This window comes from Streptomyces sp. NPDC049541 (assembly GCF_044465725.1).
GTDB lineage: Bacteria > Actinomycetota > Actinomycetes > Streptomycetales > Streptomycetaceae > Streptomyces.
Genome location: NZ_JBITLY010000021.1, coordinates 1 through 57671, shown reverse-complemented (window position 1 = coordinate 57671; position 57671 = coordinate 1). Strand labels below are relative to the sequence as shown.

At 71.1% G+C, this 57671-nt stretch carries 45 protein-coding genes and 3 pseudogenes; 12 read left to right on the top strand and 36 right to left on the bottom strand.

Translation table 11 applies throughout. The annotated features are described in order from the left end of the window. The first annotated feature begins 211 nt into the window (after positions 1 to 211). Together ACIBW9_RS41670 and ACIBW9_RS41665 are read left to right on the top strand one after the other, a co-directional pair. On the top strand, positions 212 to 2722 hold the full coding sequence (locus ACIBW9_RS41670) for an AAA family ATPase (protein WP_398963836.1): 2511 nt from the start codon (positions 212 to 214) through the stop codon (positions 2720 to 2722). A gap of 273 nt (positions 2723 to 2995) precedes the next feature. Continuing rightward, entirely contained in the window at positions 2996 to 8299 is a 5304-nt protein-coding gene (locus ACIBW9_RS41665) for an amino acid adenylation domain-containing protein (protein WP_398963833.1), read from the top strand. A gap of 193 nt (positions 8300 to 8492) precedes the next feature. Here the strand turns inward: ACIBW9_RS41665 and ACIBW9_RS41660 are convergent, their stop codons facing one another. The 3 genes from ACIBW9_RS41660 to ACIBW9_RS41650 all read right to left on the bottom strand — a co-directional run bounded on the left by ACIBW9_RS41660 (position 8493) and on the right by ACIBW9_RS41650 (position 13202). Next, a complete protein-coding gene (locus ACIBW9_RS41660) occupies positions 8493 to 9728 on the bottom strand; it encodes a helix-turn-helix domain-containing protein (RefSeq protein WP_398963830.1) in 1236 nt (411 codons plus the stop codon). A gap of 457 nt (positions 9729 to 10185) precedes the next feature. Then, a complete protein-coding gene (locus tag ACIBW9_RS41655; RefSeq protein ID WP_398963827.1) occupies positions 10186 to 12270 on the bottom strand; it encodes a condensation domain-containing protein in 2085 nt (694 codons plus the stop codon). A gap of 584 nt (positions 12271 to 12854) precedes the next feature. Then, positions 12855 to 13202, bottom strand: a complete 348-nt coding sequence (locus ACIBW9_RS41650) for a hypothetical protein (protein ID WP_398963825.1) — start codon at positions 13200 to 13202, stop codon at positions 12855 to 12857. A 226-nt stretch (positions 13203 to 13428) separates the two neighbouring features. Between ACIBW9_RS41650 and ACIBW9_RS41645 the strand changes: the two genes are divergently transcribed. After that, entirely contained in the window at positions 13429 to 14499 is a 1071-nt protein-coding gene (locus ACIBW9_RS41645) for an AAA family ATPase (protein WP_398963822.1), read from the top strand. A 49-nt stretch (positions 14500 to 14548) separates the two neighbouring features. Beyond that, positions 14549 to 14797 (top strand): acyl carrier protein, encoded by a 249-nt coding sequence (locus ACIBW9_RS41640; protein ID WP_398963819.1) that lies wholly within the window; start codon positions 14549 to 14551, stop codon positions 14795 to 14797. A 141-nt stretch (positions 14798 to 14938) separates the two neighbouring features. Here ACIBW9_RS41640 and ACIBW9_RS41635 read toward each other — a convergent pair whose 3' ends face one another. Continuing rightward, the gene (locus tag ACIBW9_RS41635) at positions 14939 to 15760 is read right to left on the bottom strand and encodes a BTAD domain-containing putative transcriptional regulator (protein WP_398963816.1); all 822 of its coding nucleotides are present in this window, start codon (positions 15758 to 15760) and stop codon (positions 14939 to 14941) included. 291 nt (positions 15761 to 16051) lie between these two features. On the opposite strand from ACIBW9_RS41635, the pseudogene ACIBW9_RS41630 reads away from it, so the two are divergent. Then, positions 16052 to 16330 (top strand): annotated as a pseudogene (locus tag ACIBW9_RS41630) (zinc-binding dehydrogenase); the annotation flags it as partial. A gap of 121 nt (positions 16331 to 16451) precedes the next feature. On the opposite strand, the gene ACIBW9_RS41625 reads toward ACIBW9_RS41630, so the two are convergent. The 14 genes and pseudogenes from ACIBW9_RS41625 to ACIBW9_RS41560 all read right to left on the bottom strand — a co-directional run bounded on the left by ACIBW9_RS41625 (position 16452) and on the right by ACIBW9_RS41560 (position 29629). After that, positions 16452 to 17294, bottom strand: a complete 843-nt coding sequence (locus ACIBW9_RS41625) for a 4'-phosphopantetheinyl transferase family protein (protein WP_398963813.1) — start codon at positions 17292 to 17294, stop codon at positions 16452 to 16454. Positions 17295 to 17415: 121 nt separating this feature from the next. Next, positions 17416 to 18153 carry a phosphopantetheine-binding protein gene (locus tag ACIBW9_RS41620; protein ID WP_398963811.1) on the bottom strand — a complete coding sequence of 246 codons (738 nt, stop codon included), beginning with the start codon at positions 18151 to 18153 and terminating at the stop codon, positions 17416 to 17418. 39 nt (positions 18154 to 18192) lie between these two features. Beyond that, complete coding sequence (locus ACIBW9_RS41615) at positions 18193 to 19059, bottom strand: BTAD domain-containing putative transcriptional regulator (protein WP_398963808.1); 867 nt, start codon at positions 19057 to 19059, stop codon at positions 18193 to 18195. A gap of 191 nt (positions 19060 to 19250) precedes the next feature. Then, positions 19251 to 19493 carry an acyl-CoA carboxylase subunit epsilon gene (locus ACIBW9_RS41610; RefSeq protein ID WP_398963806.1) on the bottom strand — a complete coding sequence of 81 codons (243 nt, stop codon included), beginning with the start codon at positions 19491 to 19493 and terminating at the stop codon, positions 19251 to 19253. Between the two features lie 85 nt (positions 19494 to 19578). Then, positions 19579 to 21591, bottom strand: a complete 2013-nt coding sequence (locus ACIBW9_RS41605; protein ID WP_398963802.1) for a condensation domain-containing protein — start codon at positions 21589 to 21591, stop codon at positions 19579 to 19581. Between the two features lie 166 nt (positions 21592 to 21757). Further along, on the bottom strand, positions 21758 to 22648 hold the full coding sequence (locus ACIBW9_RS41600; protein ID WP_398963800.1) for a 4'-phosphopantetheinyl transferase family protein: 891 nt from the start codon (positions 22646 to 22648) through the stop codon (positions 21758 to 21760). Continuing rightward, entirely contained in the window at positions 22645 to 23991 is a 1347-nt protein-coding gene (locus ACIBW9_RS41595) for a hypothetical protein (RefSeq protein WP_398963797.1), read from the bottom strand. The genes ACIBW9_RS41600 and ACIBW9_RS41595 overlap by 4 nt, the downstream gene beginning before the upstream one ends. 52 nt (positions 23992 to 24043) lie before the next feature. Then, the gene (locus ACIBW9_RS41590) at positions 24044 to 24988 is read right to left on the bottom strand and encodes an SRPBCC family protein (protein ID WP_398963795.1); all 945 of its coding nucleotides are present in this window, start codon (positions 24986 to 24988) and stop codon (positions 24044 to 24046) included. Positions 24989 to 25081: 93 nt separating this feature from the next. Next, on the bottom strand, positions 25082 to 25915 hold the full coding sequence (locus ACIBW9_RS41585; protein WP_398963792.1) for a BTAD domain-containing putative transcriptional regulator: 834 nt from the start codon (positions 25913 to 25915) through the stop codon (positions 25082 to 25084). A 265-nt stretch (positions 25916 to 26180) separates the two neighbouring features. Next, positions 26181 to 26819 carry a ScbR family autoregulator-binding transcription factor gene (locus tag ACIBW9_RS41580; protein ID WP_398963789.1) on the bottom strand — a complete coding sequence of 213 codons (639 nt, stop codon included), beginning with the start codon at positions 26817 to 26819 and terminating at the stop codon, positions 26181 to 26183. Positions 26820 to 26842: 23 nt separating this feature from the next. Next, a pseudogene (locus ACIBW9_RS41575) lies at positions 26843 to 27121 on the bottom strand (carboxyl transferase domain-containing protein); the annotation flags it as partial. 118 nt (positions 27122 to 27239) lie between these two features. Further along, positions 27240 to 27425, bottom strand: a complete 186-nt coding sequence (locus tag ACIBW9_RS41570) for an acyl-CoA carboxylase subunit epsilon (RefSeq protein WP_398963786.1) — start codon at positions 27423 to 27425, stop codon at positions 27240 to 27242. Positions 27426 to 27616: 191 nt separating this feature from the next. After that, positions 27617 to 28840, bottom strand: coding sequence for a cytochrome P450 (locus ACIBW9_RS41565; RefSeq protein ID WP_398963784.1), 1224 nt, complete (start codon positions 28838 to 28840; stop codon positions 27617 to 27619). A 96-nt stretch (positions 28841 to 28936) separates the two neighbouring features. Then, complete coding sequence (locus tag ACIBW9_RS41560) at positions 28937 to 29629, bottom strand: ScbR family autoregulator-binding transcription factor (RefSeq protein WP_398963781.1); 693 nt, start codon at positions 29627 to 29629, stop codon at positions 28937 to 28939. Positions 29630 to 30035: 406 nt separating this feature from the next. Here ACIBW9_RS41560 and ACIBW9_RS41555 point away from each other — a divergent pair, with 406 nt between their 5' ends. Beyond that, positions 30036 to 31985, top strand: coding sequence for an acyl-CoA dehydrogenase (locus ACIBW9_RS41555; protein WP_398963779.1), 1950 nt, complete (start codon positions 30036 to 30038; stop codon positions 31983 to 31985). A gap of 133 nt (positions 31986 to 32118) precedes the next feature. On the opposite strand, the gene ACIBW9_RS41550 is transcribed toward ACIBW9_RS41555, so the two are convergent. The 3 genes from ACIBW9_RS41550 to ACIBW9_RS41540 are packed head-to-tail and all read right to left on the bottom strand — an operon-like array spanning position 32119 to position 35116. Continuing rightward, positions 32119 to 32520 (bottom strand): DUF6009 family protein, encoded by a 402-nt coding sequence (locus ACIBW9_RS41550; protein WP_398963776.1) that lies wholly within the window; start codon positions 32518 to 32520, stop codon positions 32119 to 32121. Further along, on the bottom strand, positions 32517 to 34022 hold the full coding sequence (locus ACIBW9_RS41545; protein ID WP_398963774.1) for a phage/plasmid primase, P4 family: 1506 nt from the start codon (positions 34020 to 34022) through the stop codon (positions 32517 to 32519). The genes ACIBW9_RS41550 and ACIBW9_RS41545 overlap by 4 nt, the downstream gene beginning before the upstream one ends. Continuing rightward, positions 34019 to 35116, bottom strand: a complete 1098-nt coding sequence (locus tag ACIBW9_RS41540; protein ID WP_398963771.1) for a bifunctional DNA primase/polymerase — start codon at positions 35114 to 35116, stop codon at positions 34019 to 34021. Before ACIBW9_RS41540 ends, ACIBW9_RS41545 begins: the two co-directional genes overlap by 4 nt. 787 nt (positions 35117 to 35903) lie before the next feature. On the opposite strand from ACIBW9_RS41540, the gene ACIBW9_RS41535 reads away from it, so the two are divergent. Then, positions 35904 to 36155, top strand: a complete 252-nt coding sequence (locus tag ACIBW9_RS41535; RefSeq protein ID WP_398963768.1) for a hypothetical protein — start codon at positions 35904 to 35906, stop codon at positions 36153 to 36155. A gap of 1240 nt (positions 36156 to 37395) precedes the next feature. Here the strand turns inward: ACIBW9_RS41535 and ACIBW9_RS41530 are convergent. Together ACIBW9_RS41530 and ACIBW9_RS41525 are read right to left on the bottom strand one after the other, a co-directional pair. Further along, the gene (locus tag ACIBW9_RS41530) at positions 37396 to 38502 is read right to left on the bottom strand and encodes a ParB/RepB/Spo0J family partition protein (protein WP_398963765.1); all 1107 of its coding nucleotides are present in this window, start codon (positions 38500 to 38502) and stop codon (positions 37396 to 37398) included. Beyond that, positions 38499 to 39764, bottom strand: a complete 1266-nt coding sequence (locus ACIBW9_RS41525) for a ParA family protein (RefSeq protein WP_398963762.1) — start codon at positions 39762 to 39764, stop codon at positions 38499 to 38501. Before ACIBW9_RS41525 ends, ACIBW9_RS41530 begins: the two co-directional genes overlap by 4 nt. A gap of 406 nt (positions 39765 to 40170) precedes the next feature. Here ACIBW9_RS41525 and ACIBW9_RS41520 point away from each other — a divergent pair, with 406 nt between their 5' ends. The 5 genes and pseudogenes from ACIBW9_RS41520 (at position 40171) to ACIBW9_RS41500 (ending at position 42953) form a co-directional block, all read left to right on the top strand. Next, on the top strand, positions 40171 to 40623 hold the full coding sequence (locus ACIBW9_RS41520) for a DUF3995 domain-containing protein (RefSeq protein ID WP_398963759.1): 453 nt from the start codon (positions 40171 to 40173) through the stop codon (positions 40621 to 40623). After that, positions 40613 to 41125 (top strand): RNA polymerase sigma factor, encoded by a 513-nt coding sequence (locus ACIBW9_RS41515; RefSeq protein WP_398963757.1) that lies wholly within the window; start codon positions 40613 to 40615, stop codon positions 41123 to 41125. Before ACIBW9_RS41520 ends, ACIBW9_RS41515 begins: the two co-directional genes overlap by 11 nt. Then, positions 41122 to 41574 carry a hypothetical protein gene (locus ACIBW9_RS41510; protein WP_398963754.1) on the top strand — a complete coding sequence of 151 codons (453 nt, stop codon included), beginning with the start codon at positions 41122 to 41124 and terminating at the stop codon, positions 41572 to 41574. The genes ACIBW9_RS41515 and ACIBW9_RS41510 overlap by 4 nt, the downstream gene beginning before the upstream one ends. 631 nt (positions 41575 to 42205) lie before the next feature. Continuing rightward, a pseudogene (locus ACIBW9_RS41505) lies at positions 42206 to 42334 on the top strand (IS630 family transposase); the annotation flags it as partial. A 46-nt stretch (positions 42335 to 42380) separates the two neighbouring features. Then, positions 42381 to 42953, top strand: a complete 573-nt coding sequence (locus tag ACIBW9_RS41500; protein WP_398963751.1) for a S1 RNA-binding domain-containing protein — start codon at positions 42381 to 42383, stop codon at positions 42951 to 42953. 106 nt (positions 42954 to 43059) lie between these two features. On the opposite strand, the gene ACIBW9_RS41495 is transcribed toward ACIBW9_RS41500, so the two are convergent. From ACIBW9_RS41495 to ACIBW9_RS41435, 13 genes are all read right to left on the bottom strand, one after another. Beyond that, entirely contained in the window at positions 43060 to 43437 is a 378-nt protein-coding gene (locus ACIBW9_RS41495; RefSeq protein ID WP_115914607.1) for a DUF6009 family protein, read from the bottom strand. 136 nt (positions 43438 to 43573) lie between these two features. Continuing rightward, positions 43574 to 45139 (bottom strand): phage/plasmid primase, P4 family, encoded by a 1566-nt coding sequence (locus ACIBW9_RS41490; RefSeq protein WP_398963747.1) that lies wholly within the window; start codon positions 45137 to 45139, stop codon positions 43574 to 43576. Beyond that, on the bottom strand, positions 45136 to 46218 hold the full coding sequence (locus ACIBW9_RS41485; RefSeq protein WP_398963746.1) for a bifunctional DNA primase/polymerase: 1083 nt from the start codon (positions 46216 to 46218) through the stop codon (positions 45136 to 45138). The genes ACIBW9_RS41490 and ACIBW9_RS41485 overlap by 4 nt, the downstream gene beginning before the upstream one ends. Positions 46219 to 47635: 1417 nt before the next feature. Then, complete coding sequence (locus ACIBW9_RS41480) at positions 47636 to 48073, bottom strand: MarR family winged helix-turn-helix transcriptional regulator (protein ID WP_398963744.1); 438 nt, start codon at positions 48071 to 48073, stop codon at positions 47636 to 47638. A 136-nt stretch (positions 48074 to 48209) separates the two neighbouring features. After that, a complete protein-coding gene (locus ACIBW9_RS41475) occupies positions 48210 to 49088 on the bottom strand; it encodes an NmrA/HSCARG family protein (RefSeq protein ID WP_398963740.1) in 879 nt (292 codons plus the stop codon). Between the two features lie 381 nt (positions 49089 to 49469). Continuing rightward, positions 49470 to 50030: a telomere-protecting terminal protein Tpg gene (gene tpg / locus ACIBW9_RS41470; protein ID WP_398963737.1), complete on the bottom strand. Its 561-nt coding sequence runs from the start codon at positions 50028 to 50030 to the stop codon at positions 49470 to 49472. Between the two features lie 3 nt (positions 50031 to 50033). Beyond that, positions 50034 to 52151, bottom strand: coding sequence for a telomere-associated protein Tap (tap, locus tag ACIBW9_RS41465; RefSeq protein ID WP_398963734.1), 2118 nt, complete (start codon positions 52149 to 52151; stop codon positions 50034 to 50036). Positions 52152 to 52375: 224 nt separating this feature from the next. Next, positions 52376 to 52747 carry a fic family toxin-antitoxin system, toxin component gene (locus ACIBW9_RS41460; protein ID WP_398963731.1) on the bottom strand — a complete coding sequence of 124 codons (372 nt, stop codon included), beginning with the start codon at positions 52745 to 52747 and terminating at the stop codon, positions 52376 to 52378. Next, positions 52744 to 53001: a hypothetical protein gene (locus ACIBW9_RS41455; protein WP_398963729.1), complete on the bottom strand. Its 258-nt coding sequence runs from the start codon at positions 52999 to 53001 to the stop codon at positions 52744 to 52746. The genes ACIBW9_RS41460 and ACIBW9_RS41455 overlap by 4 nt, the downstream gene beginning before the upstream one ends. A gap of 283 nt (positions 53002 to 53284) precedes the next feature. Further along, positions 53285 to 53569, bottom strand: a complete 285-nt coding sequence (locus tag ACIBW9_RS41450; protein WP_398963726.1) for a hypothetical protein — start codon at positions 53567 to 53569, stop codon at positions 53285 to 53287. Between the two features lie 417 nt (positions 53570 to 53986). Next, positions 53987 to 54679, bottom strand: a complete 693-nt coding sequence (locus tag ACIBW9_RS41445) for a response regulator (RefSeq protein WP_398963723.1) — start codon at positions 54677 to 54679, stop codon at positions 53987 to 53989. A 4-nt stretch (positions 54680 to 54683) separates the two neighbouring features. Next, complete coding sequence (locus tag ACIBW9_RS41440) at positions 54684 to 55883, bottom strand: sensor histidine kinase (RefSeq protein ID WP_398963720.1); 1200 nt, start codon at positions 55881 to 55883, stop codon at positions 54684 to 54686. A gap of 48 nt (positions 55884 to 55931) precedes the next feature. After that, complete coding sequence (locus ACIBW9_RS41435; protein WP_398963717.1) at positions 55932 to 56831, bottom strand: lysostaphin resistance A-like protein; 900 nt, start codon at positions 56829 to 56831, stop codon at positions 55932 to 55934. Positions 56832 to 57671 lie beyond the last annotated feature (840 nt).

Genomic DNA, 57671 nt, shown 5'->3' with positions numbered 1-57671 from the left:
CGCCGACATCGGCTGGCCCAAGACCGCCACCGTCTGATACGCGCCCGGGCATCCGCGCCCGCCCCGTGACGCCCCCGCAGGCCGCCGTGCCTCTGCGGGGGCTTCGGCGTTCCCCGGGGTGTTTGCATCTCCGTCCCCGCTCCACCTCGCTTAGAGGCGCTGCTTCGATGCTGAGCCCGACCAGCGCGGCTTCGGGCGAAGGGGCGGTTTCATGACGGAGGCGGACAGAACATCGGTGGCCGGAGCTCTGGAGACGGTCCTCACCGCCTGCACGGCGGGACGCTCCCGGGTGGTACTGATCGAGGGTGGCGCCGGCTGCGGCAAGACCCACCTGTTGAACGCCGTGGCCGAACGGGCGGCCGCCGCGGGAGCGCTACTGCTCACCGCTGCCGCCACCGAGTCCGAGCGCGGGGCGCCCCTCGGAGTGCTGCGCCAACTGGTCGGCGGTGCACCGGTGCTCGCACTCCCCCGCACCGGAGCCGACGACGCCGTACCCTCCGAGGAGGCGATGCGGACGTTCTGCGCGCAGTTGTGCACTCCCGCTCTGGACCGGCCGGTGGTGCTCTGCGTGGACGACGTCCAGTACGCCGACGCGCAGTCCCTGCATCATCTGCGCCATCTCGCCCGGCACGCCCGCCCGGCCCGGGTCCTGCTGGTCGCCACCGTCTCCGCGTACGCCGCACACATCCAGGAGCCGCTTTTCACCCCGGAGCCGGCCGGTCGGCACGTGCGGCGGATCCGGCTCGGTCCGCTCGCCCCGGAAGAGACGGCCCGCGCCGCCGCGGCCCCGCCCCAGGGGTGGCCGGCACCGGGCCGCCCCGGCCGCCCGCCGTCCGAACTGCATGGCATCACCGGCGGAAACCCGCTCCTGCTGCGCGCCCTGCTGCAGGAGGACGGCGCCGCCGTACAGCCCCCGGCGCCCGCGCCCGACGGCCCGTTCGCCGAGGCCGTCCTCGACTGTCTGCGCCGGAGCGGGCCAGGGGCCGAGGCGGTCGCCCGCGCGGTGGCGGCACTGGCCGCCTGGGCCACCGAACCCCTCGTCGCACGCATGCTGCACCGCCCCGGGACCGATGTCCCGTCGCCCGCAGGCCACGACGTCCCGGGCGCGCTGAACGCTCTGCGTGCCTGTGGGCTGCTCGAAGGCCTCCGGTTCCGCCACCCGTCCGTCCCGACCGCCGTCCTGGCCGGTGTTCCCCCGCGCATGCGCGGCGACCTCCGTCGAAGGGCGGCCCACGCGCTGCACGAGGCGGGGGCCCCGGCCGAAGCGGTGGCCGGCCATCTGCTCGCCCCGCCGGCGGACGGCAGGCGCTCCCCCGCCCGCCCCGAGGACTTCACGTTGCTCGTCGAGACGGCCCACGCCCTGCTGGCGCCCGGCCCCGCCGACGGCCCCGACCTGGCTCCGCGCGCGGACACCACCGCCGACGCCGAGCGTCTCCTCGAACTCGCGCACGGTGTCTGCCCCGACGAGGACGAGCGTGCCGCCGTGGCCCTGTCGCTCGTGCGGACCGGCGCCCGCCGGCATCCGGCGGTCGGCGAGGCACGGCTGACCGCATGGGTCACCGGCCCGCGTTCGGCCCGGCCTTCGGGCTGGGACCCGCGGGAGCCCGCCGCGCTGCTGCTCGCCCAGGGCCGGATCGCCGAGGCCTGCGCACTGCTGCGGACGGAGGATCCGGGCGCGGAGGACCGCTGGGTCGTCGGCACCCTGCTCGACGCTCCAGCCGGTGAGTGCGAGACGTTGCTGGGGACGGTGCCGCTGACGGACACCTCCTTCGCCCGTCTCGTCAACGCCGTGCGTGCGCTGCTGTACTCGGACCGGTCCGAGCGCGCGGTGTCCCCGAGCAGAGGGCTGCTCGCGCAGGCGGAGAGGAGCGGCGCGCCCGGCTGGCGCGCGGTCTGCGCGGCGCTGTACGCCGAGGCGCTGCTGCGGACCGGCGACGCACACGGGGCCCGCAGGCACGCGACGGCGGCGCTCGACGCGCTGCCCACCTGCGGTGGCGGAGCGTTCCCTTACGGCCCGGCCGCCACACTCGTCCAGGCCTGTGCCGCCCTCGGCCACCACGACGAGGCGACCCGGCACGCCCAGCGCCCGGTGACCCGGCAGGCGCTGACCAGTCTGTACGGCGTGCAGTACCTGCGCGCCCGCGGGCTGCACCGGTTGTCCCTGGGGCAGCCGCACACCGCGCTCGCCGACTTCCGCACGGCGGGCCGTGTGGTGCAGTCGTGGCAGGCGGACCGGCCGGCGTTCCTGCCGTGGCGCACGGACGCCGCGCAGGCGCTGCTGCGGATGGGCCGGCTCGGACGGGCCCGGGCGCTGGCGGAGGAACAGCTCGCCCTGCCGGACGCGGCGCACCCCCGGGTACGGGGTGCCTGCCTGCGCCTGCTGGCCGCGACGGGCTCGCCCGGTCGGCGCACCGCTCTGCTGGGCGAGGCCGTCGACGAACTGCGGCGCGCGGGCGACGGATTGGAGACCGTCCGGGCGCTGGCCGAGCTCGGGCATGCCCTGCACGGCGACGGCCGCGCCGCACAGGGGGCCGCCGCTCTTCGGGCCGCCTGGAATCTGGCACAGCAGCTGGGCGCGGTGGGCTTTCCGGAGGAGCTGTTGCCCGTGGCCGGCCGTCCCGCTGTCGAAGTCGCCGCCGGGGAGGTGCCCTTGAACGACGCCGAGCGGCGGGTGGCGGAGCTGCCCGGCCGGCCGGCCGGTACCGCGCCCGTGCGCACCTGACCGAGGGACGGCCCCGGCCGTCCCCGCGCCTGGAGCGGCTGTGCCGCGGAGGACCCTCACCTCCGCGGCACAGCCGCTTTCGCATGCCGGACAAGCCCGCCCCCGCAGCGCACTTGGCAACCTTCCGCTTCTCGAAGCGGCCGCAATCCACCCGCACGACCTGCGACTCCATTGCCGCTCGACCGTAGCGAGACACCTCCTCAGGCAGATGTTGCCAATATTCAGGCAACGTTTTGCCAACCCGGAACGCGCTGTCGTAAGGAGCGAGTGCTGATGTCGGTCTTGTCGGTCTCCGGCCTCATCGAGCAGCAGGTCCAGGAGCGTCCCCACGCGATCGCGGTCCACTACCCCCGGCACGCCGACGGCCGCGACGCCCGCCTCACCTACCTGGAGCTGAGCCGCGCGGCCAACCGTCTCGCCGCCCACCTGCGGGCCCGCGGGGTCGGCCGCGGCGACCGGGTGGTGACCTCGCTGCGGCCGGGCCCGGAGCTGGTGACCGCGTTCCTCGGGATCGTGCGGGCCGGCGCCGCCTACGTCCCGGTCGACCCCGCCGACCCGGCCGAACGGCGCCGGCTGATCGTGCGCGACAGCGCGGCCGCCGTGGTGCTGACCGAGAGCGCGGACGCGCCGGACTACGCGGACCCGCACACGGCGGTCGTCGCCCTGGACGCCGAGGCCTCCGAGATCGCCCGGCGCTGCGACGCCCTGCCCGAGCAGACGACCGGCCCGGACGACGCCGTCTACGTCTGCTACGCCTCCGGCACCACCGGCACCCCCAAGGGCGTCGTCGTACCGCACCGCGCGGTGCTGGACTTCGTCACCTCCACCGACTACCTGCGGCTGACCCCCGCCGACGTGGTGGCCCAGGCCGCCGGCCCCGCCTTCGACGCGGTCACCTTCGAGGTGTGGACGACGCTCACCGCGGGCGCCCGGCTGGTCGGCCTCGGCAAGGCCACCGTCACCGACCCGGACCGCTTCCAGGACGCGGTCCGCGCCCACGGCATCTCCGTGGTCTTCCTGACGACCGCCCGGTTCCACCAGATCGCCCGGGAGCGGCCGGCCGCCTTCGCGCCGCTCGGCACCGTCCTGTTCGGCGGCGAGACCTGCGACCCGCGCCGGGTCCGCGAGGTGTTCGCCGCCGGCGCGCCCGAGCGGCTGCTGCACGTGTACGGGCCGACCGAGACCACGACGTTCGCCACCTGGCACCGGGTCACCGAACCCGCCGAGGGCGACCGTACGATCCCGATCGGCCGGCCGATCGGCGCCACCACGGCCGTGGTCGTGGACACCGACGGCACCCCGGTCGCCCCGGGCGGCACCGGTGAACTCCTGCTCGGCGGAGCGGGCGTGGCCACCGGCTACCTGCACCGGCCGGAGCTGACCGCGCAGCGGTTCGTCGAGGACCGCCTCACCGGCACCGACGGCCCGCTGTACCGCACCGGCGACCTGGTGCGCACGGGCGAGGACGGCGCGCTGGAGTTCGTCGGCCGGGTGGACGGCCAGATCAAGCTGCACGGTTTCCGCATCGAACTCGGCGAGATCGAGTCGGTGCTGACCGCTCACCCGGCCGTGTCCGCCGCCGCGGTGTCACTGCACGAGACCGAGGACGGCGACAAACGCCTGGTGGCACATGTGGTCCCGGCTGCCCCGGCCTCGGCGGCCGCCGAGGAGGACACACAGGTCACCGAGTGGAAGGAGATCTACGAGGCGCTCTACGACCACGCCGACGCCGCCGGGCCGGGCGACGACTTCACCGGCTGGAACAGCAGTTACGACGCCCTGCCGATCCCGCTGGAGCAGATGCGGGAGTGGCGGGACGCCACCCTCGACCGGATCCGCGAGCTGCCGCGCCGCCGGGTCCTGGAGATCGGTGCGGGCACCGGACTGCTGATGGCCCACCTCGCCCGCGACGAGGAGGTCCACGAATACTGGGCCACCGACTTCTCCCCCGCCGCCGTCGCCGCGCTCACCGCGCAGGTGGAGGCCGACCCGGTCCTGAAGGGCAAGGTCCGGCTCGACTGCCGGGGCGCCGAGCACACCCACGGACTGCCCGCCGGGCACTTCGACACGATCGTCGTCAACTCGGTGATCCAGTACTTCCCGAGCCTCGCCTACCTGCGCACCGTCGTCGAGCGGGCCCTGCCGCTGCTCGCCCCGGGCGGTTCGCTGCTCCTCGGCGACCTGCGCAACCTGGACCTCGCCCGCTGCTTGAGGACCGGCATCGCGCTGGCCCGGCCGGGCGGCGCCCGCGGCGACCGGGAGGCGCTGCTCCGCGCCATCGACCAGCAGGTCGCCACGGAGACCGAACTGCTGCTCTCCCCCGCCCTGTTCGACGCCCTCGCCCGGGACCTGCCCGCCGTGCGCGCGGTCGACGTGCGCACCAAGCGGGGCCTGCACCACAACGAGCTGACCCGCTACCGCTACGACGTGGTGCTCTCCACGGCCGAGCCGGTCGCCGACCTCGCCGCCGCGCCCGCCCTCCGCTGGGGCCGGGACATCGCCGGCACCGCCGAGGCCGAACACCACCTGACGACGGCGCGCCCCGCCGTGCTGCGCCTGGCCGGGGTGCCCAACCGCCGGGTGCACGACGAGTACACGGCCATGCAGTCCCTCTTCGACCCCCGCGACAGCATCGACCTGGAGCCGCAGGACGCGCCCGCCCCCGCCCCGGAGGCGCTGTGCGAGGCCGCCGAGCGCCTGGGCTACCGGGCCCTGCCCACCTGGGGCGAGAGCCCGGACCTCCTCGACATCGTCCTCCTCGACCCCGAGCAGGTCCCCGCGGGCCGGCTGACCGGCGTGTACGCGGCACCCGTCGCCGACGCCGAGAGCTGCGCCAACACCCCGACCACCTTCGACCGCACCGTCGACCTGGAAGTCGTCCTGCGCACCCATCTCCAGGAGCGGCTGCCGCACCACATGATCCCGTCCGCACTGACGATCATGGAAGCCCTGCCGTTGAACGCCAACGGCGAGGTGGACCGCGAGGCCCTGCCGGCGCCCTCGTTCACCGCCGACCGCCCCGGCACCCAGCCCGGCACGCCGATCCAGGAGATCGTCCGTGACCTGTTCGCCGAGGTGCTGGGCCTGCCGCGGCACAAGGTGCACGCCGACTCCGACTTCTTCCGCACCGGTGGCCACTCGCCGGCAGCGGCCCGGCTGCTGTCCCGGGCCCGCGAGACGCTGGGCGCCGACCCGGGCAGCCGGGCGCTGTACGAGGCGCCGACCCCGGCCGCGTTCGCCGCGCTCGTCGGCGACGCCCCCGCCGCGGTGACCGGACCGGGCGCCACCGCCGGCGACAGCTCGGAGTTCTCGGTACGGCTGCGCGGCGCGCTGGACACCCGCGCCCTGGAAGCCGCCCTGGAGGACCTCGGCCGGAGCCATCCGTCGCTGCGCAACTCCCGGCTCGGCGTGGCCGGCACCCGGCTGCGCGCCCTGGCCGCCGACGACCACCTGCTGACACTGTCGCTGCCCGCCGACTCGGTCGACGCGTGGTCCCATCTGCCGCTGACCGCCGAACTCGCCCGGGCCTACGGGGCGCGGGCCACCGGGCACATCCCGCACCACTGCCCCGCCGAACCGGACGCGGCTCCCCGCGCGGTCTTCGGCGACCTGCCGCCCACCCCGCTGCCCGGCGGCGCGCCGCATGCCGGCCACGCCTCCCACGGCAGCCTGGAGAGCGAACTGGACGCGGAACTGCACGCGCGGCTCACCCGGTTGGCCGCCGATCACGGCACCACCCTGTTCATGGTGGTGCACGCCGCGCTCGCCGCCCTGCTGAACCGGCTCGGCGCGGCCGGCCCGGTCACCGTGGCCGCCCCGGTCCCGGCCCGGGACACCGCCGCACTGCGCGCGGCCGTCGGCCCGTACGGGCGGGTCCTGGCCCTGACCGTGGACACCTCCGGCGACCCGGCCTTCACCGAACTGCTGCGCCGGGTCCGCGAGCGGGACCTGGCCGCCTACCGGGACGGCGAGGCGGCACTGGCGGCGCTGCCCGGCGGGATCGGGCTGACCGTTCTCCAGGAGTGCGTGGGCCGGTTCGAGGCGGCCGGACTGTCCGTGCAGGCCGAGCACTGCACCCCTCCGGTCCCGGCCACGGATCTGGGGCTGACGCTGACGGAGCGGCAGAACCCCGCGGGTGCCCCGGCCGGCATCACCGTCACCGCCGCCTTCCGCCACGAGACGGTCGGCGAGAGGGTCGCTGCCTCCCTCACCGGTCAGCTCACCGCCGTACTGCGGTCGGCCCTCGAAGCGCCCGCGACCCCGCTCAGCCGGCTGCGGCTGCTGCCCGGCCCTGCCGCCGGGGACGGGGTGTGGGCGGGTGCGGACGTGCCGCTCATGGAGCGGGACATGGCATCGCTGTTCGCCGCGCAGGTGGCGCGGGCCCCCGAGGCGCCCGCGCTGGCCGGCCTGGACTACGCCGAACTCGACGCCCGCTCCGACCTGTTGGCGCACGCCCTCATCGAGCACCGGGCCGGTCCCGGCACCTGTGTGCTCACCGCCCTGTCCTCCCCGACCGGGTTCGCGGTGGCCGCGATCGCCGTGGCGAAGACGGGAGCCGCGCTGCTGCCGGTCGACCCCTCACTGGATCTCGCCGAGTCACTGCGTCCCGCGGTACTGCTTCTCGACGAGACCGCGGACCTGCTGCTGCCCGCCGTGCCCGGTGCGGCCCGGCTGGTCCGCGAGGACGCCGCCGACCGGCTGCCGCCGACCGGGCGCTGGCCGGTGACGGAGGCCGACCGCACCCGGCCGCTGCGCGGTGACGACCCGCTCCTGCTGCTGCCCGGCGAGGACGGCACCGTGGCGATGGGCAGCGAGGCCGTCACCGCGGCGGCGCTGGCCGCACCGGCAGACGCGGCCTGGCTGGTGCACGGCTACCCGGACGGCGACGCGGCGGTGGGGCTGCTGACCACCTTGGCCTGCGGCGGCCGCGTGCACGTCCCGGACGGCTCACTCACCCAGGACGTGCCGCACGAGGTGCTGGGCTGGCTGCGCCGACAGGGCGCCCGAGTGGTGCTGGGCGGCGCCGACGACGTGCTGTGCGCGCTGGTGTCGCTCGCCCGGACCGAGGGCGCCGAGCTGACCGTGAGCGGCGGCTGGGCCGAGGGCAGGCTCGTCGTCGAGCGGGTGCCCGGCGCCCCGGCCCGGCCCGCCCCCGGCTACCGGGCCTACCTCCTCGACTCGCTGCTGCGCCCGGTTGGCCCGGGCGAGACCGGGTCCCTGTACATCGCGGGCGTCGGCACGGCCCGGGGCTACATCGGGGCGCCAGGGGCCAGCGGCGAGCGGTTCCTGCCCGACCCGTTCGGCCGCCCGGACGGCACCACCGCCCGGATGTGGCGCACCGGGCGCGCCGCCCACCTGGACGAGTACGGCAATCTGCGGGTGCTGGACGTCCCGGCCCACGACGACCCGTTCGCCGACGAGTTCGCCACCTTCGTGGTGCTGGCCGACTCGACCGGTCACCGTGCGCTGTGGCCCGCGACGGCCGCCGTCCCCGTGGGCTGGTACGAGACCCACGCCGAGGACCTGTACGAGCTGTGCCTCGACCACATCAACGACCAGCTCGGCGACCCGTTCTAGGCCGGCGGCCGGAGGGCCGAACCGTTCTGCATGCCGCGTCGCTCCCCCTGCCGATGCTGCCCGGGCCCGCAACGGGGGCTCGCGGCCCCGGCCCACGCCCGGCCGGCGGTCCACGCCCAAGCAGCAGCCACCCCACCCGGCGGGCCGTCGGCGACCTGGCCGGGAATCTTCGTGAACCGGGCGAACCGGTCCGTCACACCCCGGACGCCGCGGAACCCCGCTCCAGCGCGGACTGGGCCAGGGACTCGGCGAGGACGCGCCAGATCTCCGCGGCCAGGTCGATGTTGGCGTCGGCCTGCGCCTGCTCGGCGAGGGCCCGCAGCCCCTGGAGGCCGCTCTCGTCGCCGGAGCGGATGCGCAGCTGGTGGCGGAGGATGTCCAGCCGTACCCGGTCCCGGTAGGTCATCCTGGGCTCCACCTCGGCGAGTTCGCCGAGCAGGACGCGGGCGTCGTCGTACCGGGCGGTGAGGAAGGCGAGGTCGGCCTTGAGCGCGGTCAGTTCCTGGCGCAGGCCGGGGGTGCCGACGAACGCGAGGGCCGGCTCGGCGGCCACGACGCACCGCTCGGCGGCCTCGGGGTCCGGCGGCACCTTCTGCAGGTGCAGCCGGCCGGCGGCGAGCCGCAGCCGCAGCCACAGTACGAGGTCCTCGCCGCTGCCGAACTTCTCCAGCGCCTCCTCCAGATGGGCCTGCGCGGCCGCATGGTCGCCCTGCCGCAGACGCACCGCCGCGGCGGTCCACATCGCCTCCGCCCACAACGCGTCCGACCTGCCCGCGACCAGTTCGACCAGCTCGTCGGTGTGGGCCCGTGCGTCCGGCGTCCGGCCCGCCTCCGCCTCCACCGAGATCAGGGCCAGCAGCACCGCGGCACGGTCCTCGACGTCCAGGTCGTCCTCGCGGGCGAGATGGTGGGCCGTCATCGCGGCGTCGAGGGCGTCCGTGATCTCACCCAGCGAGCGCAGACAGCGGGCGAGCCGGGTCAGGCCGCGCACCCGCAGCGCGACCAGTCCGACCGCGTCGCTGAGCCGTACCAGTTCCTCGAGGTCCTCCCGCTCACCCTCGTGGTCGCCCTGGACCCGCCGCTGCCGGGCCAGTTGCCACAGCGCCTGCCAGCGCAGCACCGGCGCCTCGTGGCCCTCGGCCGCCAGGGCCTCGCGGAGGGTTTCCATCGCCGCCTCGGAGCCGGTGGAGGCGACCAGCGTCAGCGCGTTGGCGAGGGAACCGCCGGCGGGCTCCTCGAAGTCCGCCGCCTCCAGGCCGAGTCGGTCGGCGAGATAGGCGACGGCCCGCTCGGTGGGCTGGCGTGCGCCGGACTCCAGACGGGAGAGGTATCCCGTCGACATGCCGTCACCGGCCAGCGCGGTCTGGGACAGCCCACGAGCCTGTCGCAGTTTGCGGAGACGACGGCCGAACGCGGGCTGCTGCGGCATGTGACCATTCCCTGGGACGGACGGGTGGGGGGCGGCCGGGGGCGGGATGGGCGAGCCATCGTCCGAAGGCCACCGAAAGCCGCAACGAGCGTAGGCCGCCGGGCAAGTGCCGGGCAATGTTTTGCCAGACGCCGTGCCCTGGTCCTCGTGCGAACCTCACGGGACTCTCGTGCGTTTCTCGAGCGATCCTTTAGCGAATACGAGGAGCATCTCAAGCGCCGGTGGCGTCACCTGCGCACCGGCCCGTTTTCGATCACGGGAACTGTTCTCGTTCGCGTCCACGGGAGTCGTTCATGAAGCCCTCGGTTCCTGACCGCCGCGCTGCCCGTGAGGGCCGCGCCGGCCGACCGGGACCGATGCGCGGTACATCGTCCGACGACGACATCGGCTGGCCCAAGAGATGATCTTGCCCACGGCTGTACCGGGCAAGGCACCTGAATGACGCAGGCACCACGCTTCAGTGCCGGCAAGCCGACGCGCTCGCCCTCTGCAGAGCGTTCGCCAGACTCCGGGGCCCGTCCGGATCGTCGCAGGCGCCGCCGACCACGACCAGGGGCGGGCGCACCCCTGGCCCCGTGACCTGCCGGGCCAGTTCACAGGCGAGGGCACCGGCGCCGGAGTACCCACCGAGCACCAGCCGGCCGGGCGAACGGGCCAGCGTGCCGAGGGGCCCGGCCTGGGCGGCCTCCTCGCCGGCGGTGAGCCGGAGCGCGGTCAGCGCCTCCGGCCCGCGGTAGTGCCGCACCAGCTCCCAGTGGCCCGTGCGCGGCGCGCCCGGGACGTCGAGCAGGCACACGGTCGCCGCCGCGGGCTCCGACGCACCGCGCAGCACGAGCGGCGCCGCGTCCCGGGCGGGGGGACCGTCCGGTACCCGGGGTGTGACGGCGTCCGGCAGCCAGGCCAGGACGTCCCCGACGGTGGTTCCCGCGGTCGCCGCGCCGGGCAGCAGGCGCAACAGCCGCTCGGTGTGCGCCAGCAGAGTGCGGGCGGCGCCGCCGCCGACGAGGTCACGGTCGTAGGCGCAGGTGAGCACGAGACCACGGCGGGCATCGTGACCGGCGCGCAGCCGCAGGGCTGACCCGGCGGGGGCCCCGGCGGCCTCCTGCTCCTCGAGGCGTATCCCTTGCGCGGCGAGTTCCTTGTTGTGGGCGGCCTCGGCACGCGGGCCGCAGTCGAAGGCGAGCAGGCCGCCTGCCCGTGACCCGGCGTCGCGGCCGACGGCCGGTCCGCCGGCCGCGACCCATTCGTACGCGGCCATGTCCATCACCAGGTCACGCAGTTCGCGCAGCAGTCCGGACAGGGGTTGCGTCGCGTCGACGGCGACCGTGAGGGGCAGCGCGTTCTCGAACGGGCCGGGGACACCCTCGATGCCCTCCAGGAGCAGCCCCCGCCCTGGAAAGTCCAGGCCGAAGCCTACGGTTGCCGGCCCGGGGGCGGCATCGGACGCACGGTACAGAAGCATCGCCCACACCGCCTGGAGCACGCTGCTCTCCGTGACGCCCCAGCGCGCCGCCCAGTGGGCCAGGAGTGTGCTGTCGTCCGGGGTCAGGGCGGTGCGGAGCACGCCGGTGCCTCCGCTGCCGGCACGGCCGACCGGGCCGGGCCGGGGTGCGGCGGGCGCGGGCGGCCGGTGGGCGGGCCCGCGCCAGAAGTCGTCGGCCGGGCCGAGGCCCTGGGCGCCGAGCCAGCGGGCGCAGTCGCCCAGGTCGGGTCGGCGTTCGCCGCCGGGCAGCACCCCGTCGGCGAGGTAGGCGCGGCAGCACTCGCGCATCAGCAGCCGGACACTCCAACTGTCCAGCAGGGCACGGTGATAGGTCACGAGTACGTCGGTGAAGGGCGCTGCCGCGTCCGCGGGGCCGCTGTCCAGCAGCGCCACCCGCACCGATTCGGGGCGGCGCAGGTCGAAGGCACGGGCACGCTCGCGGGCCAGCAGCGCCGCGCGCCGGACCACCGTGCCGTGCGGGTGGCGGACGACTTCCGTGGCGCCGTGGTCGAGGACGACGGCGCGCGGCCGCGGGTCCCATACGAAGGCGGTGCGCAGCACGCTCTCGCGCTCGCCGACGGCCTGCCAGGCCGCCTCGAAGCGTGCGGTGTCGAGGGGGCCGTACCAGCGCCAGACGACCTGCTCGACCTGGTGGTCGGGCCAGGCCAGGGCATCGGCGAGCCGCTGCTGCTGCAGGGGGGTGAGCGGTTGGGTGCGCGGCAGCGTCCCGCAGGGCAGGCCGGCCGGCCCCGCGCAGGCCCCGGCGCCGTGCCGGCCGCCGGGATCGGGCGCGGCGGCGGTGAGCAGGTCGGCGAGCAGTCCGACGGGATAGGGCGCCGACACCCCGTCGCCGCCGGGGAGTTCGACGGTGTGCAGGTCGGGGCCGTGCCGCAGCAACCTGGGCCCCGGATTCCGGGCGCCCGGACGGATCTCCGCGATGCGGTGCAGGGCCCGGTGGTAGCAGTCCGTGTGCAGTGGCCCGTGCAGTTCCAGGGCGCCGTGGGCACCCCGCTCGGGGTCGATCACCGCGTATACACCGGCAGGCCGGCCGTCGTTCATCGCCTCCCCCTCTCGGACAACCCCGTACGGAACGGACGTCTGCCCCCGGCTCAGCGAATCGGCCCCCGTGCTCCGGCCGACGAGGCGGGGCGCACGGCACGGACGCGCCGCCGCAGGAGCGGCCCGAGAGCCTGCTCCCCGTCCCGGAACGGCGCGGCAGTGGCACCGCAAGGGCGGGACACCGGGCGGACCCGGCCGGCAGGGGACGACCCAGGCGCACACGCGGCGCCCCGCCGCACCGCACAGCACACACCACCGGCCCAGGCCCACCGCACATCGGTGACCTGGGCATCCGACAGGCACACGGCTCCGGTACGTGCCGGCCGATGTGGCGCTCATCCATGGCCGCCCCCTCACACTCGGCCTTCCCACGCTAGCCCCGCCACGTCCCGTCCGTCCGTTTTCTCCAGCGACCCCCGAACCATCCCCGACCTGCATTCGTCCGCCCTGAACGCCCGCAACACCGCAAGGTCAGGCAGAGGTCCGACTCCCGGTCCCGGGGAGACTCCCGGCCAAGGACCGGCCGATGGCTCGCTCGAAGTCCTCCTCGTGGCAATGGAGTTGCTGCCGATTCGAGGCCCGGGTCAGCTCGCCGTCGTCCTCGGAACGAACACGTCGTGGCACTGCTCGACCCGCCCCGCCGCGTCGAAACGGAGCTCGGCGACCAGCGACCAGGCCGCCCTTCCGGCGCGCGCGGTCGCCCGCAGCACGACGCTGTCACCGTCGGCGAGGAGGCTCTCGACCGTCAGTCCCAGCCCGTCGGGCAGCGCTCGCCGGCCTGTGCCGGCGGGGCCCGCCCAGTGGCGGGTGAGCTGGTTGACCTCGCCCCGGTTGCCTGCCGCGACCAGCGCGAGGACGAGTTCCTTGTTACGTTCGCGCAGGCTGCGAGCGGTGAGGAGTTCGTGCAGCGCCCCGCTGAGGGGCTCAGTCAACGTGGGCACCATGACGAGGGGTCCTTCCTCATGGTTCGTCATCCCGTACAGCCGTCCCGGAAACCATGACCGCCCGCACTGGAGCGGTGATGGAGCGCGGAAGTGCTTTCGGCTGGAATCGCGCCGACCTCGCGTGTGCCGCGTTCCGCCACGGCTCCACCACCCCTGTAGGGGGCGTGGCCAGGCTGGTCCAGGTCAGGGGTGGACCAACCGAGACGGTGCGACTATGACGTTGGTCGGCAGGACCACGGCGATCAAGACCTTGACGGATGCCTTCACGGACTGTGCCGAGGGGTGCTTCCGCACCGTTGTGGTGGAAGGGCCCACCGGGTGCGGCAAGAGCGCGCTCGTGCACCTGCTGATCGAACGGGCCGCGACCGCGGGAGCCGTGGTGCTGTGCGCAACCGGCTTCCCGGCCGAGCGCCGAACCGCGTGGAGCGTGGTCCGCCGGCTGCTGGCCGACCGTCCCGGGCCGCCCCTGCGGGAGAGCACCGCGGACCGGGCACCGCGTATCGGGGACATGCCGGCGCTGTGCGCCGAACTGCGCGCGCTGAGCGAGCGCAGACCGCTGGTGCTGTGTGTGGACGACGTCCACCACGCCGACGCCGAGTCCCGCGCCTTCGTCCAGTACCTGTCCCGCTCCGCACGTCCCGCCCGCATGCTCCTGGTCGTGGCCGGCACGGTCCACCACGAGCAGGGCGACCCGGCGTTCGCGACCGAGCTGATGCGCCGTCCGACGTCTCGCCGGGTCCGGCTGGAGCGGCTCGGACCGGCCGAGGTGGCCGCGCTGGCCGAACGCGCCGGCTGCAGCGAACACCCCGCGTTCCTCCACGAGTCCAGCGGTGGCAACCCCCTGCTGCTGCGCGCCCTCCTGGAGGAATACGCTCTGGCCGACCGGCGCCGGCCGACGGCATCCGCGCCGCGCACCCCGGACGTCGACGGCCCCTTCGCCCAGGCCGTCCGCGCCTGTCTGTACCGCGCCGGCGCCACCGCCGCGAGGGTCGCCCGGGCCGCCGCGCTGCTGGACGACGCGGCCACGCCGGAGCGCATCGCGGAGCTGACGGGCATCGCGCCGCCCGCGGTACGGCAGCGCCTGGCCGGCCTGCACGGAGCGGGTCTGCTGAGCGGCACCGGCTTCTCGCATCCCGCCGTACGGGCCGCGGCCCTCGGCGCCCTGCCCGCCACCGACCTGGTCGCCCTGCTGCCGCGGCCCGGGCGATTGCATGCGTCGGCCAGGCCCGGCAGTGCACCGCGAGTTCCGGACCAGCGGGCGCGGCGATCTTCCGTGGCGTCATGACCACGACTTCCCTCAACGATCCGACGACAGGCAAAGGGTGAGGTCAGCAATGGCTTGGGACAAGAACTTCGAGGAACTGCTGCGTGGCTACCTGCCGTTCCTCGACGCGTCCGAACCGCTGGAGGCCGACACGGACCTCAGGATCTCGGGTCTGGACTCGCTGGGCGCGGTGGAGTTGCTGGGCTCGCTGGAGGGCGCCTACGGCATCCACTTCGTGAACGAGGCCCTCTCCCTGGACACCTTCGCCACGCCGGCCGTCCTGTGGGAGACGGTGACCCGGTTGCAGGCGGCCGCCTGAGCCCCGTACGGAAAACGCCGAAACCGCCGTCCCGGATGGCGGATCGGCGGTTTCGGCGTTTCGGCAGTACGGCTACGGGCCGGTGGCGGGGCGGTGCGGGGTGCGGCAGGCCGCCGGTCGTGGGCCGGGCGGTGCCGGCCGTCACGCAGCGAACAGGTCGAACGTCGAGGAGCGGCGCGACCCCGCCAGCACGTCCAGCTGCGGGTCGACGGCCAGCATGGCCTGGTGCATGCGCTGCAACTGCGGCGAGGGCTCCACGCCCAGTTCGTCGATGAGCCGCATGCGCAGCCGGCGGTAGACCTCCAGCGCGGTCGCCTGCCGGCCCGACCGGTACATCGCCACCATGGCCTGCGAGTGCAGTCCCTCGTGGTGCGGATGGCGGGCGGTCAGTTCGGTCAGCTCGGCGATCAGCTCCGAGTGGCGGCCGAGCCGCAGATCGGCGTCGATGCGCCGCTCCACGGTGACCAGTCTGCTCTCCTGCAGGCGCATCACCTCGATGTCGAGGACCGGCCCGAGTTTCACGTCGACCAGCGGTGCGCCGGTCCACAGATCGAGTGCCGCACGGAACCGCGCCGCGGACACCTCGTCGTCCCCCGTCTCGAACGCCGACTGTCCCTGCCGGACCAGTTCCTCGTATTGGTGCACGTCGACACAGCTTCTGTCGATCTGCAGCAGGTATCCGCCGTGCCGCGTGGCGAGAATGTCCTTCGCCCCGGTCGGCACGCCCGGACCCATGGCCGTACCGAGCCGCCTGCGCAGTTGAAGTATGTATGTCTGCAGGGTCGTCAGCGCGCTCGTCGGAGGTGCGGTTCCCCAGAGTTCCTCCATAAGCGTGGGAACGGGCATGACCCGCCCCGGATAAAGCGCCAGCAGCGACAGAATCTGCCGCGGCTTACCGGCCGTCGGAACGATTGATCCCCCGTTGACCTCGGCACTCAACGGACCCAGAACCTGAATCTGCATGGTGGCCTCCCCACCTCGTCGAGTCCTTGTCCAGTTCCTTTCGGCGGCCAGAAATCTCCGCCGCTACGCAAGCTAGCCGTATCCGTGCCCCTCAAGCGATTTCCTGTAGCGGTCCTCCAGCGGTGCTCCAATTGGGGTGTTGCACGGAGCCTGCGCGGCACTCAAGAACACATGTACCAATAATGGAAATGAACTTTTGATTCCGGTACGGCTTTCGGGACGGCGATAACCTTGCGCCGGGTACGCCCTTTTCCCGCCCGCCGACGCGAACGGAAACGCGGCGGAGGTGCCGTGGAGGCGGATTTCGGTCACGGTCACCGAATCGGACCTTCGGCCGGCGCGGCCGGCCTCGGCGAGGCCGCCGCGCTGCCGGTCGCCGCGGGCACCGCGCCGCGGGCGCTCGACCAGGCGGGGGCGCTGCTGGTCCGCCGGGTGCTGGTGACCGGGGCCTCCGGCGGGGTGGGCGGGTTCGCGGTACAGCTCGCGCGGCTCGGCGGGGCGCATGTCGTGGCGGTGGCTGGGTCCGAGGACGGACGGCGGTGGGTCGCCGAACTCGGGGCGGACGAGGTGGTGGGCGAGGTCGCTGAGGTGACCGGCCCGCTCGACGTGGTCGTCGACACCGGAGGGCATGCCGGCGTCGCGAGGGGGCGTGGCCGGCGTCGCGAGGGACCGAACGTTGCCTGCAGAGGCACTAGTCCTGGGGTGCGCCCACGGGTTCGGGCAGGGCGATGGTGTGCGGTGCGGCCCGGTCCCAGGGGAATCCGTGGTGCAGTTCGAGGTGCTGGGCGGAGCCTTCGTCCGCGGGTACGGCCACCGCGACCAGCACGTCGGGTACCGGCTCCAGTTCCAGGAACCGCCAGCGCCCGGCCAGGTCGTCGGCGGGCGGCCGGAAGGCGAGCACCCCCCGGTCGTCGGCCAGGGAGAAGGAGAACTCGTCGAAGGGCAGCCCGAGTCCCAGTCCACGGGCCTTGGAGTACGCCTCCTTCAGGGTCCACAGCCGGAGCACCCGGCGGTCCCGCTGCCGTCCCACGGGCGCACCCGACGCCCACAGCTGCTCCTCGGGGGTGAAGGTGCTCAGGATCGTCTCCAGGGCCCGTGCCTCCCGCTCGAGACTTTCGACATCGACTCCGATGCGCTGCCTGCGGACGATTCCCAGCAGGCTGTAACCGCCTGCGTGGGAGAGGTTGAAGTCCAGGTGGTCGCCGCCTCTCGGCAGGCCGCCGGGCAGCGGCTGCAGGAAGGGCCGCCCGCGCGAGGAACGCCAGATGGCCAGCTCGGCCTCGGCGAGGCCGGCCTCCAGCGCCAGCGCCCGGCGGACCAGGGTGTGGGCGACGAGGTACTGCCGGCGGTCGCGTTCGAAGAGAAACCGGGCCGCGGTCTTGTTCTCACGCTCGTCGAGCCAGCGCGATGCCAGGACTGCGGCGATGGCGGGCGGGAGGGCGTCGTTGGGGCACAGCCACAGCTTCACCGGGGGCACCGTCTCGTGACGCGGTGCGGGCCCGGCGCTGAGGGACTCCGGTGCGGTGAGGGTCATGATGTCGTTTCGTCCGTCTCGGTTCACCGTCCCACTGCGGACGGCGCGGCGTCGCGGCGCAAAGGCCGCCGGGACCGAAGCAGGCGGGGAGCCGCCGGTGCTCCACGGGTGGTGCTCCCGTTCAGGCGGAACGGTCCGACAGGAGTGCGGCGGCCTCGTCGACGCCGATCCGGTCGCCGCGCACCGCGTCGAGGAGCGCGACCACCTCGTCCTGGGACAGCGGGGGCCGCTTCGCGGCCGCGGCGGCCGGCGGCTCCTGCCCCGTACCGGCCGGGGCAGGAGCGGGGCGGGTGTCGGCGTCCGGCGCCGCGGGAGTCACCGTGCCCCGGGTGCGGGAGGTGACGTAGGCGGCCATGGCGGCGAGGCTTGGATGCTCGTGGACGGTGACGGGACGTTCGCTCAGGCCGTAGGCGCGGTTGACTCCGGCGACGAAGTCGGCCGCCAGGATGGAGTCGATGCCCAGCTCCGCGAAGGCGGCGCCGCCGTCGATCTCCCACGGGTCGCAGTGCAGGATCCGGGCCAGCTGCCGGCGCAGCACCTGCAGCACCTCGGTCGAGTCACCGGGGCCTTGACCGGCGGGAGCCTCGCCGGCACCACGGCGCAGGGCGGCCAGGTGGCGGGCGAGAAGGGCCGGCGTGGTGTGTTCGTAGAGTGCCGCGCCGGTGATGCGGACGCCGAAGTGCTCGGCGACGGCCGCGACGAATTCGACGGTGACCAGGGAGTCCAGGCCGAGGACGGGGAAGGGCTGTTCGGGGTCGATCCGGTCGGGATCGGCGTGTACGACACCGGCCAGCACGGCCATGAGCTCGGCAAGGATGTCTCCGTGGCCATCGGAAGGTGCCGTCGGCTCACTGGTCATGGTGGATGCCTCCAAGGACCGGCCCCTCGGGCCGGAGGGTCAGTGGGTCGGTGCCAGGGGCCCGGCGTGCGCGGCTCGGGCGGCGTGGTCCGGCGCCGCCGGGCCCATTGCGGTCTCGGGTGCGGCCATCAGAATCGAGTGCTGGAGCCGACGCAGCCGCGGTGACGGTTCCAGGCCCAGGTCGCGCCCGAGGGTGGTGCGCAGTTTCAGGTAGGCGTCCAGCGCCTCACCGCGCCGCCCCGAACGGTGCAGCGCGATCATGAACTGGGCGTGCAGGTTCTCATGAGTGCGGTAACGGCTCGTCAGCACCGTCAGCTCGGCGAGCACTTCGCGGTGCCGGCCGAGCCGCAGGTCCGCCTCGATGCGCTGATCGAGGGCGCACAGCCGGCTCTCGTCGAGGCGCTTGGCCTCCATGGCGAGCTGGCCCCCGGTCTGCACGTCCGCGAAGGCGGATCCCGACCACAGGTCCAGGGCGGCGGTGAGGGTGCGCGAGGCACCCGCGAGGTCACCGGCGTCCATGGCCCGGTAGCCCAGTCCCGCCAGCCGCTCGAACTCCTTGACGTCGCTGGTGCCGCCGCCGGAGGAGAGCAGGTATCCGCCCGGCAGGGTGAGCAGCACGTCCTTGGCGGTACGGCGCTCCGGCTCGGCGCCGGACTGCTGTCCGGTGCCGCGGGCCAGCGCCGCCGCGATGAGTTCGCGCAGCTGCAGCACATAGGTCTGCAGGGTGGTGCGTGCGCTGCGCGGTGGCCGGTCCGACCACAGTTCCTCGATGAGTGAGGCGACCGGCACCACCCGGTCGGCGTGCAGCGCCAGCAGCGCCAGAACCTGGCGTGGCTTCGGCGCCGTAGGGGCGACGGACACCCCGTTCTCCCTCACGTCCAGTGCGCCCAGTACGTCGATGTCCACGCCGTCTCCCCTAGTCCACGTGCGCTGCTGGCACCTTCCCGATTAAAAAACAGCACGAGCGGTATGTCAATATCAAACCGCTCACCCTGTTTCTGGCAAGCTTCAAGTGCCAGTGCAGCAGGCCTCGAAGAACAGCCGCCCACCTGCCAACTCACCCACTCTGTGGCCACCTTGGCGGCCCGCACCCGCCGCTACGGACCGGCATGCACCCCAGGGAAGAGGAGGAATCGCCCTCCACCCTCCGAGAGGAACCGACCACATGCCACCTCTGATTCCTCATCAAACAGACCGACAGGTTTCGTATTTCCTCCGGGCTGCCACGCCGGACGGCGACGCAGGGCCAGCAGTACGACGGTCAGTGCGGCCAGTTCCTCTGCGGTCGCTGTGCCGCGCTCGACGCGCAGAGCCAGTTCCCCGCGGTCCGTGTCGCCCATGCCGCCTCCCTCTTTCGGCCACCGTCGGCCATCGCGCTCGACAGGAACTCATGGCCCGCTGGAAGCGCGGTCGGCGCCCCACCGGTCAGATGCTGCGCTCCCGCACGGCCCGCAGGGCCCGGGACAACGCCTCCGCGCTCTCCGCAGCACCGCCGACCCCGGTCATGACCACGGCCGGAGCCTCACCCGTCTGCTCCGCCGTTCGGCGGGCGATCTCGTGGGCGACCCGGCCGGCCGGACCGGCACCGCACAGGGTCAACCGCCGCCCGTCGCCGCGCAGTTCACGGAGGGGATCGGGTGGCATCCGCCGGCCCGTCACGCTGAGCGACACGATGCGTTCCGGCCCCTCGTGCTCGTGCACGAGCGTGTCGTACGCACCCGGCGTGACGCCGGGGACGGTGACCAGGCACACGACGTCCTCCCCGGGTTCCCCGGCCCGCAGTACTGCCAGCGCGAGCCGGCTGCCATCGGGTTCGGGCGATGCCATGCGGGGCACCTGGGAGGTGCTCAGCAGCCGCAGGGCGTCGCCTACGGTGAACCCCTCGTCCGGGTGCTCGGGCAGACTGCGCAGCAGCTGCAGGCACTGCGAGAGCGTGCCGGAGGCGTCGGTGTCGGTGAACCTGGCCCGGTCGTACAGGGCGGTCAGTACGAGGGCGCCGTCGGTGTCGTGGTGCGCGACGAGGGTGACCGGCAGAGTCGTGTCACCACCGGCACTCTGCGGCACGCCCACCCGGATGCCCTGCGCCGCGAGTTCGGCCCGCAGGTTCTGAGGCAGTTCGGGGTGGCTGTCGAAGCGGACGGTGGTCTCGGTGAGGTCGGATCCGGGGGCGCGCCCGCTCCACTCCCGGATCCGGTCGCCGCAGACCCAGGCGTAGGAGGTGAGGTCGAGCGCGGCATCCCGCACCTGCAGCAGCAGGTCCACCAGCGGCGCGGCGGGGTCCACGGTGACCGTCAGCGGCAGCGGGTTGCCCAGCAGTCCGGGGATGTCGGCCGCGGCCCGCAGCGACATGTCCCGCCCGGACAGGTGCACGCCGAAGGCCACCGGCAGCGGTCCCTCGGCCCCGGCCGCCCGGTACAGGAGCAGGGCCCACACCACGTGCAGGGCGCTGCTCTCCCCCGCGCCACGGCCCGCGGCCCAGGAGCGCAGCCGGGAGGTCCGGGGCGGCATGAGCCGGCGCTGGATGCGGCCCCGCCCCTCGGTGCGCCGCGGCGGCCCGCCGGGGCGGCCCGGACTGACGGCTGCGTCGGCAGGCGGTGCGGCCGCCGACCAGAACTCCCGGGCCCCGGCCGGATCCTGGCGGGTCAGCCACTGGGCGTGGTCCCGGATGTCGGGCCGCCGCTCCCCGCCGGGCAGCACGCCGCCGGCGAGGTAGGACCGGTAGAACTGCCGCACCAGCAGACGCGCCCCGCGCTCGTCGAGCAGAGCCCGGTGATACGTCACCAGCAGGCGGGTGGGCGACTGCCCGGCGCCGCTGCCGGTCGTGCCCGGCAGTCCGTCGAGCAGGGACACCCGCAACAGACCCGGCCGGTACAGCTCGAAGCCGCGGGCCCGGTCCTGCCGGCGCAGTTCGCTCCAGCCGACGTCGGCGTGCACATGACGTATGACCTCCACGACCGCGCGGTCGTGGAGCACCAGGCGGGCGGTGCCGGCCCAGTCGAAGGACGCCCGTAGCACCGCCTCCCGCTCGGCGACGGACTGCCAGGCGGTAATGAACCGGCTGAGGTCCAGCGGCCCCGTCCAGTCCCAGAAGATCTGCTCCACGTACCGGCCGGGGCCGCCCTGCCCGTCCACCGCCGCCGCGAGCAGCGCCCGCTGCTCCCCGGTCACGGCGATCGTGCCCGCCGCGAGCGGCGCCACCAGGTCGGCCAGCAGGTCGTCGGTGAGCGGCTCGCCGGGTGCGGCCGGGCCGCGGAGGGTGAGCCGCAGGAGATGGCGGCCGAGGCGCCCGGCGTCCGGCACGGCGTCGTCCAGTTCGACGTCGTACTCCCGATGGCGCTCGGCGACGCGGGCGGCGACGGCCTCGGCATCCGTGCGGGCGAGTCCGCACAGCTCGAAGACGAGCGACGACCAGGCCTGGGTGCCGAACGGTTCATGCACCACAGCAAAGACAGCGCCCGTGTGCGAGTGATGACTGCTCATCCGCTCCCCGGGGTGGCCGACACCGCTGCCGCAGCAGCCGTCTCCGGCACCCCGCCCTCCTTTTCGAATCGTTTCTGCACAGCACCTCCGGCCAGGACCCGGCAGCCCCGCCCGACGCGTCCGCTCACCACTTCCCGGGGCCCGGCCCGCCCGGGAAGCCGATGACCCCGGTGCCTTGCGACGGCTCCGCCGAGGGCAGCCGCCCCGGTTCGTCCGCGAGCAACGGGGCTCGTGTTCCGCCCGGCCCCGCCGGCGCGGCTTCCTGCCGATGCGCCTCGCTCACGAGGAAGCGCTCCTCGACGAGATGGGTGGCAAAGGCCCACTCCCCGGCCGTGTCCTCGCTGAGCCGGGCGGTTCCCGTCGCGTCCCACCCGAAGCCGACCGCCGAGAACCGGCGCCGCATGCCGTGCCCGAGTGCCTTGGTGTACGCCTCCTTCAGCGTCCACAGGCGCAGAAACCGGTCGGTGCGCTCCTTCTCGGGCAGGGCCGCGAGCAGTTCTGCCTCCCCGGGGGTGCACACGAGGTCACGCAGCGCCTCGAAGGAGATCCGGCGCCCGGCGGGCTCGGCGTCCACGCCGATCGGCCCGGCGCGGCTGACGCCGACCACGATCAGCTCGTCGGTGTGGGTGAGGCTCACCTGCAGGTCCGCGCCGAGTCCGCGCAGTACGGGCCGCCCGCCCGGCAGATAGGCGAGGTCGAGCCGGTCGGCGGGGACCTGGAGAGCAGCAGCGGCCGTGTGCTTGAGCACCAGCCGGGAGACGGCGAGGATCAGCCGGCCGACCGGGGCCGGATGCTGCCGGTAGCGGGGCCAGTCGCGGCCGAGCAGCGTGCGCAGCCCGGGATCGAGCAGGGCAGGTGTCAGCCACTGGCCCCAGGTTGTGTGCACCACCGCTCGGCCCGTCTGTTCGATCTGCTCCTGGATCTCCTCCCACGGCCCGTCCGGCCCGGGAACATGGCAGGGCGGCGGGAGGGCCACTGCCGCTGTGCGGCCGCGCGCCGCGCCGGCGTCGCTCACCACAGCAGCCTCGTCGCATGAAGGTCGCAGTCCACGCCGTTCGCCGCGCGCCGGGCCAGCTCGTCCCACACACCCGGTTGCGGGTCGGGGGTGCGGTCGGGCAGCGGCAGCGGCAGCGGCAGCCCGAGCCGCCTGGTGATCCGTCCGAGCGCCAGCAGAGCCCAGCCGGCTCCGCCGAGGAAGGGCAGCCGCGCCCCGGCCGCCGCTTCCCGCACTCCCAGCGCGGCGGCGGCCAGCACCAGGAGGGCCTGACGGTCCGCCAGGGCACGTGCCGCCGGGTCGGCGGGGTCGTGCACGGCGGTGGCCGCGCAGGCGACGCGCAGCGCCCGCTGCTCGATGACCAGCCTGCGGCCGACGCGGGCGAGCTCCGTGGTGTCGGCATCGTCGGCCCCGGCGAGCCGGTCGGTGGCACCGGCCAGCGTCGCCGCGACGGCCTGCGGGCAGTCGGTGCCCGGTGCCAGGGCGGACGGCGCCTCGGTGACACGGAACAGCGCGGCAAGTTCCGTGCCGTCGCCCGGCCGCGAGCCGCCGGCTGCGTTCAGCCCGCGCACGATGCGGGCCTGAGCGGCACTGGCGGCCGTCCAGTCGGCCCGGGCGAACGCCCTGTCCCCAAGGATCTTGGCCAGCGTGCGCCGTTCGGGGGTGTCGTCGCCGAAACCGCACTCGTTCAGCACCAGTTCGAGATCGCCCAGCAGCTCACCGACCAGCTGGGGCACGAGGTACCCCACGACGGCGGCGAGCGACTCCCCGGGCTGCTGAGGCGGGCCCTGGCCGTCCGTGGCCGGCCCGGCCGTGCCCGGATCCCGGTCAGGGCAGGACCGCAGGGCCACGGCCGTCAGGCTCTCGCAGGCCAGCAAGTCCGCGAAGACCGAGGCCAGGACCGGCCGCCACTGCCTGGCACCGCGTTCGTACCTGCTCAGGCCGTCCACGATGCGGGTCGCGCCGCGCAGGACGCCACTTGCCGAGGCGAGCAGCGCAGCCGGTCCGAGCAGCGCAGCCGCCGGATGCGGCATCGGCGCGCTCAGCAGCGGACGGATGCTCCAGGCATGGGCCAGGGCGAGATCCCGGCGGAAGAGCGGGCGCAGGGCGCGGGCGAGCTGATCGGCGGCCGGCTGCACCTCCCCGGCACCGGGCAGACCGGCGGGAGGGGCGGGCAGACCGTCGTGGCCCGCGGCCCGCAGGGCGGACCGGCCGTAGGGGTTGCCGGGGTCCCGGGGGTCGCCGAGCAGCGCTTCGAGGCGCGCCGCGTACTGCGTCGCGCCGTCCGGTTCATCCGCGGGGCGAGGGGGGATCGGGGTCGTCGGGGGCCGCCCGGCACGCGGGACCGGCCGGGTCAGGGCCATCGCGGATCTCCTCGTCGTCGTGGTGCTGATCGCCGCACGGTCTGCGGCGGGCTCATCGCAGTCGGCGTACGGCGCTTTCGGCGTGCCACCGCGCCAGGCTCAGGGCCTCCGCGCTCGACCGGCCGAGCCACTCGCGCACGTACCGGCGGGCGTCCACGAGAAGAGCGCCCGGGCCCAGGACGGCCTCCACCGCGCTCTCCCGGAGCATCACATGGTGGGCGGAGACGACTCGCACTCCGGTCTCGTCGGGCTCCAGGTACCACTCGCCGTAGTGCGCGGCGAGGGGATCGGACGTCACGGTCTCCTTGTGGACGATCCGCCCTGCGGCCGGGAAGCACAGCCGTACGGCCTCGGACACCAGCGTCTCCCCCGTCTCCGGGGCGCAGGTGTGCAGGACCGTCGCCTGCACGCCCGGTTGGTCCTCGGTGACCTCGGCCCGTTCGACGTGGGGAACCAGTTCGGCCCAGTCCTCGATGCGGTAGAGGAAGTCGTAGACGAGTTCCGGGGAGCCGGAGACGTACGTGCTGTCCTCGAAGGACAGCAGCAGTTCGTCCAGCCGGTCCCAGCGCTCGGCCGCCTCGCGCAGTGCCACCAACTCCGTCTTCACGTCCCTCTCGAGGGTCTCGGGCATCTCCCCGGGCCCGGCCGGGCGCTCGTGGCGCAGGGTCAGCAGGCATCGGTCGGCACCGTCGGGTTCCACGCTCCAGGTGCCGGACGTCGGCGCACCGGGCAGCAGGACGTCCTGCAGTTCGAACTCGACACAGCGCTCCCGTGGCCGTGGCACCCGGCGGGCGAGCGCGGAACACACCTGGCCGTGCCGCAGGTGCCACAGCCGCAGGTTCTCCTCGGCACCGTCGAAGTCGATGCGTTCGACATGGACGAAGGAGGGCAGCAGGACCGGCCAGCGCGGGGCGTCGGCGAGCAGGCCGTAGACGACACCGGCGGGCGCCGCGACCGGGACCGTGTGCTGGGCGGAGTGCACTCGGTGCGACGACATGCGCGACCCCCTCCTCCAGATGTGATCAACGCTGCACGGCCGGGCCTGAGCGGTGCTCGATTCCTGGTGGAGGGGGCACAAAGTGACGTGGAGTCAGCCTACGTGGGCCACGGACGCGCTCCTCGCGGGGCGGGCCGGGAGCGTGTCGGGGCCGGACATCAGGATGGAGCGCTGCAGCTTGGCCAGCACGGGGGACGGTTCGAGGCCCATGGTGCGCACCAGGGTGGCGCGCAGCCGCTGGTAGGCGTCGAGCGCCTCGCCGCGGCGGCCGGAGCGGTACAGCGCGAGCATGTACTGGCCGCACAGGCTCTCGTGCGTGGGGTACTGATTGACCAGCACGGTCAGTTCGGCGAGCAGCTCACGGTGCCGGCCGAGCCGCAGGTCCGCCTCGACACGCTGGTCCAGCGCGCACAGCCGGCTCTCCTCCAGCCGCTTGGCCTCGGTCTTCAGATGGGGGCCGGTGTGGACGTCGGCGAGCGCGGGTCCGGTCCACAGATCGAGCGCCTCGCGCAGCAGCCGGGCCGCCTGGGGGTAGTCCTCGGCGTCCATGGCCCGGTACCCCGAGCCGGCCAGCCGCTCGAACTCCCGTGCGTCACTGATGCCGTCGCCGCTCTTGAGCAGATAGCCGCCGGGGACGGTCAGCAGCACGTCCTTGGCCTGGCAGCGCTGTCCGGCGTTGTCCCCGGTGCTGTTCTCCAGGGCGGCGGAGATGAGTTCGCGCAGCTGCAGGATGTAGGTCTGAAGGGTGGCGCGGGCGCTGCGCGGGGGCTTGGCGCCCCACAGCTCCTCGGTCAGGACGCCTACCGGGACGACCTGGCCGGCCCGCAGCGCCAGAAGGGCGAGGACCTGCCGAGGCTTCGGTGCGGTCGGGGCGATCGAGACCCCGTTCACCCTGACGTCCAGTGCGCCCAGTACGTCGATGTCCACGCCGTCTCCCCCTACTCCATTGCGGTGTCCGGCACCGCCAGTAAAAAACAGCAAGGGCGGTTTGTCAATATCAAACCGTCCAAGCTGTTTTATTTGGAGCCGCTAGACTGCCTCTCAAGCGCGGGTGGATCGCTTCTACCAGGGATAACAGCGAGTATCGCAGCCGCCGCGAGAGGCTGGGCCATCGATCGCGGAGACGGAACCCGGGAAGATTCAACCCGGAATCTAGTGACCTTGTGGCAGAAAAACAGACCGTCTTAGCTGTTTACGTCCGGGTGGACACCGCCCCCTGCGTCCCGCTGGACACCAGCCGTCCCAGCGCGTCGGCCGAAGCCAGTCGGGGCAGCAGCAGGTCCCAGAACTGGACGAGCGTCGCCGCCGACATCCACGTACGGTCGTCCGCACCGAGCTGCTCGAAACCGACCGTCGCCGCCACCACCGTGATCGAGGCCTCGGCCGCGGACACGCCCTCGGCGAGGATGCCCTCGCGCTCGGCGTCCTTGAGCACCTCCTCGACCCAGCTCTGCCACTGTCCACGCAGATCCGCGGCGCCGTCCCGGCGCGGCGGACCGCTGCCCAGCTCGAAGCCGGCCCGGACCACGACGTCCTGGTCCAGCCGCCCCATCAGGTCATGGGTGGCGTCGATGAGCCGCTGCAGCGCGTCCGGGCCACCGGCCTGCGCCGGCACGGCGATCGCGCGGACGACGGCATTCGCCTCGTCCTCCACCGCGCGAGCCAGGGCCTGCTTGCTCTCGAAGTGGAAGTGCAGCGCCCCGTTGCTCACCCCGGCCTTCTTGCTGATGGAGGTGAGCGACGCCAGGACGAATCCGTCTTGTGCGAACACCTCGGCCGCCGCTTGCACCAAGGCTTTGCGCGTGCGCGCGGCACGCTCCTGTTTCACCATGACGTTCTCCTGATTGGGGGCCGGCCCGTGGCGGGACCGGCCGGCCCTCGTGTCTTCGCCTCCAGGCCGAACCCGGTCGCCCGATGCCTGCGCACCGGCTCGACCTCCTGGAACGACCCCGCGTCCAGCAGCAGTCCGATGCGCTCCCGGGCGGTCGGCCTGCCCTTGGCGTGCTGCGCCTCGGTCGCCTTCTCGCTGGGCCCAGCCAGCGTCTGCGCGCGGATCGCGCGCAGTTCGGCCAGCCGTCCGTGCAGGTCCGCAGGCCTCGCCTGGGTGGGGACCGGGGCAGGGGTCTTCGCCATGCTGGGGTCCTTCCTGGGCGAGACCGATGGAGTCCGGTCCCGGCTCCACCAAACAACATTAACAAACCGCTCGTGCGGTTTTAGTGTTCAGGCTACAAGTTTTTTGGACGGATTCGCGTCACCGCCAACTGGAGGGCGCCTTGTAGCCGCGTGACGCCCGCCACCAGCTGGAGCGCGGCGCCTCCTCCGCCTCCGGCGCCTGCTGACCACCGCGCAGGGCGAGAAGTACGACGGTGAGCGCGGCAAGCTCTTCGGCGCCGGCCTGCCCGCGTTCGACGCACAAGGAGGCTTCCACGTTGCCCATGCCCCTACTTCCCTTCTCAGGCCTGAGGACACGGTCGGCCGGGCGGCTCAAGAGCCCCTCGCGTTCTGCTTGAAGTCCGCTGCACGGTTGCTGCTGCATCTCCTGGGCGACCTTGAGCGAAAACACAAGACTCCGCATCCGTGGCGGACTGCGGAGTCTGCGTCCCGGGCAGGCTGGGCGCCGGTGGGGGCTCACCCCAGCAGTACGGGCAGCTCCTGGTAGCCGTTGATCATGAAGGAGGGGACGGGGGCCAGGTCCGCCGTCCCGACAGCCATGTGCATCTTCGGGAAGCGCTCGAAGAGTGCCTGCAGCGCGATCACGGTCTGCACCTTGGCCAGCGGGGCGCCCAGGCAGCGGTGCACGCCGTGCCCGAAGCCGAAACCCTCACCCCGGTCGGTGCGCAGGAGGTCGAACTCGGCCGCGTCGTCCCCGTACTCCTCGGGATCCAGACCGGCCGCGGCGAACGAAACGAGGATCGGGTCGCCCTTCTTGATCCGGACACCGTCCAGGTCGATGTCCTCGACCGCGAAGCGCATGGGCGAGTAGGCACCGGGGCTGTGCTGGCGCATTGTCTCGGCCATCACATCGTCCCAGCTCGCCCGCCCCGACCAGACGTGCTGGAGCTGATCGGGGTTCGTCAGCAGCGCCGCGACGGCGTTGGTGATCAGTGTGGAGGTGGTCTCCTGCCCGCCGGCTATCAGCAGGTTCAGGCTGCCGAGCAGCTCCTCCTCGGTGAGCCGGTCGCCCTCGTCCCGCGCGGCGATCAGCGCGGAGGTCAGGTCGTCACCGGGCCGGTTCCGCTTGGCCACCACGAGCTGCGCAAGCAGTTCGAAGACCCTCATCTGGGCCGCAGCCATCTCCTGTGCCGGAACGTTTGTACTGAACACGGTCTCCATGGCGCTGCACACCGGTGCGCGGTCGTCCCGGTCGATGCCGAACAGCTCGCAGATCACCCGCATCGGCAGCAGCTTGGCGAACTCGGCGCGCACGTCGACCGGTTGCCCCTGCGGGCGGGCCGCCAGCTCGTCGAGCAGTTCCGCCGTGAACTCCGCGATCCGGGGGCGCAGCAGTTCCGCGCGCCGTGCGGTGAAGGCCCCGGCGACCAGTCGCCGCAGCCGGGCGCGCTTCTCGCCGTAGGTGAAGAGCATGTTCTCGTTGGCCACCCATGCGTACAGCGGCCAGTCCTCGGTGATCTTCCCCTCGATGAACGCCGGCCAGTGCAGCCGGGCGTCCTTGGAGACCCGCGGGTCCACCAGCAGCTGCTTGGCCTGCTGTTTGCGGACGACTGCCCATGCGATGACTCCGCCGGGCAGCTCCACTTGCACAGCAGCGCCTCGGGCCCGCAGCATCGCGTTCTCGCCGGCGAGGTCACGCGCCGTTACGTCCAGCCGATAAGGGCAGACGGCAGTTCCCATTCATGCGCTCCATCCACTCAGTTGCCGTTCTGACATCTGCAAAGAGGCGGCTGTACGCCCCTTTCACCCCCGCGATGGACCGCTGCGAGGTCCTCCTCAGGCGGTCATGGCTGATTCCTCGTCCGCGGCGTGCTGTTGCGCCATGACCGCTTCATACACTTTTTTCCCCCGTGCGAGCGAGAAGTCGAGCTGCACCAGCACTCCCGGGACCGCCACGGCCGTCAGGAAGTACGTGTACAGGTCCGACACCCGCTTCAGCATGTCGGCACGGCCGACCATGATGTTCGACAACATCTGAACGCCGGTGAACGCGCCCGTGGACAGCAAGGCACAGTCGTCCACGTCCACGTGCGGCAGCAGTTCCCCGGCTGCCTTCGCGTCGGCGAACAGCGACCTGGTGTACTCGATCCACAGGCGCATGGGGACCTTCTGGTCCAGCCCCGCTGCCCCGACCGCGGGATCGATGGTCAGGCTCACGCTGCCGCGGACGATCGGATCGCCCGATTCCCGCTGCAACAGCTGGGTGAGCAACATCGCCTCGTCCACCAGCTGCTGCAGCTTCAACGACGGCACCGGGACCGGCGGCAGAGCATTGACCTGCTCCGCCAGCACCGCCTGGGCAAGTTCATCTTTCGAAGCGAAGTGGAAGTAGAGGGCGCCCTTCGTCACTCCGGACCTCTTGAGGATCTCGGAGATGGTCGCTGCTTCGTATCCGACCTCGTCGAAGACTTCCGCAGCGGCGACCAGGATCGCCTGTCGTGTCCGGACAGCTCGGACCTGCCGCGCCACAACGCACCTCCACACCGCCCTGACGGGCTACGCATTCCGTTCACCCTGCCGAGAAAAGAAACCGGCAGGTTCGAATCTTAGTGACTTCCCTCCCGTTGCGGACGGTCAACTTCGGCTTCGTTCGGTACAAGCTGCGTCTCTGCATCCCCTACGAGGACAATAAAACCAGCTATCCGGTTTTTCAAGGGGCAACGCACCCTCACCCTCCCCGCCCATGCATCCACCTACGGTGACCGTCATGGCGGCGGTTCACCGCGCAACTCCCCGTCTCGCCTGGAATGCGCCCGTCCGGATCACGTCGGTCAAACATTGGCCAAGGGGCTTGAGAAAGAAACCGGGTAGTATGTATTTTGCTGAATCTGCGCGCCTCTCCCCCCACATCCAAACCCCACATGTGGAGAGGGTTATGACCCTGCTGACGATGCAGACTCAGGCTCCCCGCCCCACCGGCGCGGCGGACGGCACCTCGAACGCAGCCACCATCAGCGAGTTGACGCACCAACTGTTCGACGGCCACGACCGCGGTCGGCTGCACGGCTCCTGGCGCAATCTCATCCGTGGTGAGAAGTTCCGCTTCCACCCCGGCCTCTCTCCGCAGCAGCGCACCGAGCTCTCCTACGAGCGCCTGCGGATCGTCAACGACAGCGTCGACAGCGCCGTCGCCCTGGCCCGCGACCCGCGGCAGCTGGCGAGTCTCCATGAGTGGACCGGCCTGGTGGACGGGGCTCTCGGCACACTCGCGGGCATCCACTACAACCTGTTCCTCGGCAGCCTGCTGGACCAGGACCGGCCCAAGTGGCACCAGTTGTCCGAGTTTCTGTCGATGCAACGTACAGGAACGTTTCTGTGCACCGAGCTCGACCACGGCAACGACGCGGCGGCCCTCCAGACCACCTGCCAACTGGACCGTGAGACCGACGAGTTCGTCCTGCACACGCCCACGGTCGGGGCCAGCAAGTTCATGCCGAACACCAGCAGCATCGGCGGGCCCAAGAGCGCCGTGGTGGCGGCCCGCCTCCTGGTCGACGGGAGGGACGAGGGGGTCTTCCTGTTCCTGACCCCGCTGCACGACGAGACCGGCCCCCGCCCGGGTGTCCGAATACGCCCGCTGCCCGAGCGGGTCGGCAGCCCGGTCGACCACTGCCTGACCAGCTTCGACCAGGTGCGGCTGCCCCGCGAGGCGCTGCTGGAGGGCGAGCACGGACGCCTCGGCCCGGACGTGGAGCTCAGCAGCAGCCTGGGCAATCCGCGCAAACGGTTCCTGCACTCCATACGCCGGGTCACCTGGGGCAAGATCTGCATGAGCGCGGCCGGGATCGGCAACACCAGGGCCGCACTGTCCATCGCCGTGCACCGCGCCCACCACCGCACCATCAGCGGCACCAAGCCCGGCACCCGCGTCCCCCTGGTCGCCCACCGCAGCCATCACGGCAGGCTCCTGAAGGGCGTCGCCTCCGCGTACGCCATGACGTTCCTGCACCGGTCGGTGGTCGCCCGCTGCCTGGACGCCCCCGAAGCCGAGCAGACCGAGGTCGAACGGCTCATCGCCATCACCAAGGGGTGGATCACCTGGATGAGCCGCGAGGTCACCCTCGAATGCCGGGAGCGCTGCGGCGCCCTGGGCCTGTTCGTCGTCAACGGTCTGGCCGAGCTCCACCAGAACATGGAGGGGGCCATCACGGCGGAGGGCGACAACCTGGTGATCTGGGCCAAGGCCGCCGCGGAGATGCTCTTCTCGCACCAGACCGAAGCGCCCCGCACTCCTGAACTGCCGCTGGACGAGCAGCCCTTGACCGACCTGCGCGGACTGCTGGCCGGAGTCGAGCACATATGGCAGCTCAGGGCCCGGGCGGCACTGCGCCAGGGACCGGCCGGGAACCCGCTGGGCCGTTGGAACGGGGCGTCCACGGCCGGTATCGAGATGGTCTCCGCGCACGCCCGGCTGCAGGCCGCGGACGCCTTCCTCGCCGCGATCGAGCACACGGCGGAGCCCGGGGCACGCGCGCTGCTCCAAGACCTGTGCCGGCTGTTCCTGCTGCAGGAACTCTCCCGGCACACCGGCGACCTGCTGGCGGAGGGCCATCTGACCGGCGCGCACGTACGTGACCTGCCGGCCGCCGTCGATGCCCTCGCCGAGCGGCTGGCACCTCATCTGATGACGCTGGTCGAGGCGTTCGACCTGCCGGAGGAGTACCTGGCCGGCATTCCCCTCGCCAACAGCGGCCACACGGTCCTGCTGGACGCGCTGGCACCCGAGATCGAGATCGAGCCGTCCAACGCCCTGGTACCGCCGCTGCCCGGCCAGCGGCGCCCGGTGCAGGAGGACATCTTCGACGCCCTCACGGCGGTGCTCTGAACCGTACGCCCGGACCGGCACGGCCGGGGCGCGACACCAGAAGCCGTCGCGCCCCGGTCTGCCCGCGCATGAAAACAAACGGCAGTGGCGGTTCGACGCAAGCATCTGAACGCCTGACGGACGACTCCCGGCCTCAGAGCGGCAGCGTGATCCCCAGTTCCCGCATCGCCGACGACGGCGGCCCGCCCTCCGAACGCTCGGTCTTGCGCCCCTTGCTGCCGGGCTCGAGGGTGCGCGGATCGACGGCCTCGGCGGGCGCCCCTGATGCGTACAGCCCGTTGGGGGCGGTGTCGCGGTCGTGCGGCAGCAGCCAGAACACCCTGCGCCGGAAGGTGCCGGAGGAGCGGGACGGTTTGGCGCCGGGACCCAGCAGCGCGTAGCCGACCATGCGGCCGTCGCGGTGGTAGGCGGGCTTGCCTCGGCGCGTCGGCAGCCGGTCCAGGCTCTGTCGTACGTAGTCGAGCGTGTCGATGTCCTCGAGCCAGACCAAGTCGGCCTCGTGAACGAGCTCATCCTCGGCGATGAGAGCGCTCATGCTGTCTCCTCGTCGGCGACCAGTCCGATGCCCGGGTAGTACTTGCGCTGATTGGACAGGATCATCTCCTTGGGCGACGCCAGTCCCACCACTTCGCGGACCCGGGCTGCGAAAGCGCGTGACGAGACGGCCGGGGCCCCCTCATTCTGGCACCACGTCTTGTAGACCGCGTAGAGCTGCGCTTGTTCCGCTCTGAGGTCAGCCTCCAGCCGGCACGACTCGGCGAGGAAGCGTCCGGTGTGGTCCTCGGTCTCCGCGTATGCGGTCGTGGCGATGCGGACGCGTTCGGGCCCTGCGAGGTCTCTGGCACCGCTCAGGTAGCGACGGGCGCCCTGGATCAGCCAGTTGAGGATGCCGGGCCCTTCCTCGGTGACAAGGATGTCCGCCAGATTGTCGATCTTGCGGTCGTCGGGGACCACCCGCTCGAACGGGATCAGCCGCATCCGCCGCCAGAACGCGAAACCGCCTGTGCCGACCTCGGGACGGTGGTTGCCCAGCAGCCACAGCTTGTGGGTGGGCTGGAAGCTGAAGAAGTCCTGCCGCATGCGGCGCGCCTTGATGCGGTCGCCGCCGGTCAGCAGCTTCACCCGGGCCTCGTCGAAACGGTCGCCAGGCTTGACCTCGCTGCACACGATGACGCGCCGACCGTGCAGTTCGGCCAGGTCGGTGGGGTGTCCCTCGTAGGGGCGGGCCATCAGGAAGCCGGGCGGCGCGGCGTCGGCGTAGTCCCCCACCAGCTTCATCAGCACGTCCAGCAGCACCGACTTTCCGTTCTTGCCGGAGCCGAACAGGAACGGCATGACCTGAGCGCCGACGTCCCCGGTGATGGAGTAGCCGAGCAGCAGTTGGAGGAAGCCGATCATCTCGGCGCCCTCGGGCCCTTCGCCGAAGGTGTCGGCGAGGAAGCGGTCCCAGCGGGGGGTGGGCATCGGCTGCGGGGCCGCGGTGGTGGAACGGGAGTGGAAGTCCTTGTCGGGCTGGGGCCTGCGGATCAGCCCGGTGCGCAGGTCGACGATGCCGATCGGGGTGCACAGGGCGTACGGGTCGGCGTCCAGGCGTGCGGCGTTGAGCACCATGCCGGGTGCGGTGCGGGCCTGGGCCAGCATGGCGTTCATGCCGCTGGTGCTCAGCGCCCGGCGCCGGTGCTGCTCCAGCGCGGTGGAGGAGAACACCCCGCGGGGATCGGTGCTCGCCAGCGACTCCGCGAGGTCGCCGGCGGCCCACATCACCGTGTCGTCCTCGTCGATCTGCCAGCGGGTGGAGTCCCAGCGGAACCAGCCCAGCCCGGGCACGTGCTGGTAGTCGTTGGAGTACAGCTTCACGAACAGCTTGGCGTTGCCCCGGTCGCTGAGGGTGTCGGGCAGCAGTCCGTGGGCGGTGGCCTGCCCCTCCCCCGAGGACTTCTCTTCGTCCTGCCGGGGCTGGGGCGGCGACGGCTGGGCGAGGATCTGCGCGGCCACCGCCCGGGCATCGAAGAGGGTGCCGTCCTGGCGGGGCGTCATACGTGCTCTCCCAGCGCCAGCGGCCGCAGCAGGCCCGCGTTCAGGCCGCTGCGGATGATGGCGGCGTAACGCCGCTCCTGGCCGGGCCTGGCGTCCTCGGCGGCCCTGCGCAGCATCCGCTCGGCCTCGTCCGTGGGGAGATGCCCGCCGGCCACCAGGCCGCCCGCGGTGTAGGCGGCACGATTCAGTTTCTCGGAGAACGCGGCCCCCTCGGACACGGCGGCGCAGCCCGCCACTTCGGCCAGCAACACTCCCAGCACCCGGTGCGCGGCGCTGCCTCCCCCGCCGGCGGCGAGCACGGCCTGCCGGGCGCGCGGCGGCACCGGCCGGGGCGCGGGCAGGTGGGCCGGCGGCAGGTGCTTGGTGCGCTCCAACTCCCCCGCCAGCCAGTCCGGCAGCGGCGCCGGCTCTCGTACGGCGCCCACCGCCTCGTACACGCCGGCCTCGGTCACGGTCCCGGGCGCGACGATGTACCCGCCGTGCGCCCGTATGTCGACCTGCCAGGCCAGCGCACGGCCGCCGGAACCGGTGGAGCACTGCCAGCGGTGCCCCGCCCGTGCCCGGTACCAGACGTGCAGACCGCCAGACGGGGTGCGCACCCGCAGGGTCGTCTCGTCGTCTGCGGGGCTCTCCTGGCCCCGCAGAGCGGCCAGCACGCCCAGGGTGTGGAAGCCGCTCGCGAGCCCGGTCAGGTCGATGTCGTCGGCGATCCGGACACCCGGCAACAGACTCTCCCGTCCGGGGAGCCTGCGCTCGTGGGCGTCGATGTCGACGACGACGACCCCCGCGGGCCCGCACGAGACCCCGACGCCCAGGCCGGGGTTCGCGCCCCACCACTGCCTGATCCTGCTGAAGTCGAGGGTGGCGGCATGGAACCCGTGACACCAGCGACCCGCGGCCGCGCACGCGCAGTCCCGGCGGCTGTGCCCGGGCAGGCGGCACGACTCGCAGTTGCCTGCCGGTGTCTTGCGACCGGGAGCCAGCGGATGGACAGGCCAGCCCATGGCGGCGCACCGCAGGGCCGTGGTCAGCGTCCCTGCGGCAGAAACGGACAGGGTTGAGTAGCTACCCGAGTTCCGCAGCTCAGAGGCCATGCGCACCCCCGTCCAGCGACTGAAGCGACTGAGCGACCGAATCAGCCTAGCGAAGCATGTGGGGAGGGTGCGCCCCATGAGGAAACAAAGATTCGAGCCAGGCCGGGGACCCAGCGACCGAGCGACTCAAGCCCAGCGACCGGACTCCCACCCCTCGCCCTTCAGTCGCTCGACAAAAACCGCAGCTCAAAGCGCTGAACAGCCCGAAACAGCGACTGAAGCGACTCAAGTCCCCTATATATGACGCCCACAGGCGCACGCACGCGCACGCGCCAATGTCTTCATATACCCGAGGCTTGAGTCGCTTCAGTCGCTGTTCGCCCACGGAAAACGCGCTGAACTGGGCTTTTGCCGTAGCGACTGACAGCTACTCAAGTGACCTTCGATCGCTGATCCTCAGTCGCTCCCCCGTTGCGGGCCCTTTTGACGACAGCGACTGAAACAAACCCCTCCCCCACCCCAGCGACCGAAGCGACTCAAGCGACTCTGGAGCGACTCTGGAGCGCGGGTTCGATGCCGTCGAAGGTGAGTCGCTTCAGTCGCTGCCCACCCTGGCCCACACCGATCTCCCACACGTACGGCGCCACGGGCAGGTCACGCGGCTGGCGGCCGCGCGCGGGACTGACCTGGTTCCCAGCGGGGCCGGTACAAGTACCTCATCAACGTGGGCTTCGCGGCCTCGCAGGACTCTCCAGCCCCTGGTGCACCGGCTGCTCCGTCGCCGCATACTCCTCGCCACCTGACGTCCGCCCAGGGGCCCCTGAACGCCCCAGGCCAGGTTGCTCCCATGCGCCTCACTCCCGATGACGAGATACGCACACGCGATGAGCTGGTGGCATTCGTCCGCGAGCTGCACCAGGACTATCTCCGGCAAGGACACGACTGGGAGAACCGCACCCTCGACAGCTTCCTCGAAGCCCTCGCCGCGTGGATAGCCGACTCGGACGGCTGGTACCGGAACTTCGACAAGGAACTTCCACCCAAAGGCGACTGGACCTTCATCGCACGCGCCCTCAGCGCAGCCACCGTTTACGAGTAGGCGATCAGGGTCCAGAGCGGCCGGCAGGAATACCAAGATCACCCCCGAGTTGCTGCTCTCGGACGGCCCACGCGGGGAGGTCGTCACGATGAGGGGAGCGCCGGATGCGGGCAGTCGGATTCCGGGCCAACGGGGGCGTCGAGGTACTGGAGGAGCTGGATCTGCCCGAGCCGGCACCGGCCGCCGGCCAGATCGCGTTGGTCAGAGGTTGGTGACGTTGGGACGTTCATCGAGAAGCCCTGACGAGAGGCTACCGATCTTGATCACCTGGCGGGGAGAGGGCTGGCTCATCGGCGACTCCCGAAATCCTGTTAGGAGTTCTGAGTGCGATCCCCCCTGGGCTGGCCGCTCGGAGACGCCCCGCCCCGAATTCGAAGATCCAAAACCACTGTGCGCCGTTCTGACGGCCTGCCAGCAACTCCAAGGTCTCGCCATACCGGCGATGCCGAGTCAGGCCATGGAAGGGCCCATTCTGTCGGCCCATTTTCGGCTGCTCTCCCGAAAACTCACCACGTCCCGTGATCATGACGTCACCACCTGTAACACACCACGGATGGGTTGTAGGACCGCGACGGCTTCAGATGGCTGGCCTCCAGAAGGTGCCGGCCGTCTGAAGCCGAGTAGATCCTGCTGCGGTCAAGTGCCTCGCACTGCCGCCTGTTCGGCCAAGGACCGCGCGAGATTCCCGAGCCTGGCCGAGCCCGCTCCCTCGCATGGGCCCCGGTGGGCCCGCCGTCGTAGCGTGCTGCACCTCATGGAGACTTCAGGATTCCGATCTCCAGTTTTGAGCATCGGTGTGCCGCCGTTCAGGTGCCCGGCGGTGATTACGCCGTAATCACCGCTCCCCGGTGAACGCGTCGATCTGGCACTGCCTCAACAGGCGCGACACGTCCGGCGAGGGTTCAGGAACATCCGAGCCCGCCTGCTCTGCCCGACCCGGGTTCCCTGCCCTCGCGGCGGGTGACCGCCCGGTCGACGAGGTCGTGCTCCACCCCGGCTATCTCTATGACAGCCAGCTATCTCCATGACAGACCGCTGTCCCAACTGCGTTGGCCGGCACCCGCCGGCTGGAGGCCCGGGTGATTACGTCGTAATCACCCGGGCCTCGAGCTCGCTGCCGCCGAATGGGCACCGAGGCCACCTCCCCTACCAGATCCTCGTCTGGCTGGGATGCGAAGGGATTGTTTCCAAATGCGAGAAGCCAACTCTCATGGAGGGCTGGCCGTGGTGTGCCCACAGGTCAACCGGAGGAGACGGACTGGTCCTCCTTGTACTTGATGAGCGTGTCCAGCATCTTGTCGAACTCAGCTGGTGGCATCCGGCGGATCAGGAGTTCCGCGACGAGCCAACCGTCCTCATAGGGGAACCGCTTCGGCTGCTGCTCTTCCCCCGCAGCCGCTGTCTCGGCAGGGGCAGCCTGTGCGGGAACGGACGGCATGCCGTCCCCTGACTTGTCGGCAGGTGGTTCATCCTGCGCAGCGCTCGGCCGGTGCACCGGAGGCTGCGTGGCATCCGCTCCCTCGGGAGCCGAGTTGGATTCCGGCTCTGCTGGAGTGTCCGGAGCCGTCTCTCGGCTGCGCGACTCCCCCGTTTCCGGTGCCTGTGGCTTCGGGGTGCCCTTCGACGCGCGAGCCTGCTCTTCCTTGCGCGCTCGCTCCGCCTTGAGCTCTTCCAGGGCGGCTTCCTGCTGGTCGGCCGGCTTGTTGCCGACCGCGCGCAGCAGGTCGATGGGTTCCTCGCCGATGCGGGCCTGGAGTTCGGGGGTCAGGTTGAGGAGGGCGAGGCGCTGAGAGATCCAGCCTTGGGAGCGGTGCAGGCGTTTGGCCAGAGCTCGCTGGCTGCCCTGGATCTCCAGGAGGCGCTGGAGAGCGCGGGCTTCGTCGAGTTCTTCGAGGTCCTGGCGGTGGATGTTGGCGACGAGGGCGGATTCGAGGATCTCTTCGGGCGTGGAGCCCTCGTCGTCGCTGACCATGACCTTGATGGTGGCGAGGCCGCCTTCGCGGGCGGCAGCCAGACGGCTGCTGCCGTCGACCACGACGTGGGTGGTTTCGGGTTCGAGGTCGGCTTCGCGCTGGGGGTTGGCCTTGATGTAGGCGTCGCGGTTCATGACCGTGATCGCCTGCTTCTGGCCGTGGGTCTTGAGGCTGCCCGCGAGATCGGTGAGGTCTCCGAGGCTCGAGCGAGGGTTGTCCGGGTTGAGGCTTACCCGGTGGACGGGGAGTTCTGTGGGCGGGGCGATGCCCTCGGTGGGGACGCCCGTGGCGGCGGCGACGGCCTGGCGTCGTGCGCTGATCGGGCGCACTCCCCCGCCGAACCGGCCGGCGCCCAGCTGATCGGCCTTGCTCACGAGACCTCCCTTGCCAGGGCTCGCATGCCGACTGCCTGCTGTGACTTAGGGGCGTAGGACAGCAGGGGTTTCTTCACTCGGACCGCTTCCTTCTGTTCCTTGAGGTCCCCGATGAGTCCGACGACTTTCGGATCCTTTATGTCCACCCACCCTTGGAGCGACGAGGTGGCGATGTATCCGCGGCGGGAGTCGTAGAGGTTGACGACGATGCCGAGGTAGTCGATGTCGACTTGGAGGTCGCCGCGCAGGTCGTCGATCTGTGTGGTGAGCAGCTCGTAGGCGTCGGCGGAGCTGTCCTCGGCCTGGACGACGATCAGGGCTCCGGACTGGCCGGGCTTTTCGCCGTCGCGGCGGCGGCCGTAGTAGACGGCGGCGTCCATGCTGAGGCCGAGGCTGGGCGGACAGTCGACGATGATTACGTCGTAATCAGCTTCGAGGGGAGCCAGGGCCCGCTCGAGAGCGGCCTCCCTCGCACGTACGGCGGACAGGCGTACGTCGAGCAGGAACGCGTCGTTGCAGGCGGGCAGGAGGTGGAGGCGGCCGTCGAAGGTGTCGTCGTCGACGGAGAGGATGAGGTCGCGGAGGTCGCCCTTGGGGTCGCCAGCCATGTGGTTGGTGAGGCTGTCGCCGTCCATGGGCAGTGGGCTGCCGCCGAGTTGGTTGGTGAGGTGGCACTGGGGGTCGAAGTCCACGAGGAGCACCCGCAGTCCGAGTCCCGGCAGGTTCTCGATGTCGAGCGGGTCGTCTTCCGCTTCGGTTTCGTCGTTGTGCGTTTCACTCGCGCGCAAGGCTTTGGTGAGGGCCTTGGCGACGCGCACGGGGTGGAGGGTGTTGGGGTCTTCGGCCAGTGCCTCACCGAGGCCGGCGGTGATGGCGGTCTTTCCGACGCCGCCCTTCTGATTGCAGACGATCACGCGACGGGTGATCGCTGGGCGTTCGATGTCCGGGGCGGGGTTGGCGTCGAGCCACAACTGGACGGACTGGGCAAGGCCCTGAATGAGCGAGACGCGCCGGTCGGCGGCAATCTGCCGGAACTCTTCCCACTGGCCGGGGGGCAGGAAGGTGGAGAAGGAGTCGGCGGCGGCGGTGTCGATGGTGGCGGGCGTGGAGGCCAGGTTGCACCAGTCTCTGATGCCTTGTTCGACGGCGGCCTGGATCTCGATGTGATGCTGGGCAGCTCTGATTTTGAGGTTCTGCCGGAGCCATCCCGGCAGCTTGGAGACGACCTTCTCGCGGTCGCTGGAGGTGGCTGGAGAACTCATGACGGACACCATACTAACGTTGTTGATCATTTACACCATCGACACGTTAGTTAGACCAAGTTGATGAGGACCTCCCTCCCGTCCGGCTGATTACGCCGTAATCGCTTCGCTCGACGGGCTGTCAGTCCCCAAGTGATTACGTCGTAATCACTTGGGGACTGGAGACGCCTACGGAACCGGCTGCACCTCTGCTCGCGGCACGGCCCAGCGCCCAGCGCCCCTGCCCAAGAACCCATGGGGTGATTACGCCGTAATCACCGTGAGCGCCTCCAGACGGGCGGACGCGGGTCGGCCCGGCCAGGTCAGCTCGCGCCTCTCAGAAGAATTTGCTTATCGCGACGGAACGTTTCGCATGGACGGCTCCTCTGGAGGGCGACGGATTCCCGAAGTCACCGCAGGAGGACCCATGTCGTATCGGACCAATGCCCCCGCGCCTACCCGCGCCGCCGCGCTCGTCGCCTCGGTACTCACCGTGGATGCCCTGCTCCACCTGTACTGGACGACGGGCGCCACCTGGCCCGCGGCCGACGACGGAAGCCTGTCCCAAGCGGTCCTCGGTACGGACGTACCGTTCACACCGCCGATCCTGCTCCCTCTCGTCGCCCTCCTCCTCACTGCATCCGCCTTGGTCCTCGCCCACTCCCGCCGCCCCCGCAACCTGGTCCTCCGTCTCGGCACCCTGGCCGTGGCCGCGGGCCTCTCGCTGCGCGCTCTCGCGGGGATCTACTGGCTGTTCTCCAAGGAGACCGGCACCGCCTTCTACTGGCTCAACCTCACGCTCTACACCCCGCTGTGCGCCGTCCTGGCCATCGCCGCCCTGCGCGTGGCGCGGTGGAAGGATGAGGCACGTGCCCGATGAGCGACGCGATGACCAGACGGTCCAGCTCGTGCGAGCCGCCCAGCACGGCGACACCCTCGCCATGACCGAACTCCTGGACCTCCTTGCTCCGTACGTGGGTCGCGTCTGCGCGCCCATCGCCCTGAACCAGGGGGCGGACGCGGCGCAGGAGGCTCTGATGGCTGTATTCAAGTCACTGCGCACCCTGAAGGACCCGGCTGCCCTGCACGGCTGGGTTCGCGCCATCGCCGTGCGCGAAGCGGTCCGCACCGCGCACCTCGCCGCCCGCACCGTACCGGCCGATCTCAGCGCGCTCCCGGCCCGCGGCGACCCCCAACTTTCCACCGACATCAGGGACGTACTGGAGCGACTCTCCCCCGAACACCGCGCGGTGCTGATGCTGCGCGACGTGGAGGGCCTGGACGAGCGCACTGCCGCGTCCTTGCTCGGTGTGCGCACGGGCACCGTCAAGTCGCGGCTGCACCGGGCCCGCGACACCTTCCGGAAGGCGTGGACGTCATGAATGAGCTCTGGCCCACCACCGATCTCGACCCCGTGCGCCGCCTGCGAGCCCTGGCCGCCGGCATCCGCGGCGCCCACGTGACCGAGGCACACGTCGACGCACCCTTCGAGCGTGTCTGGACTCTGCTGAGCGACCTGGAGGGCGGGTTCGGACAGGTGGTGACCGACATGGAGCGCTTGCGCGTCGTCCGCCGACAGGGCGAACACGTCGAGGCGCTAGCCCGCAGCAGGTACGGAATGCGGGCCCGGCTGCGCGGGGTGCAGCGGCCGGGCTGGTGCTGGCTGCAGAGCCGGTTCCTGCTGATCGGCGTGGCGGCGACGCCCGAAGGCCCGGGCACGCGGGTGGCGTTCACCGGCGGGGTGCGGCTGCCGTCCCGCGCCGCCCTGATCCCCCTGGGCGTACGTCGTGAGGGCAGCCGCAGCGTGGAGAACCTGACGGCCCTGCTGTGAACCGGACGCGTCCTCCTGTTCACTGAGCGCGGTGATTCACCGGAGACCAGGTCGGCACGCCGAGAGTTTGTACAGGGCTTGCCGGGAGATCACGTGGCGCATCTGCCCAGGGTCGCCCCTGGAGTGATTACGGCGTAATCACCCGAGCTTCAAGACATCGGAGAGTCTGCTTCCTGCCGGACCAACTGCGTCAGCTTCTCCGAAACCAGACACCAGCTCGCAGGGGCGAGTGGCCGGACTCAGCAAAGTTATCCGGCCGCGTTCCGCTGACCTGCGCGGACTGAATCGGGCGCGGCGCGTGAGCTCGGTTTTCTGAGACAAACGGCAGGTCTTGGCCTTGAGAGGGGTTGGGGGCGCCTTTATCCCGGTGCGCTGATGGCGTGGTTGATCGCGGAGGCGACGTCGTCAGCGACATGGGTGGGCTGGTAGGCGTCCTGAGTCCACGCACACGCGTCTGTGACCACGCTTCGAAGCCCGAGCGTGGTAGCGCCCGCGATGTGTGGGGTGAATCGCCAATGACCCACGCGCCCAGCAGGGGGAGTCTGACGGTAGCGGCTGCTCCCTGGAAGAACTCCGGTTCCGGCTTCCTGTGGCCGATGCACGGCCGTGCCCGATCCAGCCGGTAAGCCAGCACCTGCGCTGGCGCAACGCCAACGCCCGCCACCATGACGTCCTGACCGCCGAACGACGTGAACGAACCCGCATCCGCAGCGGGAAAGGCATCCGCTGGGACGGACGTCCCGTCAAGACCGCAGCGTGACCGCACTTCCCACCCAGTGCACGGCTCCTCGTGAAAGGCTGGGAGCATGATGGGTGGACCGTCTGAGAACCCAGAACTCTGGGCCTTCCTGGAGTCACTGCACCGCGGCGAGTTCCTTTCCGGCACCGTCACAGCGATCGAACGGTTCGGTGTGTTCGTGGCGCTGGACGACGGACCCGACCATCCGGTCTTCCCCGGCGTCGGGTTCATCTCCTTCGCTGAACTGTCTTGGCGTCGCTTCGAGGCAGCCACCGACGTCGTGCAGGTCGGGGAGCGCGTCTCATGCGAGTTCCTCCAGTTCGACACGTGGAACCTGGAGGCCAGACTGTCCTTGAAAGCCACACAGCCCGACCCCTTTCAGGTATTCGCCGACACCATCGCGGTGGGGCAGAAACTGCCTGGCCAGGTCACCAAGCTGATCCCGTTCGGTGTCTTCGTCCAGGTCGCCGACGGAATCGAGGGACTGGTACACCTGCGCGAGCTCGCCCGGACACCGATGGAGACCCCAGCAGATGTCGTCCAGGTCGGCGACGAGATCACGGTGGTCGTCACCGAGATCGACCGAGAGCGACGCAGGCTGTCCCTCTCCCTACGGCAAAGCTCATCCGCCGGCGTGTGACGCACTGCGTTCCTGCGACGGTTCCCTTGCCCGAGTGCTCCTGAACGTCTGCTCAGCCAAAGGAAGACACACGCCCCGGCGGCGGGGGATGGCCTCCTGCCGAGGGTCAGGCGGTGGTTATGGCGGCGGGGCCGTGCTGGGAGCGGGGGGTTTTCGCGCCGGGCTTCTTGGGTTCGATGGTGCGGGGGTCGACGGCTTCACCGGGGGCGCCTTCGCGATAGACGCCGTCGGGGTGGCTGTCGCGATCGTGCGGCAGGACGAACAGGACGCGCCGCTTGTACAGGCCGCTGTCGGGGTCGGGTTCGGCCTGGGCGTCGAGAACGGCGTAGCCGACCATGCGGCCGTCGCGGGCGTAGGGAGGTTTGGTGTTGCGGCGTTTGGTCTTGTCCAGGGCCTGGCGGACGTAGTCGAAGTGGGTGGGGTCCTCCAGCCACACCACGTCTTGTTCGTGGGTGAGGTCGCTTTCAGTCAACAGCGAGCTCATGGCTGTAGCCCCTCCTTCTTCGGCCGGCCTGCCCTCTGGGGTGCCGGGCGTGTGGGTCCATCGTAGAACGGTGGCAGGGCACGGCGTAGGGCGTGCGAGCCGGTGCGGGTGGTGGCGGGGTGTGGTGTGGAGGTGGTCATTCGGTGTCCAGCAGAGCGAGGCCGGGGTAGTACTTGCGGCCGTTGGATTTGATCATGTCGGCGGGTGAGCCGAGATTGAGTTCCTGCCGCACCCGGGTGGCGAAGGCGCGGGCGGTGGCGGCGCGGACGCCTTCGCCGGCGTTGCACCAGGCGGTGTACGCGGCGTAGAGCAGGCCTTGTTCGACCCGTAGTTCGGTGTCGGTGGTGTGGTCGGTGGTACGGGTGCAGCATTCGGTCAGGAAGCGGCCGATGTGATCTTCGGTGGTGGCGTAGGCGCTGGTGGCGATGCGGACGCGGCCGGGGCCTTCGAGGGGGTCGCGGGTGGCGAGGTAGCGGCGGGCTCCTTCGATGAGCCAGTGCAGGATGCCGGGGCCCTCGTCACGGACGAGTTCGAAGGCCAGGTTGTCGATGCGGCGGTCTGCGGGGACGGTGCGCGTGAAGGGGATCAGGCGGATACGGCGCCAGAACGCGAAGCCACCGGTGGAGACCTCGGGGCGGTGGTTGCCCAGCAGCCACAGGTGGTGGGTGGGGGTGAAGGAGAAGTAGTCCTGCCGCATCCGGCGGGCTTTGATCTTGTCACCGCCGGTGAGGAGGCGTACCCGGGCCTCGTCGAACTTGTCGTTGGGTTTGAGCTCGCTGCACACGATGAGGCGGCGGCCGTGGAGTTCGGTGAGTTCGGTGGAGTGCTCGGAGAAGGCTCCGCGGTCCATGAGGAAGCCGGGCGGGGCGGCGTCGGCGTAGTCCCCCAGGATCTGGATCATGGTGTCGAGCAGGACGGATTTCCCGTTCTTGCCCTCGCCGTGGAGGAAGGGCAGGACCTGGGCGCCGACGTCGCCGGTGACGGAGTAGCCGAGCATCAGGTGCAGGAAGTCGATCATCTCGGCGCCTTCGGCGTCGTCGCCGAAGGTGTCCGCGAGGAAGGTGTGCCAGCGGGGGGTGTCCATCGCCAGGGGGGCGACGCTGGTGGCGCGGGAGTGGAAGTCGCGTGCCGGGTCGGGTTTGCGCAGCTGCCCGGTGTGCAGGTCGACGACGCCGGCCGGGGTGCACAGGGCGTAGGGGTCGCCGTCGAGGACGTCGGGGTCGACCGACAGGTCCGGGGAGGCCTTGGCCTGGGTCAGCAGTGCCTTCATTCCGGTCGTGGAGAGGGTTCGTCGTTTGTGGTGGGCCAGTTCGCGGTCGCTGAAGATGCCTCGGGGATCACTGGTGGGCATGTCTTCGGCCATCTCCCCCGCGGCCCACAGGGCGGCTTTCTCGCCGCCGGAGCGTTTCCAGCGGTAGCCGTCCCAGGTGAACCAGCCCAGGCCCTCGACGTGGCGGAACTGGTCGCGGTAGAGCTGGACGAACAGGCGGGCGTTGCCGCGGTCGCTCAAAGACGGCGGCAGCGGGGCGGGCTGCGCCGTCCACGCCGCGGGCGCCGCACTGTGGCCACTGCCGGCGGAGGAAGAACCCCCGCTGGCTTGGGCGGGCAGCAGGGCAGGAGCGGGCTCGGCCTGCTCGAGGTCGAGCATCTGCTGAGCGGCGGCCTGCGGATCGAACCGGGGCGTGCTCTCGGCGGTGCTCATGGACGTCCTTCGGGGTGGAACGGCCGGGCGGATCCCGCGGCCAGGCCATCGTCAGTGATCTGCTCGTTGCGGGCGCCCTGCCACGGCCGTGCCTGATTCGCGACGTGCAGCAGGTTCTCGCGGACGGTGTCGCGGTCCACGTGCCCGGCTGCGGCCAGGCCACCGGCGGTGTATGCGGCGCGGTTGAGCTTCTCGGTGAATCCAGTGCCCTCCGGGGCGCTTGCGCATTGTTCGACGGCCTGCAGAAGGGGTTCCAGCAGCCGCTGCGCCGCCACCGGGCGGCGTCGGACACCCGACCGGGACGCCGGGGCGGGCGGGCGGCGAGGAGGCGGGGGTGCGATGACGTGACCGGTGCGTACGAGTTCGGCGTACAGCCACTCGGGCATCGGGGCGGGTGTCCGGGCCGGGCCTTGGGGCTCGTAGCGACCCTGACTGGTGCGGGTGGTGGGGGCGATGATGTAGCCGCCCTCCGCCCGTATGTCCACCTGCCAGGCCAGTGCCACCTTGGGGCTGGAGCCGGTCGAGCAGCGCAGCCTGACCTCGGGGTGAGGGTTCTGGTACCAGATATGCAGGCCGCCCGACGGGGTGCGTACCCGCAGGGTGGTCTCATCGTGGGCGGGGTCTGGCTGGCGGCGGTAGGCCGCCAATAGGGCGAGAGTGTCGAAGCCGGAGGCCAGACCGGTGAGATTGACGCTCTCAGGGATGGCGATGCCCGGCAGCAGTCGGTTGCGGTCAGGGACCGGAGCAGGATGGGCGTCGACGTCGACAACGACCAGACCGGCCGGCCCGCACGCGATGCCCACCCCTGCGGACGGAGTCGTGCTCCACCAGGCGTCGATGACTTGTGTGTCGGTCGTCGCCGCGTGGAAGCCGTGGCAGGCGCGTCCCGCGGGCAAGCAGGGGCAGGACTTCACATCGTGTTTCTGCTCCCGGCACACGCGGCAGTTGGCTGCGGGCGTCTTGCGTCCCGGCGCGAGCGGGTGGACCGGCCAGCCCTGGGCCGCGCACCAGCGGGCCACGGCGTGCGGCGATGCGGCCACGGCAGGGGCGGCAGGCGAGCGGGTCTCACCGGGCGGCACGCTGAATCGTCCTCGTGGTCTTGGAAGTCTCAGTCCCTTTCGGAGAAACACCAGGCCAGACGCAACTGGTGACCTCTCCTCAGGGACTGAAGGGACTGTGGTTCGGGACGAGTGTAGAGGCAACACCCCCCACCGGGCGGAAGATGCCCCGCGTGCCGTTCTATCAGTTTCTTCAGTCCCTTGAGTCCCTGCCGACGGGCGGACAGGGCACGGCACTCACATAGGACGGGTGTTTTGCGCCGTATTGCGAGGGGGCTGGAGGGACCTGCAGTACAGCTCAACCTGAGGGACCGTGCAGCACACGCCGGCGCCACGACTGGGGCCGGACGCCGGAGGAGCGGCGGAACAGGAAGGCGCCGAGTTGGCAGACATCCCTCGGCGGGGACAGTGCCTCAGGGACCAAGTGGCAACAGCACTCGGTCCCTGCGTGTTTTCGCAGGTCAGCACCACCTCGAAGCGCGATTGAGGGACTGAAGGGACTGAAATCCCTAGTTATGAGCTAGACAAGGTGATGTTTTCGTACGCGCGGGCGCATACGAGGAATATGCTTGTGCAGCTCATAACTAGGAAGTTGAGTCCCTACAGTCCCTCACTTGAGTCGCCAAGGGGCTCTGACCTGGGGAAATACACAGGGACCGAAGCCGAGGGACCAACAGCAGGATTCTCCGTCGGTCTCTGCCGGTCTCTGTCCGGCGGTTTCTCGATGCGATGAGCGGCGGCCCAGACAAGGGACCGAGCGGCTCGCGTGCCGGAACGGCCTCAGTCCCTGGTGCAGCAACTGCGCTTGACCGATCGGTGTGAGAGTCCTGGCTGGAGCGGCACAGCACTCGACGCCGTGTGCCGGACATCCAGCCGGTCCCTACCCGCATGTTCCTGACGGCCGCCTCGACGACGGGGATGGTCCGGGCAGGTTCCTTCCCCCCGGGCCTGAGATCCCGTTACGGCCGATGCAGGGTGCCGCTGTGAGTGACCCGCGAGGCCGTTGCCCTCGTGCTCAGGGGCCGGGCCGTGCTTGGCCCATCAGCCGTCGGACGGGCTTCGACCAGGGCGCCCTGTTTGCCCTGCGCAAGGGCCACCACGACGGCACGATTCTGATCGACCCCGAGAGCCGCCGCCCCGTCGAGGTGTCACCAGACCGGTCCGCCGACGCCCTGGCCGACTGGCGCCCCGGACATCCCGGTGTCGAGGCCGTCTGCCACGACCGAGACCGTGATCCCGCCGGTCCCCAGGCTCGGGAGGTGACCAGGCTGATCCTCCCCCACCCGGACAACGCCCCAAGGCCGACCGGGTCCTACTGAAGGCACTGCGGGATCTGCTGGCGCGGGTTGGGCGATGCTTGTGGCCTCCTCGCGCGGTATGCGTCGGTCCTCGTCAATCACCGCGGCCAGGAGGACATGCACTCCTCGCAGTCTCAAGATCACCGCGCTTCCGCGTCACCAATACCGCCGCTCAGCGCAGTTTCCAGGTTGCGGCTCATGCGTTCCAGGACGTCGACGGCAGTGCGGTACTCGTCCAGGGAGATACCGCTCGTGGACAACTCGCGGAACACGTCGACGCGCGCAGCGACGTGGCTCAGACGCTGGCCACCACCACGGGTGAGGGCGAGCCGGCCCGGTGCAGGACGGTCCGCCCAGCCGCCGGCGAGAACGGTGTCGATGGCAGCGGTCGGCGTGGCGCTGTCGGCGTTGCCGACGAGAGCCGACAGGACTTCTGTGTCGTGAACCTCGGGGGTGTCGTGAATGACGTTGAGGACCTGCCAGGCGATTCGTGTGAGGCCGAACTCCTCCAGCATGTGGTTCATGTACCGGGTGAGGGCCTTGTCGGTGCGGTTGAGCCAGTAGCCGATCGGCTTCACGAGTGTGTTCCTTCAGGAGTGGGGGCGAGTGCTGTACGGCGTCATCCGGGCGAGGCCTTGGTCCGTGGCCCGGCGTGGCGACGTGGCGAGTTGATGCACGACGCGAGGGTGTTGCTGTACAACCGCGGTCGGAGTGTCACTGATGCGAAGGCGTCGTGGGCAGGAGCGCGGGCCAGTTCTGGGCCAGAGCCCAGTCGTTGAAGCTGTGCCAGCCGACTTCGGGGTAGTCGCGTCGCAGCGACGCGACGTCGACGTCAAGACCGATGGTGGTGAAGTATTCGAACATGGCGGCCAGGTCGGCAGACCAAGTCCTGACATGGGCTAGCGGCACCTGTTGGTGGGCGACTTGGCGACCGATGGCGTTTGCGAGGATCTCCGCCATCTGGCTCGGGGTGCGCTCGTCGGAGGCGATGTCGATGCGACGGCCGGTGAATTCGTCAGGGCGCTGAAAGATCAGCGCTGCGAACGTGCCGATGTCCGATGCAGGGATGAGTGTGAGGGGCCGGTCACCAGGCATGGGCCAGGCGAAAGAGCCGTCGCGTAGCCCGTCGAGGGTCCAGCCGCTGGCGTAGTTGTCCATGAACGCCGCCGGGGCGATCACTGTCCAGGGCATTCCGGCCGTGTGCAGGTGCTGCTCGACCAGGTGCTTGCTCTCGTAGTGCGGGATGCCGGTGCCCCGGTCGGCGTGGGCGGCGGAGGTGAACACGATATGCCCGAGGCGGACCTCTGCCGCGGCATCGACGAGGGCCTTGCCCTGCCGGACTTCGGTGGCAGTGTCGGTGCCGAACGGGGTTGTGACCGCGAAAAGGGAGTCTGCTCCGGTGAGGGCGGCCTCAAGCGAGGGACGGTCGTCGAAGTCGGCGTGGCGCACCCCGGCGCCGAGGCTGCGCAGGGCGGCGGCGGGTGAGTCGGGATGACGGGTGAGCGCACGCACCCGGTGGCCGGCTGCGAGCAGGGCACGGGCGGTGGCACCACCTTGGGCTCCGGTGGCTCCGGTGACGGCGACGGTGAGCATGGTTCTCCAATGGGTACTGTCACTGCGTGAGACATTAACTGCGTCACGCAGAAGACTACAGGGATATTGCTGCGCCGCGCAGTAATTTTGGAGTGCGATCCAGAGGACGGACGCACGTCGACCCGGTCCGAGGAACTGTCGAGGGAGTCCCGCCGCTACCTGGCGGCCTACGTGCTGTTCAACCAAGCCATGGACGGCCGCCTCGGCCCGCACCCGACCGACGTGCAGTGGTTGGCGTACCGCAACACACGAGGCTCCTGAGCCGTCGAGAGAGGTGTGCGACGCCTCAACTCATCGGCGTAGAAGCCTCGTTGGCGTCCTCTCGACCACTACGCGCTTTGACCCCACGCACAGTGGATCAAGCGGTCACGGTTCCGCTTGTCAGAATTCGAAATCCATGTAGTCGATGTCGTTGATGGCGACGTCCGAGAGATCCATAGCGCGGCTGCCGCCGTCCTGGAAGTAGATTTCCTTGAATCCTTCGGCGATGATCCCGCGCATCTGCCGGTCGCCGGCACCTGCGTCGCGGGCCTCGAACAGGCGGCGCGCGTACTCCGGGGGGAGGTGCACGGTCAGCCGCCGGAAGCGGCCGTCGTCGGTCGTGCCGACCGGTGCGGTGTACCCGAAGCGGGCCCTCGTCTCCACCGTGATCCCACCGGTGGCGGCAGCCTGTTTCCGGCGGCGCCTGCGGACCAGGGGCTGCCACCGGGACCTCACTGCCGCGTCGATCTTGTCGGCGATGTGCTTGGGCGGGTGCTTGCGCTCCCCCTTGCGGTAACGCTCCACCGACCGCTGGCTGACTCCGAGCTCCTGGGCGACGGCCTTGGTCGTCTTGAGCTGCTTCATCAGGAAGTTGATACGGCCCTGGAGGGTCTTGGGCGGCTCCCGGGTGAACGACTCCTGGTCAGCCCGTTCGATGGCGTCGTCGATCTCTCCGGCCATGGCCTACTCACCTTCGTCCAGGACCGCGTCGCCGCCCTTGATGTGGCGGGCCGGGTTGTAGCCCTTCTCCATCAGGTCGACCGCCCAGAGCAGCTCCTGGACGCCCTCCAGCTTGGCCAGGCCCGGGGTGGGGCCGAGGCGGAAGCCGCCGGGCTGGGGCTTGCCGGAGGCCGCGTACGGCAGGAAGTCCAGCGGCGAGGGGCCGGGGCTCGGGTAGACGACGCAGTCGGACAGCACGGCGAGCGGGTACAGGCCGGTCATCTTGGCCATGTTGTTGAGCTTGCGGTGCATGTTGACCCGGGCCTTGCTGATGACGGCGGCGCGGATGTCGGGGCGCCAGGTCGGGCGTTCCAGGGCCGGCCACCGTTCGCCGTCCCGGTAGTTCTTGCCTTGCGGGCGCTCGCGCAGTTTGCCGATGCCCCCCTTGACGGTGGCCTTGATGGCGGCGAGGACGGCCGCAAGGGCTGGGTCGACGTCCTTGTGCCGCTCCATCGCCTCGAGGAACGCGCGGTCGTCCAGGTCCTTGGTGACGCCGAGGTCGGCGAGCGTGTCGACGTAGGCGTTCTTGAGCCGGTCGTGCCACGGGTCCAGGTACGCGCCGGTCTCCCGCCGCAGGTACCCCTCGAGGGGAGCCACGTTGTAGCCGAGTTCCTGGGCGTAGGCGACGGTGTGCGGCTGGTACCAGGCCGGTCCCGTCGGACGCTCGCCGGTCGGCGTGAACGGGCTGGGCAGGCGCGGGTCCAGCTCGATGGGGGAAAGGTCGACCAGCCAGGAGCCGGGGATCTTCGGGTTGAAGGCCGGGGCGTGGAAGTGGTCGGGCTCGGACAGGCCGACCACCAGGCGGGCGGCCGCGGCGAGGAACGCCGTGTTGAGGTCCAGGCCGACCGCGTACGGCAGGGTGCACTCCTCGTCGGTCAGCAGGTCCACCGGCCGCACCCATTGGTACGCCTCTTCGTTGAGGAACCCGCCGGTCCAGCCGGAGCCCACGACGACGGGGTGCTCGGGGGTGGCCTCCGGTGGGGCCGGGTCCATCGGCTGCGTGCCGAGGCTGCCGGGGTTGTGGCCGGGCACCCAGTTCCCGGTCGCGTCGTCCCGGAGCGCGCGGGTGGGCGGGCGCAGCGCCGTCATCAGCTCCAGCCCGGACACGGCCGTCGACCCGCGCGGGGTGATGACCCGCTGCGCGTACACCCCGAGGACGCGGGCGATGTCGGCCGGCTCCATCTCCGAGACCCCGGGCCACGACCGGGGATCGAGCGCGTCCCAGGACAGGACCGCGAGTTGCACGCACTGGCGCTGGCTGCCCTGCGCCTTGCGGTACACCCTGGCCCAGGGGCCGAACCCGCGCTGGGTGAGCTGCCACTTGGCCTTCGTCACCTGCTTGACGACCGGGTGGTCCTCGGGCAGTCGTAGGGAGCGGCGCTGTTCGTGGCCCGCCAGGCGCTCGGGGAGTCCGAGCTTCACGGCGGCCGCCGCGGTGAGCACGATCAGCGGGTCGGCGTCCTTGCCGTTGCGGTGCAGGCGCGGCGCACCGAGTCCGGACTCGCGCAGGGTCCACTCCACCAGCTCGGGGATGGTGCGGGCGGGGCAGTCCAGCACGATGCCGTCGACGCCGTACGCGGAGCCGTCACCGTCCAGAACAGCGAGCGGACCGTGCGGGAACCGCGGGTCGGCAGCGGGCCTGGCCGCCTTCTTCGCCGCCGGGCGGCGCGATGTCACCGCCCGGGCGGCCGGGCGTTCCGGGACGGTCGGGGCGGCGGAAGCCGTGGTCGTTCGGGGCGCGGGGTCGGTCGGTCCGGCGGACGTCTGTGGAACGGGCACGGGCTCCGGCTGGGGCGCGGGCGCCGCAGCCGGAGCGGCGGCGGGGGCTCCATGAGCCGGGTACTTCGCCGCCCAGCCGTTCAGCAGCCGCTGGTACGCCTCCAGCCGCGGCGACTTCGGCTCGGAGCGGCCGTTCTCATAGTTCTTGACCGACTGAGTCGTGGTCTTCAACGCGGCGGCGAGGCGGGCCTGCGTGATACCGGCGGCCTCACGCAGCCGAGCACGCTCCGCCGGGGGCGGAAGCTGCGGCTCCTCCTCCAGCAGCGCGTCGACCGACGCGAACAGCTCTTCCTGGGATGCCATATGTGCCTACCTCCACCCGGCGACACTAGCACCTCTTACCCTTTCATTTAACCCATTCCTTTAACCCGATTGGATCTTTCTGGCGCGGCAGGACGGAGCAACTCGCGTACGGCAGGCGCGTCCCGCCAGCCGACCGCAACCTGAGTGCTGATACGGCCTTCGACGGCCTCGCGGATGACCGCATCGGCACTCTGCTGCGCCCGCGGGCCGCCGCTGTGGTGGGATCAGGGCTTCCAGGTGCGGAGCATGGAAGCGATGCTTGCGGCGGTGGAACGCGGACTGTTCAACTCGTGGGCGAGCGCGGTCAGTTGCTCGCGGGTCGGGTTGACGGGGACGTTGCTGGCCTCGAGGTACATGACGGCGACCGCGCAGGCGACGGTGAGGTTCGAGCGCTCCAGCCAGCGGCAGCGGCCCAGGGTGTGGACCAGGGCGGCGGCACGCGCGTAGGGGCCGTCGTAGACCGGGGTGTCGAGGAGTTCGCCGCGGTGGCGGGCGACGGCGGCGATGGGCACGCCGTAGTCGTCGGCGGCCGGGTCGCGCTGCCCGGCGCGCTCGGCGGCTTCGAGGATCCAGGACTCGTCGATGTGCAGGATCACGCGGCCGCACCCGGCTGCGGACGGGCGTAGGAGGCGTCGAACTGCTGCTCCAGGTCGTCGAGGAAGGCACCATGCTGGTCGATAAGACGCTGCGCGGCGTCCATGCCGGCGGCGCGGGCGCCGGTGGTGTCCTCGATGATGAGCCGCTCGACGTAACGGTTGAAGTCCAGCCCGCGGGCGGCCGCGGCGTCCTTGCCGGCGGCGAGGATCTCGGGTTCCAGCCGGACCTGGGTCTGCTTCTTCCGTACGGTCACACCTCTAAGGTAGCAGGGTGGTAGCAGTCTGCGCTGAACCGCTGGCCCAGCGGCTCTGGTGTTCCGGCAGCAGCATCCCCAGGTCTCATCGGCGATTGCGAGCGCGACTGGCGACCCGTTGTGCCTGCTCCACCCGGCACGCAACCGTGGTCGTCACCATGCGATCACTCCTGGCCAACGAGTTCACGGCTGAGAGCACTCGCCCCACCGGGTGCTTCAGACGAAATCCGCATTCCGTGACCCACGGGCATCCGGCCTTGTCATCTTGTTCATCACCGGAGGGTCACCGTGCGCTATTGGCGAAGGACAGCAAGAGGTGAGCGGACTCCGGGGGGAAGAAGTCGGAATGCGCGCGGACGAAGAGTCTTTTCGCGGTGTAGAGCTTGCTGGCGTCGACGTTGATGAGTCGCTTGTCCAGTGCGAAGACGTAGCGGCTGGTGACGTCCTGCAGGATGATCTGCGTGATGTGATCCTTTGGGGCGCTGGCTCCCAGGAGGCCGATGGTGACCTGGTCCTCTTTCTTGGCGTGGAGTTGTCCCAGGGCGGTGTCGGCGGGCGAGTACGTCATGGCTACGGGTGCGTAGAGCAAGTGCGGTTGAGGATCTTTGTGAACCGCGCCGCCGCGCGAGCGGCACGCGAACCGGGTTGGGCGTCACACTTCGGACAGGCGTGCTGTTCGACGTCGTCGGCGTCCGACCGGGCGGTCGGGGAAGGCCGCTGAGGGCCGGGCATTGGCCCGGATTTTCGCACAATGCAAGTCTCTGAAGGGGGGCCGTCCCGCTTTCGAGTGAGAACGGGTTCTGCCAACGAATCCGGGTCCAGCGGGCGCCAGGCGGCCTGTGGTTGATCTTGCTCGCGCAAGGACCGTTTATGCGAGGACCGCACGAAGCTCCGGTCAGCTCGGCCGCGCAGTCCGGCCACAAGAGCCCGACCAGTCGGCGTGCGTCGTACCCACCTCGGTGTCCAGGTCGACGAGCGCGCGGGTTCAGCCGGTGGAGGACACCAGCCCGACCCGGTAGGCGAGGACGACGGCCTGGACTCGGTCGCGCAGGCCGAGTTTGGCCAGGATCCTCGACACGTAGGTCTTGACCGTCTCGGGGGTGATGAAGAGCTCCGCGGCGATCTCCGCGTTCGACAGCCCCTCAGCGATCTGCCGGAGTACCTCCAGCTCGCGCGGGGTCAGTGCCCGTACCACGTCCTCCCTGGCCGGCCGAGAAGTATCGGCCGGGCGCAGGTGTTCGGCGAAGTGGCCGATGAGGTGGCGGGTGACGGCGGGGGCCAGCAGGGCCTCGCCCCTGGCGACCGTCCGAATACCGTTGACCAGCTCCGCCGGGGGCGCGTCCTTGAGAAGGAAGCCGCTGGCCCCAGCACGCAGCGCGTCGTAGACGTAGGCGTCAACGTTGAAGGTGGTAACGACCAGCACCTTCGGTGGCGCCTCGGCGTCGGGACCGGCCAGTTGCCGGGTCGCCTGGATGCCGCCGAGCAGGGGCATCCGGATGTCCATCACCACCACGTCGGGACGCAGGCGCCCTGCGGCCTGGACTGCCTCGTGCCCGTTCTCGGCCTCTCCGACGACCTCCATGTCGGGCTGGGCGGAGAAGATGGTGACGTAGCCGGTGCGCACCAGTGCCTGGTCATCGCAGACGAGCACACGGATCGGTGGCGGCGCATCGCTCACGAGGTCACTCCGATGCGGGCTTGGACGGAATTGTGGCGTGGACCTCGAACCCGCCTTCTGGCCGGGGTCCGGCCTCCAGTTCACCATCGACCATCCGCGCCCGTGCACGCAGCCCCGCCAGTCCACGCCCGCCCGCATGGTCCGGCTTCCGCACGGCAGGTGCGGCCATCGGGGAGGCGGTGGGCCCGTCGGTGGTCACCTTGATCTCGATGCGCTCCTGGCCGTGCCGGACCAGGACCCGCGTCGTCTGCCCGGCGGCGTACTTCATCGCATTGGTGAGCGCCTCTTGCACCACTCGGTACGCGGCCAGCTCCACGTCCACGGACTGCGCTCGCCGCTCGCCCTGCTCGCTGAACTCGACTGGCTGCCCCGACCTGCGGGCCTGTTCGACCAGGTCCCCGAGCCGTCCCAGGGTGGGTGCCCGGTCCGCGCGCGCCGGGTCCGCGGACGCCGACTCGCCGGTCGCCTCCAGCACGCCGAGCAGGTATCGCAGCTCTGTCAGCGCCCGACGGCCGGTGTCGCTGACGGCCGAGAGTCCCTCGCCGGCTTTGTCCGGTGCGGAGGTGAGCAGGAACTGTGCCGCGTCCGCCTGGACCACCATGGCCGTCACATGATGGGTGACCACGTCGTGCAGCTCGCTGGCGATTCGTGCCCGCTCTGCGGCCGTGGCCACTTCAGCGGCCAGCCGCCGCCGCTGCGCCTCTTCCGCCCTCCGTGTGCGCACGGTGCTCCCCACCAGCCAGAACGCGGCCAGAGTCAGATAGAACGCGAGATAGTCCGCCATGCCCTGCGGTGAGCCGAGGCGGTCCAGGACGAGGGCCAGCACGGCATAGCCCGCACTGACCACGCCCGCCACGCCATGGCGGAAGCGGACCTGGTGGGCCCCGGCCGAGTACAGGGCCAGATACAGCCCCAGACTCCCGAACGTCGTCGCGAAGCCCAGCGCCTGGTACGCGGCGAACGCGCCGGCGACGACAGCCAGACAGCCCGCGGGCCACCGCTGGCGGGCCGCCAGCGGCAGGGTCTGGGCCAGGACCAGCCCGACGCTCAGCGCGCTCGCCGGCCGCTCGGGCTGATCCCCGATCTGCGCTCCGATGTTGGACAGGGTAGGCACGAAGGCCAACAGGGCCAGCACCAGGGCAAGGACGCCGTCTTTGAGGAAGGCTTCCCGCTCCTCCCACCAGTCGAGCGGCGCCCGGAGCATCGCACGGCTCCAGGGCGCCTGAGGGGACATCACTACCGTTTCCTCCGGTCAGCCGGCCTGAGTGTGTCGTGCGGATCGACGGGACAGCAGACGCCCGCCACGGCGGGCGAGGACGAACATTCGGACGGCGAGCAGCACACCGATGACGACGGGCACCAGCGCCGCCTCCAGGCCGAAGCCACCGCCGGTCAGCACAGCGGAGCCATGCACGTCGACGGTGAACAGGCCCTCGGAGGTGTGCCCGGAGACCGGGATGCCGAGCAGCTGCTCGGAGGTGTTCCAGGCGAAGTGCACACCCGCGACGAACCAGATGTTACGCCGCCAAAGGAACGCGGCGCCGAGCATCACGCCCGCCTCCAAAGCGATCGCCAGCGCACTCCACGCACTGGCCTCCGGAGCGCCCAGATGGGCGATGCCGAAGAACAGCCCGGTGATCACGAGGGCGGCCCGGCTGCCCCACAGCTGCTCCAGAGCCTGCAGCGCGAGACCGCGGAACAACAACTCCTCGGTGACCGCGGCGCCGATCTGCACCATGACCGCGGACCAGACGACCGCCATGAAGCCATGGCCCGCCCAGGAGAACGAATAGCCCCCGAACGCCGTGATCAGCAAGGCGGACACCAGAACGAAGCCCAGGCCGATCGCGCCGCCCAGCAGCGCCTCCCAGCCGGCTCCCCGCCGGGCGATCTCCGGAGTCGAGCGTCCGGCGACACGGCGCATGACCAGCCAGTACACGGCCACCGCGGCCACCGCGCCCAGCGCCGGAACCGGACCAGGACCCGTGGCGGTCAGGCCCGAGACCAGGCCGACGCCGACCAGGCCCGTCAGCATCCAGCCGAGCGGAGGGCGGACGATCCGGTTGAGACGACCGCCGCGAGCATCGTGACCGTCGCGGCCCGTGTCCGGGCCGGGGCCTCCGGCGTGCCGTGCGGTGGACGTTGTACTCATCGTGGCCTCCCCTGTAGTGGTCGCACAGGCTGCGACCTGACAACCACGCTAGGAATCCGGCGCCGTCCGCGAATCACCCGCACATGGACAGCTCCTGTAGCTCTCGCGGGGGATGCGCCCCGAAAAAGGGCGGGGTCGATGTCCGCGTCTTCCGGGTTCTCGCCCTCCTCGGCAGGAAGCCGGTACCCGTTGATCTCTCCGTCGAAGCGGGCGAGGAAGTTACGGGCGGATACGGCCAGTTGGTCGTAGACGGCCAGCCGCCGGGCGGGGGCGTCGCGCGGGGGCCGGGCAGGTATGCAGGGCGCAATCTTGAAAGAATGTCTCGGTGGCTAGGGTATCCGGGTGGTGCTGTCTGATCCCAGATTCTACACAGTGCATCAAGGTGAGCATAATCGCGTGCAAGGCCGAACTATCCAGGGTGACAAACGGTCAGCCTGCACCCCTCAACGGCTGATTTCCGAGTACGCTGATGAGATGGTTCGGGGCTTGACAGTACGCCGTCCTGCGGGCAGGGGAGAGGGATCGGGCGGAGCCAGCGGAGTCCGTCTCCATGGTGAGGCCGGCGCCCACCTACCGGACGATCCGTCAACTCCCTTCCCAGGATGCGGTACAGGATCCCAGAGCCTACACAGTGCCGCACGCGATGCACCCGCCTCCTATCTGCCAGCCCTGAGAGTCCCGCTTGCGGGACTCGTGTCAATCCGCGCTTGCGCGGATTGACACCCTTTCAGAATTCCGCTTGCGGAATTCGATTCCCCCGCTTGCGGGGGAATTTGGCGGAGCGTCAGCGGAGCCGTTCACTGCCACGCGGCTTGCCGCGTGGTGTCCCGCTCCGCGGGG

Bases quoted from the DNA above. Each gene is read 5' to 3' on its own strand.
- ACIBW9_RS41435 (WP_398963717.1), bottom strand. From the start codon at position 56,831: ATGAGTACAACGTCCACCGCACGGCACGCCGGAGGCCCCGGCCCGGAC.
- ACIBW9_RS41440 (WP_398963720.1), bottom strand. From the start codon at position 55,883: ATGCTCCGGGCGCCGCTCGACTGGTGGGAGGAGCGGGAAGCCTTCCTC.
- ACIBW9_RS41490 (WP_398963747.1), bottom strand. From the start codon at position 45,139: ATGAGCACCGCCGAGAGCACGCCCCGGTTCGATCCGCAGGCCGCCGCT.
- ACIBW9_RS41565 (WP_398963784.1), bottom strand. From the start codon at position 28,840: ATGGGAACTGCCGTCTGCCCTTATCGGCTGGACGTAACGGCGCGTGAC.
- ACIBW9_RS41475 (WP_398963740.1), bottom strand. From the start codon at position 49,088: ATGCTCACCGTCGCCGTCACCGGAGCCACCGGAGCCCAAGGTGGTGCC.
- ACIBW9_RS41620 (WP_398963811.1), bottom strand. From the start codon at position 18,153: ATGACCAGTGAGCCGACGGCACCTTCCGATGGCCACGGAGACATCCTT.
- ACIBW9_RS41635 (WP_398963816.1), bottom strand. From the start codon at position 15,760: ATGCAGATTCAGGTTCTGGGTCCGTTGAGTGCCGAGGTCAACGGGGGA.
- ACIBW9_RS41450 (WP_398963726.1), bottom strand. From the start codon at position 53,569: ATGACGTACTCGCCCGCCGACACCGCCCTGGGACAACTCCACGCCAAG.
- ACIBW9_RS41640 (WP_398963819.1), top strand. From the start codon at position 14,549: ATGGCTTGGGACAAGAACTTCGAGGAACTGCTGCGTGGCTACCTGCCG.
- ACIBW9_RS41510 (WP_398963754.1), top strand. From the start codon at position 41,122: ATGAATGAGCTCTGGCCCACCACCGATCTCGACCCCGTGCGCCGCCTG.
- ACIBW9_RS41520 (WP_398963759.1), top strand. From the start codon at position 40,171: ATGTCGTATCGGACCAATGCCCCCGCGCCTACCCGCGCCGCCGCGCTC.
- ACIBW9_RS41670 (WP_398963836.1), top strand. From the start codon at position 212: ATGACGGAGGCGGACAGAACATCGGTGGCCGGAGCTCTGGAGACGGTC.
- ACIBW9_RS41655 (WP_398963827.1), bottom strand. From the start codon at position 12,270: ATGAACGACGGCCGGCCTGCCGGTGTATACGCGGTGATCGACCCCGAG.
- ACIBW9_RS41540 (WP_398963771.1), bottom strand. From the start codon at position 35,116: ATGGCCTCTGAGCTGCGGAACTCGGGTAGCTACTCAACCCTGTCCGTT.
- ACIBW9_RS41590 (WP_398963795.1), bottom strand. From the start codon at position 24,988: ATGTCGTCGCACCGAGTGCACTCCGCCCAGCACACGGTCCCGGTCGCG.
- ACIBW9_RS41535 (WP_398963768.1), top strand. From the start codon at position 35,904: ATGCGCCTCACTCCCGATGACGAGATACGCACACGCGATGAGCTGGTG.
- tap (WP_398963734.1), bottom strand. From the start codon at position 52,151: ATGGCATCCCAGGAAGAGCTGTTCGCGTCGGTCGACGCGCTGCTGGAG.
- ACIBW9_RS41495 (WP_115914607.1), bottom strand. From the start codon at position 43,437: ATGAGCTCGCTGTTGACTGAAAGCGACCTCACCCACGAACAAGACGTG.
- ACIBW9_RS41570 (WP_398963786.1), bottom strand. From the start codon at position 27,425: ATGGGCAACGTGGAAGCCTCCTTGTGCGTCGAACGCGGGCAGGCCGGC.
- ACIBW9_RS41610 (WP_398963806.1), bottom strand. From the start codon at position 19,493: ATGGGCGACACGGACCGCGGGGAACTGGCTCTGCGCGTCGAGCGCGGC.
- tpg (WP_398963737.1), bottom strand. From the start codon at position 50,030: ATGGCCGGAGAGATCGACGACGCCATCGAACGGGCTGACCAGGAGTCG.
- ACIBW9_RS41665 (WP_398963833.1), top strand. From the start codon at position 2,996: ATGTCGGTCTTGTCGGTCTCCGGCCTCATCGAGCAGCAGGTCCAGGAG.
- ACIBW9_RS41595 (WP_398963797.1), bottom strand. From the start codon at position 23,991: ATGGCCCTGACCCGGCCGGTCCCGCGTGCCGGGCGGCCCCCGACGACC.
- ACIBW9_RS41625 (WP_398963813.1), bottom strand. From the start codon at position 17,294: ATGACCCTCACCGCACCGGAGTCCCTCAGCGCCGGGCCCGCACCGCGT.
- ACIBW9_RS41500 (WP_398963751.1), top strand. From the start codon at position 42,381: ATGATGGGTGGACCGTCTGAGAACCCAGAACTCTGGGCCTTCCTGGAG.
- ACIBW9_RS41645 (WP_398963822.1), top strand. From the start codon at position 13,429: ATGACGTTGGTCGGCAGGACCACGGCGATCAAGACCTTGACGGATGCC.
- ACIBW9_RS41555 (WP_398963779.1), top strand. From the start codon at position 30,036: ATGACCCTGCTGACGATGCAGACTCAGGCTCCCCGCCCCACCGGCGCG.
- ACIBW9_RS41545 (WP_398963774.1), bottom strand. From the start codon at position 34,022: ATGACGCCCCGCCAGGACGGCACCCTCTTCGATGCCCGGGCGGTGGCC.
- ACIBW9_RS41525 (WP_398963762.1), bottom strand. From the start codon at position 39,764: ATGAGTTCTCCAGCCACCTCCAGCGACCGCGAGAAGGTCGTCTCCAAG.
- ACIBW9_RS41580 (WP_398963789.1), bottom strand. From the start codon at position 26,819: ATGGTGAAACAGGAGCGTGCCGCGCGCACGCGCAAAGCCTTGGTGCAA.
- ACIBW9_RS41550 (WP_398963776.1), bottom strand. From the start codon at position 32,520: ATGAGCGCTCTCATCGCCGAGGATGAGCTCGTTCACGAGGCCGACTTG.
- ACIBW9_RS41660 (WP_398963830.1), bottom strand. From the start codon at position 9,728: ATGCCGCAGCAGCCCGCGTTCGGCCGTCGTCTCCGCAAACTGCGACAG.